Source organism: Nostoc sp. ChiVER01, assembly GCF_034531155.1.
Classification (GTDB): Bacteria; Cyanobacteriota; Cyanobacteriia; order Cyanobacteriales; family Nostocaceae; genus Nostoc.
In genome coordinates, this window is record NZ_JAVRBS010000013.1 from 57672 (window position 1) to 115342 (window position 57671).

Annotated in this window: 48 protein-coding genes, 2 pseudogenes and 1 riboswitch (1 of these 51 only partly in view); of the genes and pseudogenes, 20 read left to right on the top strand and 30 right to left on the bottom strand. The window is 41.4% G+C overall.

Annotation, left to right across the window (positions count from 1 at the left end; all coding sequences use genetic code 11):
* The first annotated feature begins 5 nt into the window (after window positions 1-5).
* The 5 genes from RMY00_RS18175 (at window position 6) to cheB (ending at window position 6928) form a co-directional block, all read left to right on the top strand.
* Entirely contained in the window at window positions 6-1412 is a 1407-nt protein-coding gene (locus RMY00_RS18175; protein ID WP_322648869.1) for a methyl-accepting chemotaxis protein, read from the top strand.
* A 21-nt stretch (window positions 1413-1433) separates the two neighbouring features.
* Complete coding sequence (locus RMY00_RS18180; RefSeq protein WP_322648870.1) at window positions 1434-3014, top strand: methyl-accepting chemotaxis protein; 1581 nt, start codon at window positions 1434-1436, stop codon at window positions 3012-3014.
* 155 nt (window positions 3015-3169) lie between these two features.
* Entirely contained in the window at window positions 3170-5503 is a 2334-nt protein-coding gene (locus tag RMY00_RS18185) for a hybrid sensor histidine kinase/response regulator (RefSeq protein WP_322648871.1), read from the top strand.
* 10 nt (window positions 5504-5513) lie between these two features.
* Entirely contained in the window at window positions 5514-5708 is a 195-nt protein-coding gene (locus tag RMY00_RS18190; protein ID WP_322648872.1) for a hypothetical protein, read from the top strand.
* A gap of 89 nt (window positions 5709-5797) precedes the next feature.
* Window positions 5798-6928, top strand: a complete 1131-nt coding sequence (cheB, locus tag RMY00_RS18195) for a chemotaxis-specific protein-glutamate methyltransferase CheB (RefSeq protein ID WP_322648873.1) — start codon at window positions 5798-5800, stop codon at window positions 6926-6928.
* A gap of 46 nt (window positions 6929-6974) precedes the next feature.
* Here the strand turns inward: cheB and RMY00_RS18200 are convergent, their stop codons facing one another.
* From RMY00_RS18200 to RMY00_RS18220, 5 genes and pseudogenes are all read right to left on the bottom strand, one after another.
* Window positions 6975-7358 carry a response regulator gene (locus tag RMY00_RS18200; RefSeq protein ID WP_322648874.1) on the bottom strand — a complete coding sequence of 128 codons (384 nt, stop codon included), beginning with the start codon at window positions 7356-7358 and terminating at the stop codon, window positions 6975-6977.
* A gap of 446 nt (window positions 7359-7804) precedes the next feature.
* On the bottom strand, window positions 7805-9178 hold the full coding sequence (thiC, locus tag RMY00_RS18205) for a phosphomethylpyrimidine synthase (RefSeq protein ID WP_322648875.1): 1374 nt from the start codon (window positions 9176-9178) through the stop codon (window positions 7805-7807).
* Window positions 9179-9185: 7 nt separating this feature from the next.
* Window positions 9186-9282: riboswitch (TPP riboswitch) on the bottom strand.
* Between the two features lie 343 nt (window positions 9283-9625).
* The gene (locus tag RMY00_RS18210; protein WP_322648876.1) at window positions 9626-11452 is read right to left on the bottom strand and encodes a tetratricopeptide repeat protein; all 1827 of its coding nucleotides are present in this window, start codon (window positions 11450-11452) and stop codon (window positions 9626-9628) included.
* A gap of 287 nt (window positions 11453-11739) precedes the next feature.
* A pseudogene (locus tag RMY00_RS18215) lies at window positions 11740-12037 on the bottom strand (IS630 family transposase); the annotation flags it as partial.
* A 110-nt stretch (window positions 12038-12147) separates the two neighbouring features.
* On the bottom strand, window positions 12148-12804 hold the full coding sequence (locus RMY00_RS18220) for a hypothetical protein (protein WP_322648877.1): 657 nt from the start codon (window positions 12802-12804) through the stop codon (window positions 12148-12150).
* Between the two features lie 184 nt (window positions 12805-12988).
* Between RMY00_RS18220 and RMY00_RS18225 the strand changes: the two are divergent.
* A pseudogene (locus RMY00_RS18225) lies at window positions 12989-13216 on the top strand (ISAzo13 family transposase); the annotation flags it as partial.
* Between the two features lie 286 nt (window positions 13217-13502).
* Here the strand turns inward: RMY00_RS18225 and RMY00_RS18230 are convergent.
* From RMY00_RS18230 to RMY00_RS18295, 14 genes are all read right to left on the bottom strand, one after another.
* Window positions 13503-14285, bottom strand: coding sequence for a hypothetical protein (locus RMY00_RS18230; RefSeq protein ID WP_322648878.1), 783 nt, complete (start codon window positions 14283-14285; stop codon window positions 13503-13505).
* Window positions 14286-14304: 19 nt separating this feature from the next.
* A complete protein-coding gene (locus RMY00_RS18235; RefSeq protein ID WP_322648879.1) occupies window positions 14305-15249 on the bottom strand; it encodes a glycosyltransferase family 2 protein in 945 nt (314 codons plus the stop codon).
* 132 nt (window positions 15250-15381) lie between these two features.
* The gene (locus tag RMY00_RS18240) at window positions 15382-15552 is read right to left on the bottom strand and encodes a hypothetical protein (protein ID WP_322648880.1); all 171 of its coding nucleotides are present in this window, start codon (window positions 15550-15552) and stop codon (window positions 15382-15384) included.
* A 237-nt stretch (window positions 15553-15789) separates the two neighbouring features.
* Window positions 15790-17058: a lipopolysaccharide biosynthesis protein gene (locus RMY00_RS18245; RefSeq protein ID WP_322648881.1), complete on the bottom strand. Its 1269-nt coding sequence runs from the start codon at window positions 17056-17058 to the stop codon at window positions 15790-15792.
* A gap of 69 nt (window positions 17059-17127) precedes the next feature.
* On the bottom strand, window positions 17128-18516 hold the full coding sequence (locus tag RMY00_RS18250; protein WP_322648882.1) for a glycosyltransferase family 4 protein: 1389 nt from the start codon (window positions 18514-18516) through the stop codon (window positions 17128-17130).
* Between the two features lie 101 nt (window positions 18517-18617).
* Window positions 18618-19574, bottom strand: a complete 957-nt coding sequence (locus RMY00_RS18255) for a glycosyltransferase family A protein (protein WP_322648883.1) — start codon at window positions 19572-19574, stop codon at window positions 18618-18620.
* A 67-nt stretch (window positions 19575-19641) separates the two neighbouring features.
* On the bottom strand, window positions 19642-20610 hold the full coding sequence (locus RMY00_RS18260) for a glycosyltransferase family A protein (RefSeq protein WP_322648884.1): 969 nt from the start codon (window positions 20608-20610) through the stop codon (window positions 19642-19644).
* Window positions 20611-20692: 82 nt separating this feature from the next.
* Window positions 20693-21652: a glycosyltransferase family A protein gene (locus RMY00_RS18265; RefSeq protein ID WP_322648885.1), complete on the bottom strand. Its 960-nt coding sequence runs from the start codon at window positions 21650-21652 to the stop codon at window positions 20693-20695.
* A 69-nt stretch (window positions 21653-21721) separates the two neighbouring features.
* Entirely contained in the window at window positions 21722-23158 is a 1437-nt protein-coding gene (locus RMY00_RS18270) for a glycosyltransferase family 4 protein (protein WP_322648886.1), read from the bottom strand.
* Between the two features lie 19 nt (window positions 23159-23177).
* Window positions 23178-24143, bottom strand: a complete 966-nt coding sequence (locus tag RMY00_RS18275; protein WP_322648887.1) for a glycosyltransferase family A protein — start codon at window positions 24141-24143, stop codon at window positions 23178-23180.
* A gap of 48 nt (window positions 24144-24191) precedes the next feature.
* The gene (locus tag RMY00_RS18280; RefSeq protein ID WP_322648888.1) at window positions 24192-25661 is read right to left on the bottom strand and encodes an O-antigen ligase family protein; all 1470 of its coding nucleotides are present in this window, start codon (window positions 25659-25661) and stop codon (window positions 24192-24194) included.
* Entirely contained in the window at window positions 25651-27849 is a 2199-nt protein-coding gene (locus RMY00_RS18285; RefSeq protein WP_322648889.1) for a polysaccharide biosynthesis tyrosine autokinase, read from the bottom strand. The genes RMY00_RS18280 and RMY00_RS18285 overlap by 11 nt, the downstream gene beginning before the upstream one ends.
* A 174-nt stretch (window positions 27850-28023) precedes the next feature.
* Entirely contained in the window at window positions 28024-29214 is a 1191-nt protein-coding gene (locus tag RMY00_RS18290; RefSeq protein WP_322648890.1) for a glycosyltransferase family 4 protein, read from the bottom strand.
* Window positions 29215-29350: 136 nt separating this feature from the next.
* Complete coding sequence (locus tag RMY00_RS18295; RefSeq protein ID WP_322648891.1) at window positions 29351-30565, bottom strand: glycosyltransferase family 4 protein; 1215 nt, start codon at window positions 30563-30565, stop codon at window positions 29351-29353.
* 1038 nt (window positions 30566-31603) lie between these two features.
* On the opposite strand from RMY00_RS18295, the gene RMY00_RS18300 reads away from it, so the two are divergent.
* From RMY00_RS18300 to RMY00_RS18310, 3 genes are all read left to right on the top strand, one after another.
* Entirely contained in the window at window positions 31604-32806 is a 1203-nt protein-coding gene (locus tag RMY00_RS18300; RefSeq protein WP_322648892.1) for a GAF domain-containing sensor histidine kinase, read from the top strand.
* Window positions 32807-33763: 957 nt separating this feature from the next.
* Window positions 33764-35215, top strand: a complete 1452-nt coding sequence (locus tag RMY00_RS18305; protein ID WP_322648893.1) for an ATP-binding protein — start codon at window positions 33764-33766, stop codon at window positions 35213-35215.
* On the top strand, window positions 35208-35885 hold the full coding sequence (locus tag RMY00_RS18310; protein WP_322648894.1) for a response regulator transcription factor: 678 nt from the start codon (window positions 35208-35210) through the stop codon (window positions 35883-35885). The genes RMY00_RS18305 and RMY00_RS18310 overlap by 8 nt, the downstream gene beginning before the upstream one ends.
* A 2-nt stretch (window positions 35886-35887) precedes the next feature.
* Here the strand turns inward: RMY00_RS18310 and RMY00_RS18315 are convergent, their stop codons facing one another.
* Window positions 35888-36184 carry a hypothetical protein gene (locus RMY00_RS18315; protein ID WP_322648895.1) on the bottom strand — a complete coding sequence of 99 codons (297 nt, stop codon included), beginning with the start codon at window positions 36182-36184 and terminating at the stop codon, window positions 35888-35890.
* A 1019-nt stretch (window positions 36185-37203) separates the two neighbouring features.
* Between RMY00_RS18315 and RMY00_RS18320 the strand changes: the two genes are divergently transcribed.
* Both RMY00_RS18320 and RMY00_RS18325 read left to right on the top strand, forming a co-directional pair.
* Window positions 37204-37542, top strand: a complete 339-nt coding sequence (locus tag RMY00_RS18320) for an STAS domain-containing protein (RefSeq protein WP_322648896.1) — start codon at window positions 37204-37206, stop codon at window positions 37540-37542.
* A 209-nt stretch (window positions 37543-37751) separates the two neighbouring features.
* Window positions 37752-38411 carry a sugar transferase gene (locus tag RMY00_RS18325; RefSeq protein WP_322648977.1) on the top strand — a complete coding sequence of 220 codons (660 nt, stop codon included), beginning with the start codon at window positions 37752-37754 and terminating at the stop codon, window positions 38409-38411.
* Between the two features lie 408 nt (window positions 38412-38819).
* Here the strand turns inward: RMY00_RS18325 and RMY00_RS18330 are convergent, their stop codons facing one another.
* The 4 genes from RMY00_RS18330 to RMY00_RS18345 are packed head-to-tail and all read right to left on the bottom strand — an operon-like array spanning window position 38820 to window position 43611.
* Window positions 38820-39587 (bottom strand): DUF928 domain-containing protein, encoded by a 768-nt coding sequence (locus RMY00_RS18330; protein WP_322648897.1) that lies wholly within the window; start codon window positions 39585-39587, stop codon window positions 38820-38822.
* Window positions 39588-39600: 13 nt separating this feature from the next.
* Complete coding sequence (locus tag RMY00_RS18335) at window positions 39601-41934, bottom strand: CHASE2 domain-containing protein (protein WP_322648898.1); 2334 nt, start codon at window positions 41932-41934, stop codon at window positions 39601-39603.
* Between the two features lie 26 nt (window positions 41935-41960).
* Window positions 41961-42923, bottom strand: a complete 963-nt coding sequence (locus RMY00_RS18340; RefSeq protein WP_322648899.1) for a DUF1822 family protein — start codon at window positions 42921-42923, stop codon at window positions 41961-41963.
* Between the two features lie 43 nt (window positions 42924-42966).
* Window positions 42967-43611 carry a sigma-70 family RNA polymerase sigma factor gene (locus RMY00_RS18345; RefSeq protein ID WP_322648900.1) on the bottom strand — a complete coding sequence of 215 codons (645 nt, stop codon included), beginning with the start codon at window positions 43609-43611 and terminating at the stop codon, window positions 42967-42969.
* 563 nt (window positions 43612-44174) lie between these two features.
* Here RMY00_RS18345 and RMY00_RS18350 point away from each other — a divergent pair.
* The 3 genes from RMY00_RS18350 (at window position 44175) to RMY00_RS18360 (ending at window position 48686) form a co-directional block, all read left to right on the top strand.
* Window positions 44175-45143 (top strand): DUF1822 family protein, encoded by a 969-nt coding sequence (locus RMY00_RS18350; RefSeq protein WP_322648901.1) that lies wholly within the window; start codon window positions 44175-44177, stop codon window positions 45141-45143.
* 168 nt (window positions 45144-45311) lie between these two features.
* Complete coding sequence (locus RMY00_RS18355; RefSeq protein WP_322648902.1) at window positions 45312-47642, top strand: CHASE2 domain-containing protein; 2331 nt, start codon at window positions 45312-45314, stop codon at window positions 47640-47642.
* Window positions 47643-47837: 195 nt separating this feature from the next.
* Window positions 47838-48686: a DUF928 domain-containing protein gene (locus tag RMY00_RS18360; protein ID WP_322648903.1), complete on the top strand. Its 849-nt coding sequence runs from the start codon at window positions 47838-47840 to the stop codon at window positions 48684-48686.
* 457 nt (window positions 48687-49143) lie between these two features.
* Here RMY00_RS18360 and RMY00_RS18365 read toward each other — a convergent pair whose 3' ends face one another.
* The 3 genes from RMY00_RS18365 to RMY00_RS18375 all read right to left on the bottom strand — a co-directional run bounded on the left by RMY00_RS18365 (window position 49144) and on the right by RMY00_RS18375 (window position 51258).
* The gene (locus RMY00_RS18365; protein ID WP_322648904.1) at window positions 49144-50295 is read right to left on the bottom strand and encodes an AI-2E family transporter; all 1152 of its coding nucleotides are present in this window, start codon (window positions 50293-50295) and stop codon (window positions 49144-49146) included.
* Window positions 50296-50385: 90 nt separating this feature from the next.
* Window positions 50386-50577, bottom strand: a complete 192-nt coding sequence (locus RMY00_RS18370; protein WP_322648905.1) for a hypothetical protein — start codon at window positions 50575-50577, stop codon at window positions 50386-50388.
* Window positions 50578-50697: 120 nt separating this feature from the next.
* The gene (locus RMY00_RS18375) at window positions 50698-51258 is read right to left on the bottom strand and encodes a Uma2 family endonuclease (protein ID WP_322648906.1); all 561 of its coding nucleotides are present in this window, start codon (window positions 51256-51258) and stop codon (window positions 50698-50700) included.
* A gap of 416 nt (window positions 51259-51674) precedes the next feature.
* On the opposite strand from RMY00_RS18375, the gene RMY00_RS18380 reads away from it, so the two are divergent.
* From RMY00_RS18380 to RMY00_RS18395, 4 genes are all read left to right on the top strand, one after another.
* Window positions 51675-52094, top strand: coding sequence for a hypothetical protein (locus tag RMY00_RS18380; protein ID WP_322648907.1), 420 nt, complete (start codon window positions 51675-51677; stop codon window positions 52092-52094).
* Window positions 52095-52539: 445 nt separating this feature from the next.
* Window positions 52540-53049 (top strand): GNAT family N-acetyltransferase, encoded by a 510-nt coding sequence (locus RMY00_RS18385; RefSeq protein WP_322648908.1) that lies wholly within the window; start codon window positions 52540-52542, stop codon window positions 53047-53049.
* Window positions 53046-53555, top strand: coding sequence for an N-acetyltransferase (locus RMY00_RS18390; RefSeq protein ID WP_322648909.1), 510 nt, complete (start codon window positions 53046-53048; stop codon window positions 53553-53555). The genes RMY00_RS18385 and RMY00_RS18390 overlap by 4 nt, the downstream gene beginning before the upstream one ends.
* 893 nt (window positions 53556-54448) lie before the next feature.
* Complete coding sequence (locus RMY00_RS18395; protein ID WP_322648910.1) at window positions 54449-55078, top strand: Uma2 family endonuclease; 630 nt, start codon at window positions 54449-54451, stop codon at window positions 55076-55078.
* On the opposite strand, the gene RMY00_RS18400 is transcribed toward RMY00_RS18395, so the two are convergent.
* The 3 genes from RMY00_RS18400 to RMY00_RS18410 form a co-directional block, all read right to left on the bottom strand.
* Window positions 55070-56473, bottom strand: coding sequence for an AtzE family amidohydrolase (locus RMY00_RS18400; protein ID WP_322648911.1), 1404 nt, complete (start codon window positions 56471-56473; stop codon window positions 55070-55072). The genes RMY00_RS18395 and RMY00_RS18400 overlap by 9 nt on opposite strands.
* A complete protein-coding gene (locus RMY00_RS18405) occupies window positions 56470-56652 on the bottom strand; it encodes a DUF4089 domain-containing protein (protein WP_322648912.1) in 183 nt (60 codons plus the stop codon). Before RMY00_RS18405 ends, RMY00_RS18400 begins: the two co-directional genes overlap by 4 nt.
* A gap of 143 nt (window positions 56653-56795) precedes the next feature.
* Complete coding sequence (locus RMY00_RS18410; protein ID WP_322648913.1) at window positions 56796-57146, bottom strand: DUF952 domain-containing protein; 351 nt, start codon at window positions 57144-57146, stop codon at window positions 56796-56798.
* A 16-nt stretch (window positions 57147-57162) separates the two neighbouring features.
* Here RMY00_RS18410 and RMY00_RS18415 point away from each other — a divergent pair, with 16 nt between their 5' ends.
* Both RMY00_RS18415 and RMY00_RS18420 read left to right on the top strand, forming a co-directional pair.
* Complete coding sequence (locus RMY00_RS18415) at window positions 57163-57471, top strand: glutaredoxin family protein (RefSeq protein WP_322648914.1); 309 nt, start codon at window positions 57163-57165, stop codon at window positions 57469-57471.
* A gap of 53 nt (window positions 57472-57524) precedes the next feature.
* Window positions 57525-57671, top strand: partial view of a UDP-N-acetylmuramoyl-L-alanyl-D-glutamate--2,6-diaminopimelate ligase gene (locus RMY00_RS18420; RefSeq protein ID WP_322648915.1) — the start only. The gene runs 1350 nt beyond the window's last position; 147 of the gene's 1497 nt are visible here — the first part of the coding sequence; its start codon is at window positions 57525-57527; its stop codon lies beyond the right edge, outside the window.

Consider the following 57671-nt stretch of genomic DNA (forward strand, 5'->3'; position numbering starts at 1 on the left):
ACAAGATGGAAAGCAAGCGAAACTGGAGACTAAGATACTGGATTATTGGCGGATATGCCGTTCCCGTGCTGGCATTGTTAATTTCTGCCGGAGCGACGATCATCAATATTAACACGGTGAACCAACGGTCAAAAAATTTACTGTCTTCTTATGAGATTAACTCAATACTTGATGATCTTGCTGTTAGTGTGCAAAGTGGTTCTAAGGCAAATCGAGGCTATTTGTTAGAAAAAACTCAGCAATCGCTTGAGAACTACCAAGAGGCTCAAAAGAACTCCAGAGACTTTCTAGCAAAACTGATCGCACTTGCCAGATCGGAACAGGAGCGACAATCTTTAACCAAACTGGAGGAACTGCTGAATAAACTGCTTTCTTTTCAAGAAATCCTGATTGCAAAGATAGATCAGGGCAAAGTCAAAGAAGCCATTGAAACCTGGAGCAAGGGAAATGCCCGCACTCTGGTTCAGGATGTCGTAGACATGATTGAAGAAATGCAGCAGCGAGAAGATCAGACTTTTGCAACCACCGCGAAACAGCAGCAAGAGGCGCTCAATGCCCTCAAGTTCACGGTGATGTTAGCTAGTGGACTCTCCCTGGTGGTATCTGTTTTGATTGGCAGCTGGGTCATTAGCCGCACTGCTCGACAGATGAATGCCTCTGCCAGCGCGATCGCCGCTTCTACAATTGAAATTGCTACAACTATCGAGCAGCAAGAACGCACCACCATGCAACAAGCCAGTTCTGTCAACCAAACCACCACCACAATGGATGAATTGGCGGCTTCCTCGCGCCAGTCTGCTGAACAAGCAGAAGCCTCAGCCGCAGGGGCGCGGCAGGTGTTGTTGCTGGTAGACGGTTGCACTCAAGAGGGTCAGTTCAGCCAATCAAGTCTACGCGAGAAAGTAGGCGATATTGCCGCCCAAATTCTCCATCTAAGCGAACAAACTAATCAAATCGGCACGATCTCCACCCTGGTTAGTGACCTGGCAAGTCAAACTAATATGCTGGCGCTTAACGCGGCAGTGGAAGCGGTGCGAGCCGGGGAAAATGGCAAAGGCTTTGCGGTTGTTGCTGCCGAAATTCGCAAACTGGCAGACCAAAGTAAGCGATCGGCTGAAAAAATTAATGTACTGGTTTCAGACATTCAAAAATCGACCAATTCCACCGTCATGGTGACTGGTGAAGGCACGAAAACTGTAGAAAAAATTGTAGATGCCATCAAAACGATCGCGCTAAATGGTCAACAAATTTCCCTGACTTCCAATCAACAGGCGATCGCAGTCCAACAGGTGGTAGAAACTATGAACTCGCTTAATATTGCCGCTAGAGAAACCGCCTCTGGCATTAGTCAAATTAAAGTCGGCACCCAACGACTGAATGATGCTGCTCAAGAACTAAAAGCCGTTGTCTAAAAATATATTTGAGTTACAAGTATGTTAAAAAATATATCTCTGCATGGACGATTGATGGGTTCATTTTTGCTGATGGGCGGTATCGTCATGGTTGTAGGGTTTTTCGGCTGGCGGGGTACTCATCAATTAAGCAGCCATATCGACACCCTCAGTAATAACAGCCTTCCCAGCATCGACGGATTATGGAGAGTTAATGAAGGGCAGACCCAGATCCACTCAGCAGAGCGAGCAATTGTCAACCCCGACCTACCCTCCGCAGCCAAACAGTCTGAGTTAAATCGAATGCAGGCAGCCTGGAAGCAGATTGACGCAGGTCTTAAGGAATATGAAACCACGCCCCGTGGCCCCGACGAGGACAAACTCTATCAGACGTTTAAGCAACAGTGGCAGGCGTGGAAGCAAGATCATGCCGCCTATCTTCAGGCTTACCAGGATTTCACCCAGTTAGGTGTTGTAAACCCCACTGCCAGACAGTTGGAATTGACCAGCCAGAAACGAGAAAATTCTCCAGAAATGAAGGTGGCGATCGCTGCTGCTGATCAACTGACAAAACTCAGACAAAACGCTGTTGTCAAAAATGATGTTTCCTTTGCGGCTGCAACTGACTCATTGTTGCAACTAATCAAAATTAATCAGGATACTGCTGAAGATGCAAATAAAGTCGCCAGTGACGATACCCGCTTGACCACAGGTTGGGTGGTTACTGGGATTATTGCTGGGCCTTTGGGGGCAATCTTACTAGGATTTTTTCTGAGCAACAAAATTGCTAAACCGTTGACAGGCAAAATTGCTCAAATTGTTCAAACAATGGCTGCTTCTACCAATGAAATCGCCGCTACGGTTGAGCAGCAAGAACGGACTGCGACTCGGCAGGCAACTTCTGTCAATCAAACCACTATCACCATCGATGAATTGGGAGCCTCATCTCAGCAGTCAGCTGAACAGGCAGAATCGGCGGTAACAGGCGCACGGCAGGCGTTGACCCTTGCAGGTAACGGTGCTAATGCTGTAAAACGCACCCTCAAGGGCATGGAAACCCTACAGCAGAAAGTCGCAGCCATTGCGGAGCATATCACACGCTTAAATGAACAAACCAAGCAGATTGGCAGTATCTCTGGTCTGGTGGGTGAGTTGGCAAGTCAGACTAATATGCTGGCGTTAAATGCGGCTGTAGAAGCAGTCCGGGCAGGGGAGCATGGGAAAGGCTTTGCCGTTGTCGCTGCTGAAATTCGCAAATTAGCAGACCAGAGCAAAAAATCAACCGAAAAGATCAGTACCTTGGTAGGCGACATTCAATCTGCCATCAGCATCACTGTCGTTGTCACCCATGAAGGCACTAAAACTGTGGAAGAAGGGACGCGAATTGCCCAAGAAACGTCAGAATCCTTTGCTGGTGTAGAAGGTGCAGTGAATAACATTGTTATCAACAGTCAACAGATTTCACTCAATATCAACCAGCAAGCGATCGCCATTCAGCAAATTGTCTCTGCCATGAATGACCTAAATATTGCTGCGCGTGAAACTGCCAGTGGCATTAGCCAGATCCGCTCTGGTACTAAACAACTAAACGAGTCAGCGCAAGCACTCAAGGCAACCATTTAATGAAGAAAAGGGGCAGGGAGCAGAGGGGCAGAGGGGAAAGACTTACTGCAACTTCTCCCCTGCTCCCCTGCTCCCCTGCTCCCCTGCTTCCCTGCTCCCCTGCTCCCCTGCCCCCTGCCCCCTGCTCCCTACCCCCTAACCTCTGAGGTAAAACCATGATGATCGATGATGAAGAACTGAGAGACGTTTTCAAAGTAGCCAGCGAAGAACACCTGCAAAACCTGGATGATGGATTACTGCATCTGGAAAACCATCCCGACGATCTGGCTGTTCTGGAAGCCTTAATGCGAGAGGCGCATTCCCTCAAAGGCGATGCCAATATGCTAGGAATCAAAGATATAGGCACTCTGGCACATCAAATTGAGCATATTTTAACTCAACTCAAGCAACAAGAAAACCCTGCGTCGGTGGGCAATGGTACAACAGACTCACCCTATGAACGCCTCGCTCATGCGATCGCCGCTATCCGCAAACTCGTTCATGAAGCCGTCACCGGAGAACCTGCCAAGGTTGATACCTTTTCTGTTCTGGCCGAATTAATGGGAGCGCAGCCAGGAAAAATGGAAGATACTCCAAGTCATGAACCAGAAGTCAACAGTATTAAAATTATAAGTACAGTAAAAAACAATACTTTTGAGCGAAATCAGGAGCCAAAGGAAAACGGAGCAATCCAAAATCGTTCGACTCAGAGACTTGTGCCGAGCAAAGCCGAGGTAAGCCGAAGTCCAAAATCCCCCACCAATAGCTACCGCATCGAAACCATCCGCGTTGGTACTCGCCACCTGGATACGTTGATGACGCAAGCAGGGGAGTTAACTGTAACCAAAATTCGGATTGCTCATCGGCTGGGAGAAATTGAGGCGATCGCCAATTTGTGGGAAGAATGGAATCGAGATTTATTCACTAATCGGTTTGCCTTCAGCCGAGAGCAACAAGGTGATTTCGCCCTGCAACGTCTAGAAACTTTTCATCATCACTCGGAAAAACGATTAGAGCAATTGGGCCATTTGGTGAAAACCTTGCAGAGTTACCTTTCGGAAGACACAACCCGACTGGAACAACTAAGTAGCGATCTAGAAGAAGGTATTCGTACCCTGCGATTGCTACCCTTTGCAACGATTTTCAACCTCTTCCCCCGGATGGTGCGCGATTTGGCACAGCAGCAGGGAAAATTGGTGGAGTTGATCACAGAAGGCAAAGACACCCTTGCCGACAAACGCTTGTTGGAAGAAATGAAAGATCCGCTAATGCACATCCTGCGGAATGCGATCGATCACGGAATTGAGTCACCACAGGAACGGGAACAGCTAGGAAAACCAACAACGGCAACAATTCAGCTTAGAGCTTACCAAACTCCCACTAACATTGTGCTGGAAATCAGTGATGATGGCCGAGGGCTTGACCTGGATAAAATCAAACAAATAGCGGTGAAACGGGGCATTTGCGGGGAGGAAGAATTAGCTGTAATGACTCCCAGCCAGATTCAGGCGTTGATCTTCGCACCGGGGTTTTCAACAGCCCCCCTAGTGACAGAAGTATCAGGACGGGGTGTGGGGCTGGATGTGGTGCAAACCAATGTCGAGAAATTGAAAGGTACGATTGAGGTAGAATCGTTTCCCGGACAGGGATGTACACTGCGCGTCAATCTCGGTATCACCTTAGCAACCGCCCATGTCTTAATTGTGCAAGTGAATCAAATGCCTTACGCCATCCCAGTGGAGTTTGTACAAACAGCGTGTTTAATCAAATCAGAAGAGATTTTTCCCTTGGAGGGACGTGACACAATAATTCGGGATAGCCAACCCATTTCAATTGTGCAGTTGGCCGATCTATTAGAACTGCCCCCGATGCCATCTGGATTAACTCAAGAAACGGCACTTTCCTGCATTATTCTTCAGGTTGGGCAAGTACAACTGGGTGTAGTGGTAGATGCCTTAGTGGATGAGCAAGATGTACTGATTAAACCCCAAAGTCATTTACTTAAACGAGTCCGCAATGTTTCTGGGGCAACAATTTTAGGTACTGGAGATGTGTGTATGGTGCTGAATCCCCAGGATTTGGTCAAGTCAGCCCGATCGCGATCGCAGTCTATTTCTTCTACCCAAACTCGTCAACTTGCGCCCACAAAACCAACCGTTTTATTAGTGGAAGATTCTATTGCCACACGCACGCAAGAAAAGCGAATTTTAGAAACCGCAGGCTATCAAGTGATTACTGCTGTAGATGGTTTGGATGGATTGAACAAACTGCGATCGCACACCGTTGATGCCGTTGTTAGCGATGTGCAAATGCCAAATCTTGATGGCTTGGGGTTAACTGCTAAAATCCGCCAATATCAAGAATATAGCGAACTTCCAATTATCCTGGTTACTTCCCTTGCCAGCGATGAGGATAAACGCCGGGGTGCGGAAGCCGGGGCCAATGCCTACATTATCAAAGGCAGCTTTAATCAAGAAGCCTTGCTGTCAGCCCTCAAACGGTTAGTGTAGAGGTTTTCAAATGAATGAAGAAGAATTCAGGAGTCAGAATCAAGACACCCTCTACGAGACGCTAAAAGCGAATGCAAAGACGCTTCTCCTGACGGAGACGCTTCACGAACGCTATCAGTTGGGGATTCAGACCCACGAATTGTTGCACTATCAAATCTACGATTTGGTGGTGCAAAAACGCCGATTATTCATCCGCCATTTGTAAAGAATTCATTCTGAATTCTGACTCCTGACTCCTGAATTCTGTTCGATGAAAAATAATTATCTCGTAAAATTTGAACTTACTGTCAATTGATGAAAAACTCTGCCCCAATTCGCGTCTTTCTGGTGGAGGATTCTCTCGTCGCCTTAACCATCCTCAAGCGGATTCTGGCGAGTTCCCCAGAAGTGGATGTGGTGGGAACTGCTCCCAATGGCGTGGAAGCATTGGAGCGAATTCCAGCCGCACAGCCCCAGGTAATCTGCACCGATTTGCACATGCCGAAAATGGATGGACTGGAACTCACCCGCCGGATTATGACAGACTATCCCCGTCCTATTCTGGTGATCAGCGCCTCCGTTAACACCCAAGAAGATTCCCGCAATGTTTTTAAACTGCTGCAAGCGGGTGCTTTGGATGTTTTTCCCAAACCCAGCATTGACTCACTTTCAGACTATGAACAAGTCAAGCGCGAATTAATCAACCGGATCAAAGTTCTGGCAGGGGTTACAGTCTTTACTCGCCACACTTCCCGTGCGACGGTAGAACCTAGAATGCATCCTGTTAGCTCCAAAAGTAAGCCAGAACCATTCAGCTCAAAACTTGTCAATAACTCGCAATTCCCGATTCGTAATTCCCCGTCCCTGCCTAAAGTTGTGGCGATCGGAGCCTCCACAGGCGGCCCCCAGGCATTGTACACGATTTTAAAACAACTGCCTGCGAACTTTCCCGTACCCATTCTGTGCGTCCAACATATCAGCGAAGGATTTCTGCAAGGACTGGTAGATTGGCTGGCAGCAGAATGTTTTCTGCGCGTGACGATCGCCCAACCGGGAGAATTTCCCAAACCGGGTACTGTCTACTTCGCTCCCGAACGACAACACCTGCAACTCGACACTCAAGGGCGATTAACCACCGTCAGCACCCCTGCCGTTTCCGGGCATCGTCCTTCCGTCACAGCTTTGTTTCAAGCAGTTGCCACCTGTTACCCGCGATCGGCGGTTGGTATTTTGCTGACTGGCATGGGACGGGATGGTGCAGATGGATTACAAGCGATCGCCCAAGCCGGAGGTACTACCATTGCCCAGGATGAACAAACCTGCGTTGTCTTCGGGATGCCCAAAGAAGCGATCGCTCTGGGAGCCGCCCAACATATTTTGGCGATCGGCGAAATTGCCCCCATGCTATTGAATCGAATCTGCTACATCAACTCTAAACATTCTTAGACATCTTTCGTCCATTTGACGTTTTATCATCTTGTAATATCTGTAATCAGGAGCCAATAAATTTTCGTACAGCTTCGCGCAATTGTTCAGCATCAAAAGGTTTGACCAGATATTCTGTTGCACCCGCCAGATGACCCTTCACCCGGTCGAAGGGGGAATCTTGAGAAGTCACCATAATCACAGGCAAATGCTGAAACTGAGGCAGGCTCCGCACCGTACGGCAAAACTCCAACCCGTTTACATCCGGCATCTGCACATCCAATAGCAAGACTGAAATCCGTTGATGATAAATGACCGACAGAGCATCAACCGCGTTAGCGGCTGTTATTACTTGATAGCCCGGTTCTAACGCTCGTTTAATCATTTGATGAATCACAGGACTATCATCAAGCGCGAGAACAATCGGTGAGCTTGTCGTACCATTTGACATACTTTACAGTGGATGAATCAATCATCGTTGGCGTTTACCCTAGCATTCCCAAAGAAAGACTTGAATAATTAATATTTTGATAATTTTTTACACCTCAGGGGGGCAGTTCTTGCTGGGAGCAGGGGGAAAGAGGTTTTTCCGATTTTTGCACAGATGCGGTAATCATAAGTGATTAACCGGACTTGATATAAAGTGCAATCATTTTGTCAATAAGGTTCACAAATGAAACTATTCTCAATAATCGTATAATTTAAATTATTTTAGAAAATACTCACCCAATCCCTAGCCTATCAAGGTGATTTTTGTATTCATTACCACCTTTTTACTTGGAAGTTCGCACACAAGAGCCGAAACCCTGGTTTTTAGGTAGGGGCAATTCATGAATTGCCCCAAAGCACGTTTAGTTTTGTGGGTGAAAAACTATTCTAACGACACAAGACAATCTGTTAGCCGTGAGTCACAGTTTCTTTCGCCAAAAACTTCTCTAATTCTGTCAGGGCATCAGCATCAACCTTAGTTTGCATTGGGCAAAACTTAGGCCCACACATGGAACAAAACTCAGCAGTTTTATAGATATCTGCTGGTAAAGTTTCATCGTGATATTCCTTAGCTCTTTCTGGATCGAGTGATAATTCAAACTGACGATTCCAATCGAAGTTGTAACGCGCCTTAGAAAGTTCATCGTCTCTATCTCTTGCACCAGGACGATGTCTAGCAATATCAGCCGCATGAGCCGCTATTTTATAGGCAATCAACCCATTTCGCACATCTTCGGCATTTGGTAAACCTAAGTGTTCTTTCGGTGTTACATAGCACAGCATCGCAGTACCGTACCATCCAGCCATTGCTGCTCCAATGGCTGAAGTGATGTGGTCATAACCGGGAGCAATGTCTGTTACCAATGGCCCCAAAACATAGAAAGGTGCTTCCGAACACTCTTCCATTTGCTTACGGACGTTGAATTCAATTTGATCCATTGGGACATGTCCAGGCCCTTCCACCATCACCTGTACATCATCTTCCCAGGCTTTGCGAGTTAGCTGTCCAAGAGTTTTCAATTCAGCTAATTGTGCTTCATCTGAGGCATCATGGGTGCAGCCAGGACGTAGGGAATCTCCTAAACTGAAGGAGACATCATACCTTTTGAAAATCTCAATAATATCTTGGAAGTGGGTATAAAGCGGGTTTTGTTTATGGTGATGCAACATCCACCGTGCCAAAATACCGCCTCCACGAGAGACAATACCAGTGATGCGGCTTCTCACCAAAGGCAAATGCTCAATTAAAATCCCTGCGTGGATAGTTTGATAGTCTACTCCTTGCTGGGCGTGTTTTTCGATGATATGGAGAAAATCATCAGCAGTCAGGTTCTCGATTGTGCCGTGGACACTTTCTAAAGCTTGGTAAACTGGCACTGTACCAATGGGAACTGGGGAAGCGTTGATGATGGCGGTACGAATTTCATCCAAATTACCGCCGCCTGTGGATAAATCCATGACGGTATCAGCACCGTACTTCACGGACAGATTCAGCTTATCAACTTCTTCCTGAAGATTAGAAGAGTTGGGCGAAGCGCCGATATTAGCATTTACCTTACATCTAGAGGCGATACCAATAGCCATCGGCTCTAAATTAGTGTGATTAATATTAGCAGGGATAATCATTCGTCCCCGCGCCACTTCCTCACGAATGAGATCGGCAGGGAGATTTTCGCGTTGGGCGACGTAGTGCATTTCTTCGGTGATAACACCTTGGCGGGCGTAGTGCATTTGAGATACATTACTCTGCCCACGTCGTTTAGCAACCCATTCTGTCCGCATATTGTCATTCCTCAATAAACAGCTTCCCTCCGCTGGTATTACCCAGACTCAGGTGTTAAGGGTGTGATCTCAGCCTGGTTATGTAGGCACCCCTAGCATGGATGTAGTGTACCACCTTCGTTATATCTGGGGGCAAGGGTGTTAACAAATTATGTTGTTTTTTCGGAGTCTAGCTTTAACTGAACTGTATTAATGTTACAGACCAATACGCTTGGGTTAAGGACAAGACTTATTCAAAATTAAGAAAAAACGAACCACATAGACGCGGAGCGGCTTCCCGTAGGGTAGGACGCAAAGAACACAAAGGAATAAGAGTTTCAGAGAGTTTTTGCGTAAGTCCTGAAAGGTTTTTGGCGCTAACCCAAGCGTATTGCGTTATAGACTTACCCTTTTAGGAAAGCAAGCTATACACTGCATCTGCCAGAGAAGGGGAATTTAACACAAAAATTACGAATTACGAAGTTGTTCAATTAACTCAATAATTTGTTGGTAATACTGGATATTTCCTTCTTGATAATACAAGTCTGCTGATTTCTGGAAATCTGTAATTGCTCGTTGATAGTCTCCCAGATTGCGGTAGACATCTGCTCTAAGAATGTAAGCTGAAGCCCAATTAGGCTGACGTAGCAAGGCTTGGTTTAAGTCTGCAAGCGCCCCTTGTAAGTCTCCCAGCAAAGAACGGCTACGACCCCGATTGTACCAGTCTTCAGCAAAGCTAGGGTCGATGGCGATCGCTCGACTATAATCTTCTATTGCCTCTTGATAATCTTCTAGGGCATAGTAAGCATTAGCGCGATCGCTGTAAAATGCAGCAGATTGGGGATTTATTTGTAATGCTTGGGTGTAATCTGCGATCGCATTTTCATATTCTTCTAAAGCATAATTGGTAGAACCTCGGTTGTAATATGCTTCAACTAAATCGGGATTAATTTCTAATGCTTGATTATAATCTGCGATCGCTCCTTGTTCATCTCCCAAAAGACGACGAGCATTTCCTCGATTGCAGTACGCTTGAGAAAATTCCGGAACTAACTCTATTGCTTGGGTGTTATCATCAATTGCTCCCTGTAAATCTTGCAGGGCTTCACGGGCAATCCCCCGACCGTAATAAGCTGCGGCTAAGTTATCATTTAATTGCAATGCCCGATCGTAATCTTTAATTGCTCCTTTATAATCTCCTAGAGAACGACGAGCCGCCGCGCGATCGCAATATCCTTCTGCTAAATTAGGATTGAGTTGTAATAAACGATTACTATCTTCAATTGCACCTTGATAATTTCCCAGTCGGCGACGAGCATTCGCCCGAAAGCCATATACTAAAGCTAAAGTCGGATTTTCTTGTAACGCTCGGTCATAATCTGCGATCGCACCCTGATAATCCCCAAGAGTACTACGAATCAGACCCCGTTCAGAATAGGCTTGCACATCATCAGGATTGAACTTTAATGCTTGGTTAAAATCTTCAATTGCTCGGTGATATTCTTTGAGATGAGCAAGAACCAGACCCCGATTGTAATATGCTCCGGAAAACTTGGGATTGATTTCTAGGGCACGGTTGTAATTAGCGATCGCACTTTGATAATCTGCTAAAGAGTAGTAGGCATTACCTCGATTATGATAAGCCTCTGCCAAATTTGGATCTAATTGTAATGCTCGGTCGTGGTCAGCGATCGCTTCGTGAAAATTTCCTAAGATATGGTGAATATTACCCCGATTACTGTAAGCTGCGGCAAAATTGGGATGCCACTGTAAAGCTTGCTGAAAATCAGCGATCGCTCCTTGATGATCGCCGCTTTCAAAACAAGCTACACCTCGATTATGATAAGCATTAGCAATGTCAATATTGATATTATCAGCTAACTGGGTACTGGTTTCAATTGTTTGGATATAGTCAGCGATCGCTTTGTCGTATTTTTCTAAGGCAAAGTAAGCATTACCCCGGCTGTGGTAAGATTGGGCGAGATTTGGATCGATTTGTAATGCTTGGTTATAGTCTGCGATCGCTTCTTTATAATCAGCTAAAAAGTAACGTGCATTACCTCGGTGATAATAGGCTGTGGCAAAATTGGGATTGATTTCTATAGCGCGATTAAAATCTGCGATCGCACCACGATAATCTTTAAGTTGACTACTTAAAATAATCCCCCGATTATGGTAAGCTTCGGCATAGTTAGGATTGAGCTTGATTGCTTTGGTGTAAGCCTCGATTGCCCTTTGATAATCTCCTTGCAAATTGTGGTTTAATCCTTGGTTTAATAATTCTTCAGCATTCATATAATTTTTTGGTATTTCGATATTCTCTAGCTTTCAGGCAACGGGATTTTTTACGATATGTTTTAAAAATCGCTCTAGCTACTATTGTGCCTCTTGCTAAGATTTTAATTCCTGATTTTCTGTTAACCCAAATCAGTGCGACGAATTTCAGGCGACTTAAACAGCAGCAAGCACTACAAATAATAACAATGGGTGTTTGACTCGCCTTTTTATACTGCTATTGCTGTAGTAGCGGATAACACCTTTGACTAAGTGTGATCGTATCTACTATCAACATGAATATAGGACTAGTATTTGATTTCTGAAAAAGCTCCGTACATTTGAAGAGTGGCAAAATCAAAGGTAGTGTGTCGGATAAACCACTGGAACATCCATTTGAGATGAGAGAACGAAGGAATCAAAGCACAGAAGCGCCGCACCCAGGTTTTAGCTTGTAACCAAATATCCTCAATTGGATGAGAGTGATGGGCAATTAGGAGCAAAGCGGACGCAGTGAATTTTCCACTGCTCTTGAGACAAACCAAGGTTTATCTCACCTAAAAAGTTTTGCACCAAATGTGAACGATGGTAAGAAGCACCATCCCAAATGGGTTTTATTACTAATGGTGTTTGCTAACTGATTTACGATGCTCATTATTTAAGTTAAATACTAGCTTAATTACTGTTGACAAAACTAATTTTATCTTAACTTATCACTACTGAATTGGTGGTGGGTTGCGACGAATTTGGTCTGCTGAGAGAGTAATCAAATTGAAAGCCTGCCATTTGGTTGTAACGTACTTGAATTTACCAATACCAAAGTCTTTATTAGTAGTCCAGTTATTCCACCGTGCAGTTAAATTCAACCAGTAATCACCCCCCCCACTAAGAATGTAGCGAGCCTTAGAGCGATCGTCAGGCTTATTAAAATTATCTACTACAAGTCTAGCTTGAACTGTGGTAAACATCCCCATAACATCAATGGGATTAATAGATGCACGACCAAGTGGCCAAAAGTGGAAGTTGTAACCATTACCTGCTTTTACAGAGATACTTCCGTCAGATTCATAACGAATATCTGCTCCTCTACTAAGATTACCGGAAAAATCTTCTCTATAGGCAGCCCCTTCCACCATCACAGAACTTTGCAGAATATGCCACTTTTTATCTGTTTTACTCAGATAGTAAGCTTTAATATTTTTTATCTGCACACGGGTGTTAGTTGCAGGGTTACCTTCGGCTGCTTCATATAATTGTCCCCATGCCGTCATTGCTGTAAAAGTACCTGGATCAGTACTACCTAAACGTGGCCCGGTAGCCCAATTCCAATACAAAGGAACCCCATGTGGTATGCCCTCGTGAGGTGGTTGCATATCGTAAATGATAGTTTCAATAGAGTTGATTGGTTTGGGTGTCTGTGAATCTACCCTGTACGGAAAACCGCTAGTAAGTATTGCAGTAAATACGCATAGGAAAATAAGCAAAAATTTAATTTCATAAAAAGTAAGCTTAAGTTTAAATGCTGGTTTGGTCAAGGTTATATACCTGAATTTAGTAATTTTAGATGAAATTGAAACAGCTTTAAAATTTGCTCAAAACATGACATGGAAAGGTAAACATCCTGTAGTTAAGTTAGTATCTCAAACTTATGAAACTGGAGTCAAGCTTACCAAGGGCGCTATGTCTGCTATTGAAAATCAAATAGAGCGTTTCACTAACTCTAAAAATGAAAAATTTCCCAATTTAGGCAAATGGTTTGTTGATATTTGTTGTGGCAGTACTTAATTTTTATTAGCTAGCAGTTTTTAAATCTTTGAAATCTAAAAATATTAATATTAATTATGATATTGCACTGACATTATTTACAGAGTGCAGACTTTTCTTTCTGTTTTTGAAGGGGTGATATCGTGTTCGGTGAAAGACTTATCATTAAGACCGCAGGGGAACAGGCGGAAAGAAGTTTTCCTGGTTTTTGCATAAATGCGGGAATTATAACTAATTAGGCGGACATTGTTTGTTCCATTCGTAGCGTGTGGTGCACCAACGAACAATTTAGCTTATAAACTTGCTTCTACTCAATTGGCGGTGGGTTACGACGAATTTGGTTTGGTGGCAGAGTCATCATATTAAAAGCCCGCCACTTCCTTGTAACGTATTTAAATTTACCCATACCGAAATCTTCGTTTGTCTTCCAATTGTCCCACCTTGCAGTTAAGTTTAACCAGTAATCTCCACCCATATTTAGTAAGTAGCGAGCCTGAGAGCGATCATCACGTTTTTTAGGATTGTCAACTACAAGCCGTGCTTGAACTGTGGTAAACATACCACGCACATCATAGGGATTAATTGCAGCTCTGCCAGAAGGCCAAAAATGGTAGTTGTAACCATTACCAGCTTTAACCGAAACACTACCATCAGATTCATAACGAATGTTTGCGGCTGTACTAGCATTACCGGAAAAATCTTCTCTATAGGCAGCCCCTTCAACTTTTGTCGAATTTTGAATGAGGTGCCATTTATTATCTAACTTACTGAGGTAATAAGCCTTGATATTTTTGATTTGAACGCGGGTATTAGTTGCAGGATTACCTTGAGCTGCTTCATATAGTTGCCCCCAGGCGGTCATCGCTTTGAATTGTTTTGGGTTGTTACTACCTATACGAGGTTTAGTTGCCCAACTGTAATATGAAGGAACACCGTGTGGCATCCCCTCATGGGGTGGTTGCATATCATAAATGATAGTTGCGATCGAATTAATTGGTTTTGGAGTCCGTGCATCTACTTTGTAGGCAAAACAGCAGCCAAGTACTACGGCAAAAAGGCAGAGCAAGAAGGCTATTTTTTTGACACGCATATCACTACTCCTTGCTACTCTACAGTAGCATTTTACTTTTTGCAAGTCGTACCTCTTGTAGCAGTGTTATTATCCACTTCTTGATCAACCACCTAATAAGACTTTGAGCGTAATCTTGTAATAAAATTTGCGGATGCAGACAAATTGCCATCCATAGCTTTTGACCAGCTTGATTAATCGTATCAATACTATTATCCTGCTTTAAATATTGTTGTGTAACATATTGATAGATCCAGGCTAAACTTTGCTTTTTTAGATGTTTAAGCTCTGCTGGAACTGTTTGAAATGTTTTTTTAATGACCAGAAGACCATCGTTCTCCATGTGTTTGACTTTGGTAAATGACATTGAATTTGAAGATTGACGATAAAAAATTTGATGTTTAGGGACTACAACAAAATTCCAAGAAACTGATAACCGCAGCCAATAATCCCAGTCGGCACAACCTGCACAGACAGGATCAAAGCCTCCTACAGCTTCTATTGCTTGTCGCCGAATTAATGGGTTGGAACCGCTAGCCAGAAAGTTATTAACTAATAAATTAGGCTGGACATCACCCTCAAAGAATATGGAAACACCAGGAATTGAAGATTTTCCTTGCTCATCCATAAAATAAGTCCAGCTATAAGCAACTCCTGCCTCTGGATGCTGTTTCAGGGCTGCTAGCTGTAGCTCTAATTTATCTGGTGTCCACAAATCATCAGCATCAAGAAATGCAATAAATTCCCCAATAGCATGAGAGAAACCACGATTACGAGCCAGTGAAAGGCCACCATTTTCATAAGATAAAACTTTGAGACGCTGATCCTGAAGACTCTGAACTAGCGCGAGAGTATTGTCTGTCGAGCCATCATTTATGACAATTATTTCAAAATCCGCAAATGTTTGTTCTCGAACGGATTTGATAGTTTCTAAAATTGTATGTTCAGCATTATATGCAGGAATAATAACAGATATGGTTGGCATAAATTGGTTTTTCAATAAATTGCACACAAAGTGTAAAATTAGTTATCACTAACTACATGATGAGAAATTAAGAACTACTGTACCCATCCAGAATATTCCCGGTTCATTGGAAATAAGGTAATTATGAAACTCCTAAGATCCAGACCATAAATCACCAAAGTTTCCTCCACCATGTAAAATAATTGGCAAATTCCTGTCTTGTTTCTTCAGTTCTTCCTCAGAAAAGCTCTTAATACTTGCACCATAAGAAATACTGGCTTTGAGTACATGGCTCAGGTAGAATAGCTCGGCACACCAAATCATACTGTCCCCAACATTAGTATATCGAGATTGTCTAACAGAATGCACTGTAAGAATGGCTCTAGCTTTCCCAAAGCATTATGTAGAAGTTTTTTAAGATACAAAGTTGAATGCACTAGGTTACTATCGCTAGTCCCATTTGTATCAAAAAATACATTTAAATTGCTTTCAGAATATGTCACTTCTACTATCATTTATAATGAATAAATTTACAACTTAATGTATGTAATTACACTGCCATTAATTAATTGAATTCAAGAAATGCTCTTTGCGTAGTGCAAATCGATGTGTCCAGAACGTGGACACGAATGACACAACCAGAGTGTTGAAAAATACAGCAAATGCAACCCAAACTATACCACCTTGGACAGCAGCAAAGATAGAAATGATAAAAATAGTCGTCGCTGCAATATTGATGTATAAAGAAAGCCGCGTTTTGTTGATTGCATTCAACAATAAAGAAGATGCCCAAGCATATATTCTTGGAACAACGGAAAGGCAGATCAAAATTAGGACTGGAATTGCTGGAGTCCACTTTTTTCCAAAAATAATTGGTACATAGATAGGAGACAAAGAAGCCTGTACTAAAATAAGCGGAACGAGAATTATGGAAATTTTTTTAAGGCTGCTAAAATAGCGTTGCCTAAACTGTGAATAGTTACTTTTAGCAGCGCAAATATAGGGATATAGAGGGGACATAAAAGTGTTTAGAAGGTTGAGCGTGATCCCTGAACCTGCATTGAAGGCAAAGTAATACATCCCCAGAGCTTCAATCCCAAGATATTTACCAACAATCAGATAATCTACGTTAGCCCGGACTCTATTCAAAAGATCGTTGAGCAATAGATTGCTGCCAAAGCCAAGCACTTCCTGCCGCTTTTCCAGAGTAAAACGGTGGGGAGGTCTCCAAGGGTGATACTTCCAAGTAAGGATAATCCAAACAGGTGTTGCTAGAAATATTGAGCAAGCGATCGCCCAAATACCCATCCCCCGCAAGGCAAATATTGCCGTGAGAACGTTCGAGACTAAGGAGATAACGATGTTACAGACTGCTATGGCTTTGAATTGATTGTCCCTTTCAAGTAGCGTCAGATGAATGACAAAAAGTGGGTATCCTAAGTAGGTGAGAGCAACGACACATAACGGTAGAGTGATGTGTTGGTCGTGAGAAAAGTAAGGAATGAGCCATGCGATAAAACACTGAATGATACAGATCGATCCGCAGGCGATCCAATTGAGCCAGTAGGCTGTATTGGTAACTTCCTTTACGTCCTGTTCATCTGCCTGAATAATTTTGGCTCCAATTCCACCTCTTAGCATAAATACATTGGCAAAGTCAGACATCGTGTAGATGATTGCCATCAGCCCATAGTCTTGTGGGCTAAACATTCGTGCCAGTATTACAGTCCCTGACAGTCGGATAATGCGATTGGCTAGCTCTGCACCAGCCATCCAGCCGACATTGCGAAGATATACACCTGATAAGACTTTTTTGAACCTGGTAATCATTATATAAATGTTCTTTACCTCTGGACTATTTTGGATTAGATATAGAAAGTAAGGTAAGCAAGGGTGGCATTACTGTTCATGGTTGAGTAGAAAGCTGCGTAGTTGCTGCCCGATCGCTTTGAGTGAAAAATGGGCTTCGACACGATGATATCCCCGTTTGCCCAATTCCTCACCTAGATTTTGGTTATCCAAAATTTGACCTAGCGCTGCTGCTAATGCCTGCGGATTTTCTCTAGGAACTACTAATCCGCCATCCGCTTCTCCATTCTCGAAAATATCAGCGACTCCCTGAGCATCAGCTGCAACAACAGGCAGTCCACAAGCCATTGCTTCAATAGGCGCAACAGGAAACCCTTCCCATCGGGATGACAATACATAAACATCGGCGGCTGCAAGGTATTGCCGTAATAAAGTGCGATCCTGAATATATTCATTGCGCCAAAGAATGTTTGATAGCGGCATAGACGCGATCCGTTGCTGAAATTCTTCAGCATCGCTACCTGTTCCAACTAGTAAAAGCTGCAAATCTCGATTTGGTCGCTTGCGACAGATCAGTTCCCATGCAGCCAGTAAAACATCCAGTCCTTTTTTGTCAATCTCAACTCGCCCATGCCAAATCACGACTTTTGTCTTTACGGAAATACCCAGTTGAGTGCGGATTTTGTTGCGATCGGGATCGCCCCAGGATGAGATATCTACGGGGCTGAAAACACGGGCAATCTTGCTGCTAGGCATAGCATAATCTGCTTGTACTCGCTTTATTTCTGCCTGACTACTAATGATGAGTCCCTTACAAGCTTTTAAAGCAAGGGGACGAACTAGATAGTCACTAATGCCACGGTGTACCCAGGTACGTCCCTGAAACGTAGCGAACACAGGAATATTGAGCAATTTTCCCAAGAGTACACAAGTGTCAAAGCGCCCGTACTCATACTCTTGACATAGGATTGCCTGACATCCTTCGCGTCGGATTTCCTGCGCCAGCAATCCTAATGGTGTTGATAAATAGGTTCCAAGTGTACTAATTGAGTTTTTCAGCAAGGTGAAGCGACGGCGTGGAGATTGCGGCGCACTTGAGGCAGAAAATTCTCCTTCTAAGTTTAAAGCGCGACGGCGGACAGTACGAATTTTGCGATAGGTTTGGTAAACCTTTGGAGCTGGTAGAAAACAAATGGTTGCTCCTGTAGGACGATGATTAACACGCACAACTTCGCTAACACGGGCTGAGATACAGAATAAAACACTGCGTACGTGGGCAGTTTTCAGTGCTTCAAAATACCCAAATAGCCAACCACCTGTCATCTGGCTGCAAAAAGTTTCTAGAGACACATTGATACTGTCCAAAAAGTCCTCAATTAAGTCACCAGCGAGTAGGAAAGCAACTGCTGGTTCCTTCATCGGTTGGTGAGCTAATGGGGACTCATTAGCATCAATTAACTGAGCGACTTGGTTATTCATACAGCTTGACTATTTTTAGCAAATATGGTATATGCAAATAGTAAATGGGTAGATTTAGAGCCAGGGAAATAAAGTGTTATGGGAAGGGCTGTACTGCTGTGTTATGTGCCTCTGTTCAAGACTATTCGATAGATAGAACGAGTCCAATTCCTAACACCGTCATAGCCATGCGAACCAAACAATTGAATCAGGAAAATTGCAAGACTCAAACGAATGTATTTTTCAGAGTATTGAATCTGTGGATAGTGCAAATGCGCTTGCTGCTGCCAAAATCTGCCCGTTTCCCAATCTCCTTCATCTACAGACCACCATGCCTGGTTTAGCGTGATACTGGCATACGCTCGATTTCTAAAATACAACATCTCCAAAGGAGCCGTTTGAAATGTTTTCTCAATAACCGTTCTCAGGTTTTGAAACATTCGCTGACGGTTCTTAGACATACTGCTGGAATATTGACGATAAAGCGTTAGGGGTTCTTTTATGACTGCAAACCAGTAGTGGGTAGCAATACGCAGCCACATATCTAAATCTTCTGCCGAAGTAAGGGTGCGATCAAATATGCCAACCCTCTCAAAACACTCTCGTCGAACAAGGGCAGAACTACCATTGGAAATCACATCCGTTTCTAAAAGTTCTTTCCATACGTTGCCTTGTGCTTGTGACGCAAAGATTCTGCCTGTCGGTTTGCTATCTTCATTGATTAAGAGTGTCCATGTATAGACTACGCCAACATCTGGATTTTCTTGAAAGCATTGAACTTGCTTTTCTAACTTAGTGGGTTCCCACAGATCATCCGCATCCAGCAAAGCAATGTATTCCCCTTGTGCATACCTAATGCCTGTATTTCTCGCTCCTGGTAATCCCTGGTTTTCCTGAGAAATCAGATGAACTCGCTGATCAATAATTTCTGATGCCCAAGTCACTATGGAATCTGTACTGCCATCATTGATAATTAACACTTCAAAATTAGTAAAGGTTTGCTTTAGCACACTACTGACCGTTTCCGGCAAATAGTTCATTGCATTGTAAGCAGGTATAATGACAGTTACTTGTGGCATAGCTAAACTGGGTTAAATCAATGTCGAAAAGGCTGAGTCCGCAAATCTAAAATCTAATTGTTAAGGTTTAAGAGGAGAGCGAAAATTCCGATTTATTACTATCACCTCGCAGTTTGCGTCTCAGATTTTGTAGCTTTAAATAGGCATTAGAACCGAACCAGTGTGTTAGCAGAATTGCCAATTGTAGCTGGACAACAATTTTGGTGTAGCGTATGCGAGGATAGTGGAGGATTGCTTGTTTACAATAAGCGTTTGCCTCCTCATACTGCCCGTCATACACACTTTTCCAGGCTAGCGTGCGGTACATACCAGCATAGGCAACGTTCCTGAGATAAAGCAATTCCAAGGGAACTGATTGAAACCGCTTTTCAAATGTGATCCGCAAATCTTGCATCATCTTAAGATGATTTCTGGACATACTAGTAGAGGACTGGCGATAGTAAAGCAAATACTCTTTGATTACAGCAAAGGGATATTGCGCTGCAATCCGAGTCCACATATCGAAGTCTGCTGCTGAAGATAAATCAGGATCAAACACTCCCGCCACTTCAAAACAACTTCGACGAACCATTGCCGAACTACCGCTACATACAATGTCCCCAACTAAAATTTGCTGCCAAACATCTCCCTCAAGATAAGAATTATATTTAACACCTATGGGTTTTTCATTTTCATCAACGAGCAGTGTCCAAGTATAAACTAACCCTACTTCTGGTTTACTATCAAGGCAACAAATTTGCTTTTCTAATTTGGTTGGTTCCCACAAATCATCTGCATCTAAAAATGCAATGTATTCACCTTGAGCATTTTCAATTCCGGTATTACGAGCTACAGAAACTCCTTGATTTAGCTGAGAAATGAGCTTGATACGGGAATCAGTGATTTCGGAAGCCCATTGTATAATGCTATCTGTACTGCCATCGTTAATAATGAGTACTTCAAAATCAGAGAATGTTTGTTTAAGGACACTGGCTAAGGTTTGAGGCAAGTATGCCATAGCGTTGTAGGCAGGAATAACCACAGTCACTTTTGGCATTATTGGGTTCCTTTTGCTGTATAGTCTGGTTGAGCGATCGCACGATTTAAAGAGCGGCTAGTAAATGTTAGCAATATAGTAATTATTGGTGATATTGAAAAACTCCTCCACGCAGTTTGTGTGTCAAATTTTTCAACTGTGTATAACTATCCGAGCCAAACAAGCGGACTAATATCAGCACAAACTGTAAACGTAAGAACTTGGCAGAGTACTTCATTTGAGGATAGTACAAAATCGCTTGTTGGGAAAAATAACTCGCTTTCTCAGGATCTCCTCCATCGAACATAATTTTCCATGCCAACCATAAGAATGCATGACCATAAGCTCGCGGTCGTAAATATAGCAATTCAAAGGGAACATTTTGAAATTTTTTCTCAATCTTTAATCTCGAATTTTGCATCATTTTGTTGTAATCTTTAGACATATTTGTAAAATGTTGTCGGTAGTAAACCAATACTTCTTTAATCACTGCAAAGGGATAGATAGCTGCAATGCGAACCCACATATCACAATCTTCAATACTGGATAATTCTGTATCAAAAAGACCAACAGTTTCAAAGCAGCTCCGACGTATCATCGCTGAACTGCCGCTGCCTATAATATCTCCAAGTAATAGCTTCTCCCATATATTTCCTTCTGTATGGGAAGCAGTGACTGTACCTGTAGATATACCTTGTTGATCTACTAGAAGTGTCCAGGTATATACCAAACCTACTTCAGGTTTTGAGTCTAAACAATGAACCTGTTTTTCTAGCTTGGTTGGTTCCCACAAATCGTCAGCATCTAGAAATGCAACGTATTCACCTTGAGCGTGAACAATGCCAGTATTACGTGCTGCGGATAAGCCTTGATTTTCTTGAGAAATCAGCTTGACTCGGTAATCCGTAATTTTTGATACCCACGTAACAATGCTATCGGTACTGCCATCATTAATAATTAAAACTTCAAAATCGGTAAACCTTTGCTTCAATACACTGTCCAAGGTTTCTGGCAAGTATGTCATGGCATTGTAAGCAGGAATAATTACTGTCACTTTTGGCATATTGCACCTCCTCGGAAAATGTTTAGATTTGAGTTGTTGTAGAATTTTAATACAGAATTGTCAAAGCTATTAGAGAGATTTAGTTTCAAAGGTCTGGGATGTTTGCTGTTCAATTGGCGCGACTTTTAGAAGTAGAAAATCACGGAGTTTTTGACCGACAGCTTCGCAAGCAAACTTTTGTTCTACTCTTAACCGCGCCCGTCTACTGAGTTCTTGTGCCCACTCTGGATGGTCAAGAACTCTGCCGATCGCATTTGCTAAAGCAGTAACATCATTGCGCGGCACAACTAATCCACCTGAAATTTCGCCTTGCTCAAGGATGTCAGGAATACCTGGTGCATCAGTCGCGACTACAGGTAAACCGCACGCCATTGCTTCAATGGGGGCAACAGGAAAACCCTCCTGACGCGATGACATCACATACACATCAGCAGCAGACAAATATTGCTGAATGCGAGTGCGATCGTTGACAAATTCGTCTTGCCACATCACCCCCCGCAGTTGCATGGCTGTAATGCGATCGCGTAGTTTATCTGCGTCGGGGCCAGTTCCTACCAGTAACAACCGTAAATCTTGTTCAAGACGTTGACGACAAATCTGATCCCAAGCATCTAACAGGATGTCTAAGCCTTTGCGATGCATTTCTATGCGTCCGTGGCAAACTACAACTTTAGCTGTAAGCGGCATACCAACAGCAGTTCGTGCTGCACTGCGATCTATAGCGCGCCAGCTAGCTACGTCTACTGGGTTAAAAATCCGGGCTAATTTGCTGGTTAGTATCTTATAGCGATCGCGTACTCGTTGTAATTCTGTTTGGGGAGCAATGATTAACCCGGTACAGCCTCTCAGCGCCAGCAGACGCAACGGATATTCAATCCAGCTTTGCGTTTCATTGCCCCCTTGAAAACTAGCGAATACTGGCAGATGCATTAACTTCCCTAAAAGCACGCAAGCGTCAAACCGGGCATATTCATACTCTTGACACAAAAGAGCGTCACAGCCTTCACGCCGCATTTCTTGAGCAAGCAATCCCAACGGCGTAGACAAGTAATTTCCTATACTTTTGACTAGATCCTTAATTTTTGTAACTATGGAACGACGTTTATTCTTGGAGTTCTCAATGTCTGTAAATGATTGCCCTTCATTTCCACCGTACAGGCTAAGTGCTTTACGTCGAACAGCACGGTAAGCAAGATAGCTTTTAGAAGCTGGCAATATACAGATCATCGCACCAGTAGGCCTATGAGTAAAGCGTGATGGCTTGGTAACACGAGCTGAAATACAAAATAAAATCGTCCGTACACCCACTCGTTGTAGAGCATTTATATAACCGAACATCCAGCTACCAATGAAGCGATCGCAAAAAGTCTCGAAGGAGATATTGATGCTGTCTAAAAAATCTTCAATTAGGTCATAACAATGGAGTAAAGCTATAGTAGGCTGTTTTTGCGGAGTATCTAGTTGTGGCTTGGTAATTTGATAGTCCAGCATGGTTTGAACTTCCATAGTAAATAATGTAGAATCTTTATCTTGCAAAACGTTGGATGCGTCGTCTTAAACCATAGAGTAGCTTTAGTACTCGGCTGTAACCATCAGATCCAAACCATTCAAATGCTGCGATCGCCAAGCTCAAACGTATATTCTCTTTTGAGAAACCTAATTGAGGACAGTACTCTAGAGCTTGCCTTTGAAAATCCATTGCTTTTTTATAATCTTTATTGCGACTTTGCAGAGGTTTCCAAGCTAAACAGAGATGAGCACAACCATAGCTCCGTCCTTTCAGGTAATGCAACTTAGGTGGAGCAGAAGCAAAGGCTTTTTCGATAACTATACGAAAACTTTGTTCCATCGCCTCCCAATTTCTAGAGGCGCTAGTTGAGTGTTGTCGATAGTAAACTAGAGGTTCTTTTAGGACTTTAAAAGGATAACGAGATGCTATCCTCAGCCACATATCCCAATCTTCTACAAATGAGCGTAAATTTCGATCAAATACGCCACAAGTTTCAAAGCATTGGCGACGAACCATCGCTACACTTCCACTTTCAACTATATTGTGTTCAATGAGCTGATGCCAAACATCATTTTCGGCATAGTTTTTGAACACTCTTCCTGTGGAATTACCGTTTTCATCGATTAATGCCACCCAAGTATATACCAAACCGATTTCAGAATTTTCTTCTAGACAAAGCACTTGTTTTTCAAGCTTTGTTGGCTCCCAAAGGTCATCAGCATCTAGGAAGGCAATATACTTTCCACTCGCATGAGCAATACCTGTATTTCTGGCTCCAGATAATCCTTGATTTTCTTGAGTAATCAGTTTGACTCGCGGATCTGCTATTTGAGAAACCCAATTCTCAGTATTATCGGAGCTACCATCGTTGACAAGTATAACTTCAAAATCATTAAAGGTTTGCCTAAGCACACTTTCCATCGTTGCAGGAAGATACTTCAGGGAATTATAGGCAGGAATAACAACAGAAACTTTTGGCATAGTTAAAATTTTTAATTTTAAGCATTTTATTTTAAAAGCTCATGAAAATTAAGAAAGATAGGCAGAAGAGTTACTGACAAAGGTAGAGTTTTTAGGATGTTTTTCCTCAGACCAGTTCCAACCTGCGATCGCAAATAAAGTCCACCAATAGAAAAACAGAGTTGTGTGACTCCAAATATTCTCAGTAATCATTCCTACAGAAGTGGCTAGCAAAATGGCAAGCATAACCAATATCAGTTCGTTTTGAGCGCTTCCACGGTGGGTACTTCGGAATAATTGGACAAGACGTATAGCCTGACTGCCCAGAAAGATGAGGAATAGGGAAAGGCCTACAACCCCTTGTTCTGTTAAAGCTCGCACATAATCGTTATGAGCCATGTTATGCAAGACAGTTAAGAAGGAACATGTCGCTATACCCGTACCAAAGATGGGATAATTCTCCCAAGCCTGTAGTAGAAAAGTCCATTGAGCAATTCGCCAGTTAAAACTATTGTTGTCTCCTTGTGATAAGAGAATTGCTCGCCATCTATCCATATTTGGATTAAGTAGCGGTGTTTGAGAAATCGAGCCAAGGCGTTCTTGTCCGAAATCTGAACTGGTGAACAGCCCAAAGACAATCGTAAACAATAGCAACCCACCTAACAGGTTAATAATGTTTAATTTAGGTGCAATCAAAACCAGAAGAAAAACGGCAAGCATCACCAAGGTAAACAGGGACTTGGTTCCGACAAAGAGAAAGGCAAGTAATCCTAGTAAAAGCAGCCAAGGCCAGCGCCGCTGTGACTGATTTAGCTTCCACCAAGTTAGACCAATAAACAGCAATAGAAAAGTTCCGAAGGTATTGGCAAGACCAAGAGTTCCTCTAATGCGAGATTCGCCTTCTGATGGCAGTGATCCCATCTCCTCGCCACCACCCGACAGGAAAGAAGGGATGAGTGAAGGCACAAACATCTGCATCAACGCTACCGTAATGGGCAAGACCAGAGCAAGGAACAGCATGGAAATAATGGTTTTGGGAGGAAGCTTGTCCTTAAGCTGCATCACCAGTAAATAAACCATTACCCATGAAAACAGTCGCACCCACTCACGAATGCCGTATGGCAAATATGATCCATCTAAAGCCAGCGCTCCCAAAGGCATGAGTATTATCCACAAGGTTTGTAGCGCTACCCAACCTGCAAAGAACCACCAAAACTTGTCAGTCTGTACAGTCCGTCCCGTTAATAACAGCACAACTACATATAGTATAGTCAGAGCGTCTAGTCCAAGGGCAAACGCAGCTGGTATTTGCTGAACCGAGAAAGGATCGAGAGAACTACGCAAGATCAACAAACCCAATACAGTTTGCTCAAAGCTCGTAAAAAATGAGATAACCGTCGCCACTCCAACCAAAGCGACTGCTAGCAAAAGGGGCTGAATGCCTGCGAGTAACCCTACAATAATACCAATTCCAACACCTAACACTCCTACCGAAAGTGCTAGATAAGAGAAGCGGTTTTTGTGGTGATTACTGACCATTTTTGAACCCCTTTGATAACATAGATATCTGATTTCTTACAGAATGATTCAGAGGAGTTTCCAGATAAGGTAAATGCTTCTTGGGACTGGATTTAGCTTGGGAATCTTTTCGAGGATAGGGGCTGGACTTTCTAGTCTGATTTTTTATGCCATTGACAACTACTCCTAGAATAGATATGCGATTTTCTGTTAATTCTGCTACAGACTGTTGTAATACCCCCTTAATGGTAAAACTTGGACGTGTAACTATAAGGACTCCATCACTTTCCTGGCTCAATGTAGCGGCATCAGCGAAAGTGCTGGTCGGGGGAGTATCTATAATAACTAAATCATATTTTGTTGCAGCTTCTGCTATCAGAGACTTGATTGCAGCTGACTCTAGCAATTGTGATGGACGCGTATGCAGTTCCCCACAAGTCAATACCGACAGGTTTTTAATATCTGTTCGCTGTACGGCTTCTAATAAAGTTTTATTGCCGTTAATTACCTCAGTAATCCCAGAATTGGCAGCTAAATCAAACAGCCTGTGCTGCACAGGTTTATGCAAATCTGCATCAATAATTAATGTTCGCCGAGATAACATGGCTGAGACGGCAGCTAAGTGGGAAACTACCACTGATTTTCCCTCTCCGGAGACGCTGCTGCTAACAACAATGACCCTTGGCTTATGAGTACTACGAAACTCTAACGTTTTCAAAAGCATACGATAAGGCTCAACCAAGGCAACATCATCCAAGAATTGTTCAGATGGTTCAAGATTAAGCATCGTCACAGGCAAAGGCGGCAATACTCCAAGCATTGGTAGCTTGAGCAATTCTTCTACTTCTGAGCCATCATGTAGCCTGTTATCCATCAGTTCCAGCAGCAGCACAACCCCAATGGCTAAAATAGCCCCAAAGAAAGTGGCAATCACCAGCACAGCTGCTTTTTTCGGTGAAGTAGGCGATGTTGGCGGTTGCGCTTTATCTATAATTCGGATATTGCTGACCTTCTGGGCTTCAGCAATACGTGCTTCTTCTAATTTGCTTTGGAGCATATTTAGGGAGGTCGCAGCCTGTTGGCGTTGACTAATAAGCGCGCTCAGTGGTAGCTCTTTAATTGGTAGTTGTGCAAGGCGAGTCTGGAGATTAGCTTGGAGAGATTGGACAGATTTGAGCTTTTTTTCAATTGCCAAGCGCTCAATCTCATTAACTATCAGCTTGGAGCTGAGTTCTTGACTAAGTGAATCGGATGCGATCTTACTAGGGGAGATAGTTTCATTCCGGGGTGACACACGAGCCAATTCTTGAGTGTACAAAGTGCGAATAGAATCTCGTTGCTCAATCAGCTTGATGACAGTAGGATGGTTTTCTGTAAAGCGCAAACGAGTTTGGATGATTTGTGTCTCTAAATCTGCTAACTTGGCGCGTAAATTTTTGACCTGTTCATCTTGACCACTGCGTACAGATGCATAAGCATTATTTATGGTTTTAGCATCAGTAATTTGCCGCAGGGATATGTCACGAGACTTTGCCTCTTGCAGTTGGGCAACTAAAGTGCGCTCCTGATCTTCTAAATTCGCTAAACTGAGTACCAAACTTTTCGTTTGGTCATCAATAGAAATAATGCCACTTTTTTGCCTATATCTGTTTTCAGCAATTTCTGCTCTTTGTAGTTTTTGGCGAGCTAATGGTACTTCTTTTTGTAAAAATTCGCGTACTTTGGTAGCCTCTGAACTGATAGCTTTAGCATTTTCCTCAACCATTGTCTGGGAGATAGCATTCAGTAGTTCAGCTGCGAAATTTGAGTCTCTACCTTCATAGGTTAGTTCTAGAATATTAGTAGCAGGAAGAATTTTTACCTTTAACCCTCTGCTGATTTCTGAAACTGTGAGTTGGTTTTGAGGTAAATCATTTTTGACTTGTACTATTGCTTTTTCTAAAACAGGTTGTGACTTAACAAACTCTGCTTGGTCAGCTAGTGGGCTAGGTCCACCAGCTGTACCTGAAGGTACTTGTGTCAGGTCGCGACCTAATTCGGAAATGCTCACCCGTTTCTCATCAAGCATCAGTCGTGCTGAAGTTTCATACGAATGTGGGGTAACCGCAAGGTAGACAACTGAAGTGCCGATCGCGGCAATAAAAGTAGCTAAGGCAGGTAAACTTCGCCGCTTTGAGATTGCTAGTAAGGATGAGATGCCTTTTTCCATCACAAATGCCTTTGTCGACTTAGTATGCACATAACTAAAGGATACTTAGAGAAAGCTTTACACTCCGCCATAATAACTGATATGTATGACGTTTTGTATAAATATATCAATTGTAGTTTTTAATTATTGATGAACTAGTTGCTCCTTTCTTTTCTGAAATTAAACAAACAGTGCCTAGTTTTTGCTGGTAGACTCAATAACTCTACTGTTGCTCAAGCTCATAATTCTTGATGGCTCCGGTAATTTCAAAAGTGTAGAATACAGTTTTAGATGTTCAGTAGTAATATATCCCCAGTTATAATTCATCTGTACATACATTTGTGAATTTCGAGCCATTACTGCTAATTGTTGGGGGTGATGAATTGCCCAGTCTAAAGAATTAATGCACGATGCTAAATTTCCCGCTTCAAAAAGAACTCCCCGTTCCCGATTAATCAATTGCTGGTGAGGTGGGATGTCGCTCGCTAGTATTGGTATACCTTCTTGCATAGCTTCTAACATGGACAGAGGTAGTCCTTCCAAATCTGAAGGCAAAACAAATAACCCTGCGCCTCGGACAATCTCCCAAAGGCGAGATCCTCGGAGTTCATTGGCAAAGATAATATCTCGATTATTAGCAACTTTTCCTAATAGGTTTGAGGCAAAAGATTTAGTATCACTAACGCCTCCAACTAAAACAAGTTTCCATCCAGATGATTTGAGAGATGAAAAGGCATCAATGAGCAAATCAGGACGCTTTTCTGGTACTAATCTGCCCAAAAATAAAATATAGCGTCCCTGCTGTAAACCTAATTGCTTACCGTAGGAAAAATGGGGGTCTGATTCACCGTAGCTGGCAGGAGCATTGGGAATGTAGACTGTTTCTCTATCATATGTTTTCCAAAAGTAAGTTTGCAATGCTTCTGATACAGCAATTATTCTATCAGCGTCACGGACTGCGCTCTTCTCTCCCATTTGAATTAAACGGGTAGAAAAATTGCCCCACTTTGCACGTTGCCAGTCTAACCCATGACAGGTAACGATAATCTTTGCAGAGTTAATAATTCTAGGTAAAAAAGTAAACAAAGATGGGCCTAAAGCATGGAAGTGAACAATATTATAGTCTTTTGCAATAGACGCGATCGCTCCCAGTGCTGAAGTGGCAAAAGCATCTACCCCTCTAAAATCCACACTGGGTAAAGATATAACTCGAACGCCCTCATAGTTATAATTTTCAAGCCAAGAACCTTGAGTATAGGAGGAACGGGCGAATAAATCTACAGAGTGGCCTTGTGCAACTATTCTGGGATAAAGTTCCGCACAATAATGCTCAATTCCACCCTGCTTTGGAGGTAGACCTTTTGCACCGATTACAGCAATTTTCATAGTCAAGATTTACGCTCAAAAAAGGTGTACAATTTGATACTGAATACATCTTTAATGTTGTTTTATGGGCTTAGTTCAATATCATTAATTTTCTTCAATCAGTCTTTGTATTTGGCTTAAGTGCTAATTCCTACAACTAACTAATAGCTAGAAAATTTCGCTTCTCCCAGCGAGTAAACATGTTGCTGTAAACATCCCTCACAACAGTACGCGCAGCATAAGGCTGTGCTGTACGCACACAGGATACACTTGGGTAGTTTTCTGGATGTAGTATTACTTGGTGCAAAGCATTTGCTAAACACTCTGGCGATCGCACCTCACAAACAACTCCATTGTCAGCCGTTAGTAATTTTGGAGTTTCACCACACCTAGTTGTAACTACTGGTGTTCCACTGGCAAGTGCTTCTAGAACTACTAAAGGTAGACCTTCGTAGGCACTGCTAAGGATAAAAGCATTACTAATCCTATGTAACTTCGCTAGTTCCTCTATTGGAATTGCTCCTAGCATAGTCACCCGACTAGATAATTCCAACTGAGCGATTTCTGTACGTACTGCTGTTGCTAATTCTCCATCACCCGCGATTAATAAGTGAATATGTGGTTCCTTTAAAGCTGCGATCGCACGTACTAACAAAATTGGATCTTTTTGGGGATGTAGCCGACCAGCGAAGAGGATAAAACGTGTTTCCTCGCTCAAACCGAGTCTTTTCGCTAGTTCATGTCTTTGTGCTTCCCGTTCCGCTTGACTTAAGGGGTAGAAAATCTCGTTATCAAATGAATTGTTGATATATTTAACACGATCTCCCATGCTGGGATAACGCTGTCTATACAATTGTGCCGAATCTGTATTACATGAGAAAACCTGGCTAAACTGTCGAACTAGCAAGCTTTCTAAAGCAAAATATGCTGCGGGAAATCGGCGCCATAAAATCGCATTTTTATCACCTGCTGCCTTAGTCTGCGAGTGAATATCGTTATGAATAAACAGGGTTTTCTCTCCCTGCCAATTCAGAGCAGCTAGGCTTGGTTCCAGCCGATGAAAGTGCATAAAGTCCGAGGTGAAATTACGCCCTAGCAGTGCCGCAGTATACTTGATTGTGGTTGGTACTAAACTTCTAAAATTATCATTTTCCAAGGTAAATAGTGGTAAAAAGCTAATTTCTCTACCTGCCAATTCTGCTTCTTGCCACTTACCAACTGGTTGGTTGTGATCGCTTCCTGTCCCTACTAGTCGCACTTCAAATTCATTGGGAGCGTATTTAATAAATGTATTAATAAGTGTTTGTATTCCTCCAATAGTAGAGTGCCAAGGATTAAACTGGTAAAAAATAGTTAAAACAGGTTTATGCATGACTTATGTAATCTCAGCATAACTCGCCAAGATTCTTGTAACTGTTTACTATGTAAAAATCTTTGCTAATTAAGCTTTTATTTTTACGTTCAAGATACTAAGCGTTTTACTAAATAGTTAAGTATCTTTACTCCTATAGCATCCTCTGAAAGCTCAAATAGTAATACTATCTATAGATACCGTCCTAGGCAAATATATAGTTATCCACCAAGTTATCCGCTTGGATACTATACTTATATGTATCAATAATACTTTAATTATAAGGCTAAATACTTAAGATTCATCTTAATCGTTGGAGCTAATACAAATTGTGGCAGTTAAGCTAAATGGGGTTTTGCGATCGCCCAAGTAAATACACTTCCAGTTTGATACCTAGTAAATCGGCACGAGAAAACCAAACTATGTAAAGATAAATAAATACGGAGAATGCATCTACTGAGGTAACTGAGATACGGGTATTGGTTTAAGGGTATTTTTGATTTGTGAACAAGATAAAACCTTATTAAACCTGAAAACTGCGGATTTACCACAAAAATTGGTCAAGATTGCATCAATGCAGATAGCATCCTGGAGGGTGAAATAAAAGTATCCACTCAGCTATCCACCTAGTTACATCTGGTTTCTAAATATTTACTTTCTACGGAGTATATATTTGCCAATATAGCGGTATACAATTGTATGAAATATGAACAGATGTACTGTAGTCGTTGACATATCGAAGTGAAAAGTTACCTACAAGACTCTAAGCTGATTCTAAATATTCAGCGAGGCAGTAGCAACAATGAGTAAACTAGTTATAAATATCTAGCAATACCTCTGCCAATTTACGAGGTTACAGCCTCGGTAGAGGTGGGGAGTATGCTTTCATTGCTTAGATATTTAGGTCATGTTCAGTTTATACTACATCTAAGTTCATCTCACTCAACTGAAAACCGCTATATGCTAAAAATAGCAGATTTATACCGATATAAAGATGACAAAAGTAAATCTTAGAATTTCTCTTTCTCTTATACGTAGATCATACTTTAGACTCTTCAAATGAATGAAATTATATTAACTAAAAGTGAAACCCTGAGGCTCCAAGCCTTGTACCAATATAACATTTTAGACACTATTTATGAAGCTGCCTTCGATGATCTCACCCGTTTAGCGGCACAAATCTGTGGTACTCCCATAGCTTTAATCAGTTTAGTTGATGAATCCCGTCAATGGTTCAAATCAAAAGTCGGATTAGACAGTGAATCAAGCTCCCGCGATCTGGCATTCTGTGCCCACGCGATTTTACAGCCCCATGAAACTTTGATTATTTCAGATACACTACTTGATCCGCGTTTCGCTACCAACCCATTAGTAACTTCCGACCCTTGTATTCGGTTTTATGCTGGTGCGCCCCTGATAACACCGGAAGGATATGCTTTAGGAACACTTTGTGTGATAGACCATGTACCACGACAGATGAACTCAGAACAACTGGAAGCATTGCAAGCGTTAAGCCGTCAAGTCATGGCTCAAATGGAATTAAAGCGTAATATATACAACTTAGAACGTATAACTAATAATAAACATAAACAGATTGAATACCTAATTTCTGCCCTTTCCCACGATTTACGTACTCCTTTGCTAGGTACTCGTGGCACTCTGTACGCAATGCTAGGTGGAGCTTTTGGTTCTGTGAGCGACACTTGGAGAGATGTGCTAGAAGATTGCCGCCAAGCTAACGAAGACCTCTTGAAGTTTGTCGAAGCTTTGTTAAATGTATCTCGCTACAAAATCGAAGTTTCTAAAACCTTGAAGTGCGAAATTATTAACTGGAAAACCATTTTTGTCGAAACTATTCTCCGCAGCAATTGTACTTGCAAACAAAAGTCTGCAATTAGATATAAAATTGCTTCTTCTCTGCCAATTGTATATGGTAATGCTCTTGAGATTCAACGAGTGATACAGATAATACTTGATAATGCTGTAAAAGTCAATAATCCAGACCAGGAAATTACTCTTGAGGTAGCATTGTTTGGAGTTGAGAAAGTAAAAATATCAGTGCGATCCAATGCCTGGGAAATTGCTCCTTTAGACAACGAAAGCCTTTTTAGTAGCTTTATTCAAGGACGTGGCCGGAATAATATAGATAAGCTAGGTCTCTACTTATGCTTTCAAATTGTGGAGGCTCACAAAGGCACTATCAACATAGAAAGTACTGTCGAGGATACTACATTTTGGTTTACCTTACCTGTCACTTATTAAAACGACCCTACTTTTACTTGTCGGTTAAGTATTTATTCAATTATTTCAAACCATACTAAAACTACGCTTAAAGCATTCAGCGTTAAAAACATGCAGTAAATATCGTCGCCAACTATTTTGTTGTATTGGTAAAGGTAGGGTGCTGCAAGTCTTTCCAGCCTTATACCATTTCACTAAAAATCTGATACAGATGCAAAGCTTGAAAGCATTGCTGTATCTAAATTTTTTAATTGCGTTAGCGTCTCCAAGAGTTGCCCATTGTGAATTGGTATTACTTGCTTTTGATTCTGTAACAATCACACTAACAATTTCAATGTGATTAACTGTGATTGATTTAGGTATTTTTCAAGGTAACTTTGATAAAATGAGGGCACAATTATACTAATAGTTTTGTGAAATGGGCGAAACCATTCTTTTTTACCATCAAACTGTACTTCATAAATAGATGTTTAATAACTGCATAGTTATTGTTAATAAGCTTCATTTTTTTTGAGAAGGTCTTTTACTTTAAATCCCTTTACCTGTAACACTTTTACAATTCTTGCCGCCCTTTCAAGAAATCTTATATAAGATGTATTAATTTTATATATCATGTTATTATTTAAAAGCAAAGAATGTCAGTATAAATCTAACTACAAAGCAAAGCATGTCACCACAATATAACTGCATCATTTAATACAATGGATAAGTTGTTAATACCGAAGATTAGAAAATATAAAGGATATTGATATCTAATGTATAAACAGTTAAGGCTTTTGGATAACAACATTGAAAATTTAATATCAGTAAAGCTGTTGCAGTTCTATAGTCTAGAAATTTAATTAGTATGCTAGGTGACTGTAATTAAGGTGGTGGAGATATTAAATAGTGATAGCTATTAGCTTGATAAATTTTCTAATTCATTCATCTAGGAAAGGTAATTTTTTAACTCCTCTCCATACTAGTATTTTAATACTAGTGTTGTTTTTATTTGGACAGCAAGCCTTTAACCTCTTGATAGCACACTTAAATAAAGAAGCATGTGCCCGGGTAACCCATACTTTATTGGTAGAGCAAGAAGGAGAACGTCTACTCAATGCTGTGATAGATAATCAAGAAGAAGGTTTTCTAGAAAATTCTGGTCAGGGACAAAGCAATCCTATAGATTATGGTAAGGAAAAGCCCCGTTTCGACAACAGCTTCAACCATCTGTATAATCTTGTACAAGACAACCCTGCTCAAATAAAGCAACTCGATAAAATTAGATATATCTATAACCAGTGGCAAATGGAATTGAAGCAAAAAGCGTTTTCTGGTTCTGTCAGCAACTCTGCTCTAGCAAAAAGCACTTTATTTGATTCCTTGCACAACGAGATTGAGAAACTGATTCAGCGCGAAGAGATGCTTTTGAGGGTTCGGAAAAATCGTGTACAGCACTTGAATGATATTAACACTGCGATAAACATTTTCAACACATTAGTCATTTTGTTTGGAGCGGTTTTAAATCTCCAGTTGTTGCATCGGCGTGTCAAGCTTCCATTAGACAAATTGACACAAGTTAGTAAACTTTGGCAAGCGGGACAAATGGAAGTGCAACTGTGCTACTCTTCTAGAGATGAAATCGGGGAACTAGCTGGAGTTCTGAACGCGATCGCTGATGAGACTCGTCACCGTCAAGAAACCATTGAGGTGCGTAACCAACAGCTTGAAGACATGATATCTGCACTTTCCCACGACCTCCGTGTTCCTTTACTTGCCACTCGTAATACTCTAGACTGTATGAGCAGAGGAGCTTTTGGCCCAGTAAATGAAACTTGGAAAGAAGTGTTTGAAGAGTGCCATGAAGCTAATGAGGATCTGCTTAAGCTTGTAGAACTCCTCTTAGATATCTCCCGTTATGAAGCACGCAGCGCTTGTTTAATGTGCGATCGCCTGAATTGGGAAAAGATTTTAATTAAAGTAATTAATCAGGTAAAAGCAATATCTACAAATGAGCTAGCCTTCATTTGTAAAATTTCTCAATTGCTGCCAACTGTCTACGGTGATGAATTAGAAATTCAACGGGTTTTACAAAACTTACTTGATAACGCTGTGCGGGTAAGTAAGCCTAAAGGGGAAATTGTTCTTGAAATAGCGCCTTATGGAGAGGACGAAGTAAAGATTTCGGTGCGTGATTACGGTTCAGGAATTACGCCGCAAGCTCAGGAAAAGCTGTTCCACCGCTTTATTCAAGGACGAAAGCATCGTGGAAAAAGTGGGCTTGGTCTATATTTATGTCGTCAAATTATTGAGGCTCACGGAGGAAACATTGGTGTCGAAAGCTCTCTTGGAGAGGGAAGTACTTTCTGGTTTACTCTCCCAAGTGCCATAAATAACGTTAATTGCAGATATGAACATAATATAACCAGATGTAACAGGAATAATGCCTAAGATTGACGAAGACAAAACTGTGCGTGTTCTATTAGTTGATGATCACGCTTTAATCCGCCGAGGAATGAAAGGACAATTTAGCCTTGAACCTGGTTTTAGTATAGTTGGAGAAGCATTAGATGGTGGACAGGCTGTTGAATTAGCTAGCCAACTGCAACCAGATTTAGTCTTAATGGATATTGATCTGCCAGTTATGGATGGGATTACAGCTACTCAGCAGATAAAAAGTAGCTGTTTGAACACTTGTGTTCTAGCCTTAAGTGCCTTTGACGAAGATACCCAGGTCATGGGAATGCTTGCAGCTGGTGCTGATGGTTACTGCCTTAAAACCATTGAGTGGGAACAGCTCATCGCCGTCATTCAATTGATACTTCAAGGTGGTGCTTATTTAGATCCTCTAATAGCTCAAAAAGTTGCTCGGATGCTTAGGTCAACGGCTGTCACTCCCGATGTTCCTGTATCTAAAGTAATAGCGGAACCGATTCTCAGTAATCGTGAACGCGAGATTCTTAAACTTATTGCACAAGGCCACTCAAACCAGCAGATTGCAAACCAACTCTACCTCTCACTTGGAACCGTCAAGTCTTATGTACGTATGGTTCTCAACAAACTGAGCGTTGATGATCGTGTCCAAGCAGCAGCTTTAGCTGTACGCCAAGGGTTGATTTAAGCTTAGAGAAATTTATGTAAACAGGCAGATAATTCTGTAAAAGTGGTAGCCGCCATTGGTGAGATGTCATTCATAAGTTGTTCTGACCACAAAATGTAAGGCTGAAGTAGTTGATGCTGGAATTTCTCAGGTATGGGCAAGCATAGCACTAATACATGAGGTGCAAACAAAGCTATCTCTTCAAGTGTGGGAATAGAGTAATATGGCAAAACTTCTGCATTTTGTTTTAGGCAATGACTGCTGACACGCTGCACGGTAGTAACATTGCTACCAATAACCATAATTCTTGGTCTTTCCATATAATTTATGAACCTATCCGACTAATAATATTTGGGTTACAAAGCTTAAGTTTATTGAAAAGTTAAAACTAAAAATTCAGGTTTTCAAGAGCATTTTGCAAAAAGAAATAGGGATTTTTAGAATATTGAAATAATTTTATCTACTTACGACTTATCTGCAAGTGCTAAATGCCTACCCTACAATGGTTTTTCTATTTACAAAGGAAGTAAAATTATAAGCAATTAATTGACATGAAAATAAGATATTGAGCGAATAAGTGGGACTAAATCATCCGTTAAAGTGTAAAAATAGAAAACAATCTATTTTTTCATAAAAACTCAAGTATTAAAACATAAAAAGCATGAGCGATTAAGTCACCATCTAACAAGTCCATAGACTACTATTATTAGTTGACTATATTGATGATAAGATAAAAAAATTTTCTCACTCACCAATTGAAATATTTTGAATTACCATGTCATGCGTTTAACACTAATTCTGTTAATAGCTTATAAATTTGCCCATTTTATAGCTTTTACAAAATTAAACATACATGGGTTTTCTCATGCCTACTTAATTATGAAATTTAAACTATCTGTATGCTACAGCCAAGCGGATAGTTAACTGGATAATTTTATTCCTCATTAGGATACTGTATAAAAAATAAATTAAGTAGCCATAAGATAGTATTTTATGATGGTATTTGCGTATGAAAGTATATGTAGGCTTCGCTAAGTCTTTACTTAACAACGATTTAAACTTTGAAGTCACCACCAAGACTGATTAAAAGCCAGAGCGAACGCAGGGATTTCTGAAACCCATGTTGGATAAGGATATTATCCTAAAAATAGGCTAAATTAAAAAACTCCGAAACCCTTGCTATTAAAGAATCTTTATACTTTAGACGCGTTTCCCCTGGATTAAAAACTGCTTGTGACAATACTTAAGCGATATTTGGGTTAATTATGTTGAAACGCTATATATAGTGCATTACGCACCTCTGATGTTTTTTAGCTAATTAATTAAATTTATAAAACTTATGACTCTAACACAAGAAAGTCAACTGATCGTGATTCAACCTCAGCAACGCTTAGATTCAAAACATAGTAATACCTTAACAGAACAGCTATCTAGCTTAGTAGCTCACCCCAAACATCTTTGGGTAATTGATCTAGTCAAAGTAGATTTTATGGATAGTTCGGGTTTAGCCGCTTTACTTAAGGGGATTTCAGCTATACGTTCAAGTGGTTGTCGTTTGGTAATTTGCAATCTGCAAGCACCTGTTCGGATGATCTTTGAACTGACTCAGATGGATTCAGTGTTTGAAATTTATGAAAATTATGATGCCGTCGTAACGATGTTTAATGCTCAACTATGAAGTATTTATTGCTACGCTACTGCAAATATTTTAAATAATAGATTAGAGATTAGCTGGTTACATATTTATTTGCTGAACCTGTTAAACAATCCCATTTTTACTTTTAAAAACTATTGAAATAAGGAAATGTGTAGACGATTGAGTTCGTAAATTTATTTACCGAAACTGTAATTACTATGTCTAATACCTCTACTTCCAACCGTTTTCAGATGCCAGTTATAGATGATCTCCATAATGCTGCTCAAGCTGAACTTCCAGTTCATCCCTCTGTAATCAGTAAAGCCAAGCGGATGATTGACATCTTGGGTGCTATTGTAGGGCTATCAATTACAGTAGTGCTAGCAATTCCTATTGCGATCGCTATTAAGTTAGATAGCCCGGGTTCTATCTTTTACAGTCAAATTCGCTGTGGTTTGAATGGGCGTTACTTCCGAATTTGGAAATTCCGCACGATGTCAGTTGGAGCTGATCAAATTAAGCATCTAGTTAAGAATGAAGCTCAAAGCGATCAGATATTCAAAAATGAGAATGATCCCCGTATTACCTGTATAGGAAGGTTTCTCCGCCGCACTAGCTTAGACGAACTTCCTCAGTTTTGGAACGTACTAGTGGGGGAAATGAGTCTAGTTGGTACTCGCCCTCCCACTCCCAATGAAGTGATACACTACTCAAAACATCACTGGAAAAGATTGAATGTCAAACCAGGTATAACTGGTGAATGGCAGGCTCATGGTCGCTCCAGTATTAAAAACTTTGAAGATATTGTTCACATGGACTTAGACTATCAACGTAAGTGGTCTATCATTTATGATATTAGTCTCATCTTAAAAACTTTAAAAGTTGTGTCAAATAAGACTGGTGCTTGCTAACATACCAAAATTTTCAGGAGAATCAAATAATTTATTTGGTAATTGATCGGACTAAATTGCAGCGAAAAATTTGATGATTATTAGTTTAATTTATGATAAAATGACTATCCAAATATATTGAAAATTTTTACCTAGATTGGAAAATAGTAATTTTGAGGAGCAATCAAAAGTATTCTCTCAAGCATTAGGATTATTCAAAAAATATCAGACTGTTGTACAGGACTGTATCATCATGATGGACTGCAACGAGAAGTGAGCATCGCTTTCTGGTGGAATCCCACAAACCAACGCTCACGGCAGGAATTGGAATTGAACTTAATTTTGAAGTGGCACAGTCCATACTGTCAATTCTGGCGTTGCATTGTTGCGGGATTTATTGCGAATTGCGAATTGGATTTATGCAACGCCCTAATTCTCAAGATTGCAGCACTCCACCTTTGGTTCAGTTGCAAAATTATTCAAACCCACAGCTTTCAACAGCGCCGTCCAAGAAGTATCTTGCGAATTGGTGCGACGCAATTCACTAGCAGCACTCAGCGCTTCGTACCAAATACCATTAGCCGCATAAAGATTTACTTGCTGGCTTGGTGTTGCTTTTTCCAATTGAGTTTTCAAAGTAGGCTTTAGTTGCTCCCGTTTTACATAGCCTTCAACATTAGCAATAATTTGGTTATCCTTCTGGCAGTAGATGTTAAAATACCATCGATATTGTTTGCCAATCTCTAAAGGTGCTGCAATTGAAGGCAAGCGAAGGTTTACTATTCCTGGTGTCCCCGTTAAAGCAGTTTTGTAAGTAGTCTGATGTTCTGCTTCATCTTCTAGGACAAACTCTCCAGATGCAAAGTCTGATGCATAAGGAACATAGAATACGAAACTAGGATGGTCTCTGATCGTTGTGCCAAACACCAATTCCGAGTTTGAATAAACAGGTACTAAAGCTGTGAGCCGCTTTTGAGAAGAAGTCAGGAGCTTATTTATATCCTGACCACAGCCACGACTACCTGCTTCTGTTCGCTTACCTGGTTCCCCGATGCCTTTTGGTGGAGGCGGGGCTGCGAAAATCAATGATTGATTTAATTGTCTGTTAGATGCAGGCTGTGCCTGCACATCTATAGAGCTAAAGAATGTTAAACTAACAGCGAGAAAAATTTGAATCTTTTGCACATATAACTTCATTTTTATTTATGCCTCAAGTTCTGCTTTGTTGTGAAAATAGATAAATTGCCACAGTACCGCCAGTAGCCACTAAAACCAAAGCTGACGGAACTAGGGGAACCCAAATCCCTTGGTAAAAGAGAATTAAGCAAAAAACGTATAAGACTCCAAGTACACCTCCTCCTGCCAATATTAAATATAGTCTTGATTGATCGCTTGGTGCGATCGCTACTGATCCAGCTACGGCAAACGTACCTCCAACCACTGACCAACTCCAAACCCATAAAACTTCGCCCCAAACAGGCAAAACTGATATCAAAGGTCGCCCATCCATCACCGCACTCACTAGCTGACTCACCATTTGTGCTTGCAGAACCACCCCTGGTATTTCTTCGGAAAAACCCTGCCCAGTCATGTAGGGGGTAGGATTATAATCACGAAAGCTTTGGGCAGTAGTACCAATGAGAACAATTCGGTCTTTGACTTGTTCAGCGTTGACTTTACCGCTAAGAACATCTGTGAGTGTGACTTTAGGAGCAATTTCTCCAGGAGAACCTTGGAAAGATCGGTAATTGAGCAATATTTGGTAGCCCCCCGTATCCGCCTGTTGATAGCCACCCTTATGAGGCTGCAACCGCTTAAAAACAACTTTACCTAACTGCAAATCCCCAGAATCATTGTATTTGGCAGAGATACCTTTTGCCTCCAAGTAGTGGAATGCCAGTTGAGCATTAAGGGCATAGGGTGCCGTACAAGGGGAAGTTACGTCTGCTGGTTGCATTGCCAATAAATGACGACGCAGAACGTGGTCTGAGTCTGGGATAATATCACTAAATCCTTGACGTTCTAGCGGAACCCCCAAAGGAGCTGAAATTCCTGGACGTTCTTTTGTAAGTTCTTGAACTTTGCAAATTGCAAAAAGCTTGTCATCTGTTTTCAACCTACTTGCTAAAGAAGCTTGGTTGCGTTGTAATGGTTGATCGTGATAAATATCTAAACCAATGGCTTTGGGTTGGAAGTGTGCAAGTTTTTCCAAAAGTCTGGCTAGTGCTAGCTCCGAAAGCGACCCTCTTCTTTCCTTTTGTTCTGGTAACTGAAAATCTTCTTCGGTGATAGTGACTATCAACAAGCGCGGATCTTGCTTTTCTTGAGGACGCGATCGCATTAATTGATCGTAAGCTTGTAACTCCCATGTTTGCAATCCTCCCATTTGCCGGACTCCCAGCACGCTGATGGTGAGCATCACACTCATTAGCAATCCCCTTGTGAGTAGGCCAATATTAGATTTAATTCGGGGCTTTGGCCAAGTCATCGGTATGGCAGCAGGATTTTCACAAATTATCGGTAACCAAGTTGCCCCAGGAAATTTGTCCTCTAATCCTTGCAGTTTTTCTCTGGCAGTGCGAACTGCAATATATAAAGATGCGCCTGAAGAAAAAGCTGCCAGAAAATGTTTTAAAAATGCTTGTGCCACAAGATCAGGCACAGGTTCCCGCATCACAATAATTTGGGGAATATGTAAATCTTGTAGTTCTTGCGCTAATCCCAATCCATCACAGGAGTTGAAAATTGCCAACTGTAACCCATTGGTGACGGCATTTCTCAGGGCATATTTCAGGTCTGCAATTGTTAAACTATCTTGATCATTAATATAAATGCGACCAGTCTCACCTTCGCTTTTACTATGACCAGCGAAAAATAAAATGTTCCAAGGTTGGTTCCACAGTTGATCGTTAATCTGATTGCGTTGGGGCTGTGTCAAAAAGGTTGTGGTAGCATTGGGTAATTTTTTTAGTAACTCGCAGTCTTTGTCCACATCAATACCAGTTTTATCGCCCAGAACTGCCAATATGTTGATTTTATGTCTGTAGGTAGATGTCTGCAATACAGTTCCTTGTTCTAACTCTGGAATGCTCAAAGCTACTTCGGCTTTGGTGTAGTCCCGATCGAGCAAATCCCATAGATGCCAAGGAAGTTTCTCTAGCTGCATAGAAGCAGTGCGAATCAGCACTCGCACTTCTTCATTGGGCATTAAGTGTTTCAGCCATTTTTCCCGAATCCGCCAAAATGACTCTGACTCTAGCCAGTGATTTAAGTGCGATCGCAACTCACAACCTTTGTTTTGACACTCATCACGCCGTTGGGTAATAGAACCGTCGTAAATAATTTTTTTGGCTTTGAGGCGACCACTTCCCAGACTACAATAAGTTGACCGCCACTCATCAATTGCTTTAGCTATTTCTAGATTGGGAGGTAAATGACCAGAGGTTTCTATGGTGGGACGCTTCCCATCTTCTCCAATCTCCAACGTTACCCGCACCCCTAACTCCAAATCGCCATCAAGCTTCAGAACAACTAACTTTCCCATTTGCAGCACCCCAATTGTTTTTCGCTTCAGATGAGAAAACTTTCTATCACGCTAATATTTCCCAAGACCAATTTAATACTAAAACGTTCTCCTACATCGCCACTAAACTGCAATTGAATATTCTTGTTACTGCTTCTAGTTTGCGCTTCCATAATAGATTCTCCCTCTACTCCTTCAAAGTCAATTACCATCAGTTGGAGATTTGGTGGTAGATAAATTTCTCCCCATGTAGGATGCACTTCTACGATAATATCTATTTCCTGCTCCTTCTCTTGAATGAAACCAACGACTAGAATTACAGATTGAATTATTCCTGTCTTTCCTAAATCAATCAGCTTACCCCTGCTAACAAAAGAACCATTAGCACTTCTTAGATTCCAATTTGGATTAGCACTTTGATAATTAAAGATAGTTTCAATTTCTTGCCAACCAGACTCAAAAATATTTTCTAACCATTGTTTGAGTTTAACTAAAGTCTTACTGTCAGTGGGCAATTGAGAAGCTAACTCAGCTTGCCTCACTTGAGTAAGCTCTTCTAAATACTCCAGTAGATTGTCCAAAGGTTGCAACTGGTTGATTGGTAACAAATCAGTTTGTACCTGCCTGACAAATCCCAGCAGTGTCGCTTCTCGAAATGATTTCTTTATCTGCACAGCCACATAGCCAATTCGATTTGACTGGACTTCAGGCGGTACGTAAATAAATTGTGCATCTTCAAACACTGGGCGACATTCTAACGATCCCAAATTTTTGAGCGACAAATCGGCTACATCCATAAGTGTTTGCTGTACAGGGTTCCAACTATCGCTTTTGCCTAAGTCTGTCTCAAATCCCATGTATTGTAGATAAGAGTTTACGAAAGACACAGACAAAGTATTGAGATGAACTTGTTCAGCTTTTTTTGGCGTGGCTTGTCGCCTACATAACTCTTCTGCTCGATGTCTTCCATCTGGCGGTATAGGCCCTGTAAATTTTAAAGGATCTGCCATTTTCTCCATATTTTTTGATTAGATGACTAAAGTTTCTTAAATATTAAATACATATATATTCTTGGAGTTTATCAGTAAACTTTTTTAGGCATCGTTGATAGAAACTATGTAGAGATGTGATTCCAATACCCCATTCTGCCGAAATCTCTTTCCAGGAAATTCCAGAGTATCTTCTTTTAGCTATAGCTTGAAAATTTGCTTCTGGATGACCTTTGATGTGTTCTTGGCAAAAAATAAACTCTGGATCAGATTCTATATATTCTATTATTTGTTCAGATAAAGACATTGGTTGAGATTGAGATGATGGGATATTTTCCAGATGAGAGTCTTCGAGATTTATTTCATTTCCTTTGCCGATAACCTTGGGAATAGCTTCTGGAAAAAAGCGTTTACTCAATAGCATATTTACCCAAGTTAGAACTTCGCCGCGTTCTGGATCATACTTTTTAATATTGTTATCTTGGCAAAGATAGAAAAATAAATTTTGTACTGCCTCATCATAAATATCTTCATAAACTAGTTGAAATTGGCCCTTATAAGGATGAATCAGTCTACCCGACTGCCAAATCGCATTCATCAGCCGTGTTAAAGCTACACGCTGTTCTTTGGTTGCGTATGGGTGTTGTTGGGCTTTGAGCGTTAATTCTTTAAGTTGTACATCTAGTTCTTTTCTCCAGCCGTTAGTCATAAAAGACCTCGAATTCAAACGCACCAACTTGCCAATCTGTATATATCTCTCATGTATGGATTGCGATTTTTACACAGACTAGCCACAATCGTTACAAAACTTTTCGCTCAGACATGAAAGAGATGTAAATAAGTATTAATACTGTTTAGTTAAGGAATACCTTGGTTAGGGAACTCCAAGAAATAAATTATCTAATCTTGTAAGGTGAGCATCTTGCCCGAACCGGATTAAATTAGTGAACAGTTAAGCTTATGAGCATTTATGTTGCATAAAAGCATGCTTGGAACTGCTTACTATAAACAAATCAACCTGGAAAAATGAATGGCGATTAGCTTAATCATTGGAAGCAGTCGCAGATTTGACCCTGAATGAAACACGCCACTTGTATTCGTCGGGGACTTTGACTCCCAACAGACAAATTAATTGATAACCGATAACTGTTGAGGTCTAGCCCTCAATCCCTAATTATTTTTTTTCCAATAATTATTCTCTATTTTGTGGCATAAATTTAGTTAATGCGGGTGATATGTATACAGCAGCATTGATCAACTAAGAAGTTCCTTATGACTAACTCCACCCACCAGCTAGACAATTCCGCTTTAACATTGCCGATTTCCCAATTAGCTCGGATAACTGCCGAGCAATTTGCTAACCAGCAGCCAAATTTTGAAAAAGCAGAGCAAGTTCGGCTGAATACCTTGGCTGTGTGGGTGGTAAATGACTACTTAGAAATGATGGATATTCCTACTAACCTCCAAGCTAGTGACAGCTGGAACCCAATTATGCGCCTCTGTGGGGATGTAGCTGATTTAGAAGTGCCCTCTATTGGTCGTCTGGAGTGTCGCCCTGTCCATTTGCATCAACAGATATGTTCCATTCCTCCAGAAACTTGGGAAGAACGGGTGGGTTATTTAGTAGTTCAATTTGATGAATCGCTCCAAGAAGCGAGGTTGCTTGGTTTTATTCCCAGTGTCAAAAATGAAACGTTGCCTTTAGCGCAATTGCAACCATTGGAAGCGTTTATAGACCACCTGGGCCAACTGCGCCAATCCCCAGCTAGTCCAATGGTGAATCTAAGTCAATGGTTTGCTGGTATATTTGAGACAGGTTGGCAGACTGTTGAATCTCTGTGGAACGTGCCAGAACTCAGACCAACTTATGCCTTTCGCAGTGTTGATACTATCGAATTAAATGCCCTTAACCGACCAGAATCAATTACTAAACGTGCAAAACTGATTGATTTGGGTATCCAAATTCTCAACCAACCTGTCATGTTGATTGTAGAAATCAGCCCAGAAAAGGATCAGCAAACCAGTATTCATCTCCAATTGCACGCCACTGGTAATCACATTTACTTGCCACCAGGAGTTCATCTCACCGTTTTAGATAGTTCGGGAACAGTATTTCTAGATGCTCAATCTAGAAAATTAGATAACTACATTCAGTTGCAGTTTCGCGGTGAACCTAGAGAACAATTTAGCGTTAAAATAGCCATAAATGATACTAGCATTACCGAATATTTTAGAATTTAAAACATCTAGCTATCTTCCCTTTTTGTCAATAATTTATTAAGTGGTAATTGGTTAATTAAAAATTCAAGCCAGCTTTTAAGGATTTTGAAAAAAATCTATAAATGCTTGTAGAGCTTGTGATGAAACATGAGAACAGGGCATGGTTTCCTACAGGGGGATAGCAACGGCATGAGTAAGTTAGTGGTTCTGAAATTTGGAGAGGGTAGTTTTGAGCAAGGGTTTGCTGTAACCCTCGAAATTGGTGAAGAACACGAGCGTGCTACAACAGAAATTACGGGAAAATTACCTTCATTTCCCGAAATGCCGCTCTATTATAGTCATTGGCAGTCTAGTTATCGGCAGATAGGCAATCGTTATCGTCTCCATGCTGACAAAATGCAGGTGACGAATGTATCGATGATTCAAGATTGCGAAAACGCTTCTCATATTTTGCGGGCCCGCTTTAATACGTGGCTGCGAGCAGAGGAGTTTCGCCCTTTGAGGGAAAAATGGTTAGAAAGATTGTCGTCCACGGAAGAAGTACGGGTAATTTTGCAAACAGAAAATAGCCAATTGCAGTTATTACCCTGGCATCTGTGGGATTTGTTAGAACGCTACCCCAAGGCTGAAATCGCCCTTTCTTCACCATCTTACGATCGCATTCACAAACCACGCACAAAAAATCCCTTAGTCAATATTTTAGCGATTGTGGGCAATAGTCAAGGAATTGACACCCAGGCCGATCAAGCTTTACTGCAACAGTGTAGTAATGCAGAGGTCAGCTTTCTGGTAGAACCACAACGGAAGGAATTGACTGAGCATCTTTGGGGAAAAAACTGGGATATTCTCTTTTTTGCTGGGCACAGTTCTAGTAACAAAAATGGCGAAAGCGGACGAATTTACCTGAATAAAACTGATAGTCTCAGCATTAGCGAGTTAAAGTATGCTCTAAAGAAAGCCATTGAAAACGGCTTGCAACTAGCTATATTCAACTCCTGTGATGGATTGGGATTGGCGCGAGAACTAGCTGATTTGCAAATCCCTCAGATGATCGTCATGCGTGAACCTGTCCCAGATCAAGTTGCCAAGGAGTTCTTAAAGTATTTTCTCGAAGGTTTTGCCAGTGGCGAACCTTTATATCAGTCGGTACGCCAAGCGCGGGAACGGTTGCAAGGACTTGAGGATAAATTTCCCTGTGCGACTTGGCTACCAATGATTTGCCAAAATCCAGCGCAGATCCCACCTACTTGGAATGAATTAAGGTCTACAAAAACTGAAGCAGCAAATTTAGTTTTGTCTACTAGACAGAGATTTATAATAACTTTATTATCCAGTTTGGTGATTACAGGCTTTGTTTGTGGGCCGAGATTGCTGGGATTGGTAGAAACTTTAGAGATCGCAGCCTATGACTTGATGATGCGATCGCGCCCTGCCGAAGGACTTGATTCCCGACTACTGGTAATTACAATTGACGATGACGATCTGGCAATTCAAAGAAAAAATAACGAGGATTTAATTGGAGCTTCCATTTCCGAAAAATCTCTTAACAAACTCCTGGCAAAACTGAATCAATACCAACCCCGTGCGATCGGCTTGGACATCTACCGTGATTTTAAAGCCAAACAACCAGATTTAATTACTCGTCTTCAAAAAACTGAGAATTTGATTGGCGTATGTAAAGGAAGTGATGTCACAGTAAATATTCCAGGAAATCAGCCGCCGCCAGAAATCCCTAAGACAAATTTGGGATTCAGTGACTTTATTCACGATCGTGATGGAGTTATCCGTCGGCATCTCCTGTTCATGAACCAAGAGGCGACATCGTTGTGTCCTGCTCCCTTTGCATTCAGTCTAGAACTCGCCTCCCGGTATCTGCACCCTTTAGGGATTGAACCAAAGTTCACTCCTGAAGGGAATTTGCAGTTAGGTAAAACTATTTTTGAGAACCTGAAATCTCGGACTGGCGGCTATCAAAATATTGATGCCAATGGTGGACAAATCTTACTCAATTACCGTTCCCCAAAACAAATAGCCGAACAGGTGAAGCTAACCCAATTTTTATCTAGTCCAATTAACCCTAGTGCGATCAAAGATAAAATTGTTTTGATTGGTGTGGTGGCAAAGGGGGATTCTCCAGACACCTGGCCTACACCATTCGGCGTTCCTTTAGATCAGCAAATGCCAGGAGTGTTAGTACAAGCGCAGATGATCAGCCAAATCCTCAGTGCAGTGCAGGATGGGCGACCCTTACTGCGGGTTTGGTCACTGTGGGCTGAGGTCGCCTGGATTTGGGGCTGGTCTTTAATAGGGGGAGTCTTGGTTTGGCGAAAGCTTTCCTTCCCTTGGTTAGCATTGGTACTTATTATTACCTCTAGTGTTCTATATTTACTTTGCTTTGGTCTGTTAATTGCGGGTGCTTGGGTGCCCTTTGTACCTTCGGCTTTGTCGTTGATTGTCACGGTTAGCTTGATGTCAATATTTAATTCACCAAAAAAAGTTCGGGCGGCTACCGGGGAATAGAGCAATACACTTAGTTAAGAAAATTGATCTGTTAAGGCAGGTAGGGGAAAAAAATCTGATAATTGTATTGGATAGACAAATTTGGATAATTTAATTCTTAGAGTTCACTAGGGAGTGGAAAAAGATTTCTGTATGAAATTTTTGGATAACTAGTAGATAATTCTATTAGGTTTGCATACTTAAGGGAAGGTTTTTATGAAGTCAAATTCACAACCAATAAAACCATTGTTAGTAGTAGCTTTTAGCTGCACTAGTTTACTAGTTAGCCTGACTCCAGTACTGGCAAAACCAACTCTTAGTTCTTCAGCTAGCGATGCTTACGGCGGGCTACGCCTACACCCTGGTGTTAAAACGAACCTTGCTCAAGCCACTGCTTTTAATCAACCCTCACTTCCATCTGGCCCCCCTCCCGCAGGTCGCGTTCGTGGTGGAGCGAAGCGCGACGGCGGGGATGATGCATGTCCACTTCCTATTACTAAAACTGATCTGACTGCTTTAGTGCCTTTCACTGAGGAAGCTAACTCGGTGACTAATGTCTGGGGACAGACAACGGAAGAACACCCAAGTTTGTTTTTCTATGTGCCTTATACTAAAGATTTGCCCTATGCAGTCGAATTTGTACTGCAAGATCAGGATTTGAAGGACATTTACAAAGAAGCGATCGCTCTACCAGATAAACCAGGAGTTATCCGCGTTTCTCTGCCTACCAGCGCTCCTGCTTTGGCACTAAACAAACAATATCGCTGGTTTTTAACCGTTAACTGTGATAAACAAGAAAATTCTCCCCCGACTTTTGTTGAAGGAGTAATACAACGAATCGAACTCAAACCAGCCGCTCTCAAAGAGCTACAAACTACAGAACCTCTAAAGCGCTATGCCATCTATGCCCAAAATGGGATATGGTACGAAGCACTGACGACACTGGCCCAACTGCGCGATCAAAATCCTAAAGATGCAGCACTACAAGCAGAGTGGCAAAACTTGTTAAGCAGCATCCGTTTAGATGATGTTGCAGCAGAACCGATAGTTTCGGATAAACCTTAGACTAAGAAACACATTATCCAGAGCAACTAATACTAACTCACTAAAATAATGAAACAGATATAAACCCTGAAAGCTTTGCTAAGTAAGTTTTTTAATAGTGTTAGCGTTCGCGTAGCGTCTCGTAGAGAGGAACAAGCGTCATTGCGAATTGGTATAAGGAGGTAGCCATAATTAAATATAAAAATAAAATCCTAATTGGTAGTGAGCGGTAACTCGACCACTACCAACTAGGATTTTCAGAACTAAAATCTAAAATTGATTAACTTAGTATTAGTAGTCTGTCCCATTAATTTTGCGGGGTTATAGAGACGCGAAATTTCGGGTCTCTACAGGGTTTTGGTAACAAACTAATCAATCAGAACAAATCTAAATCACCGTCCCAAAAAAAACATAATTGCCTTAGTGTCGCGGGGCGTTTGCTTTTAGCGTCTCCAAGAGTTGCCCATTGCGAATTGTTTTAATCTTCTTTTTGCAAAATATCATCATCAATGCGTCGCTCCCGATTAATATCGGGATTTTCTGCTGTCCAATTATCATCTGCTGCAAGAGATTCAGGAACTATCACAAGCTCAGTCTCTTTTTTATGGTTATTTCCCCATTCATCCAAAACATCTTTGATCAGTACTTCTTGTAACCAAATCTTAGCAACAACAGTCAGGGGTAGCGCCAGAAATAATCCTAAAAAACCAAAGAAGGTGACGAAAAATAATTGGGCAATTAAGGTAACGGCTGGCAGCAATGAAACTTGATGCGCCATAACAACTGGCGTGATGAAATTACTCTCAGCCTGTTGAATAAAAAAGTAGAGAATTAAAACAGCGATCGCTTTCCAAGGTTCATCCAAAAAGGCGATCGCCATTGCTGGTATTACACTCATCGTGGGGCCCAGATTGGGAATTAAGTTAAAAAATCCCGCTAAAACCGCTAAAGCAAGTGCTGCCTTGACATGCAAAATTGATAAGCCAATCAGACTCATCAGCCCGACTACAAAGATGGCAATGAAAGCGCCTGTAATCCATCCCTCCAAAGAGACTTCACATTTATCTAAAATCCCATCTACCCGTCGCCGATAAAATGAGGGGAAAAGCCGCACAAATACTTTGCGGTAAGCCACGGGGTCGGCTAAAATCATTCCCGTTAAAACCAACACTAGCAAAATCTTGAGGACAACTTCCAAAGAGCCAGATACAAAGGCAAAGGAGTTTCCCAATAGGCGATTGGCGAAGGGCTGTGCTTGTTGGATGAGACTATTAATATCTGGGACGTAGGGAATTAACTGGTTAGGAATATGAGTTCTCAGGGCATCAAGCCAATCATTAAAGCGCCCAAACCCTTTAGGAACCTGATAGGTTAGTTCTTGAAACTGCTGTGCAAATGGCGGCACAATTAGCCAGAAAAAACCTACAATAACTGCAAAAAAGATAGCTACTGCGAGGAGGACAGCAAATCCACGCTTCATGCCAAAGCGTTGGAAGCGTTTCGCTAGCCGATTTAAGGTGGTAGCTAACACAACTGCGGCAAACATCAGTAAAAGCACTTCCCGAATTTGCCACAGGATGTATAAAGAAAGAAGTATGGCGATTAAGCCGATCCATTGACCGAGGTTCACAGGCTGACTCCCGACGGTTGGCGAGATGCAATTTTTTGGTAATTCAGCTAGATTAACTGATTTTAGTCACTTGTGCGTCTATGGTTTGAGTTAATTTTGTTTCTGTGCTTGGAATCGCCACAGTAGCGCGATCGCCATAATCGCGATCGGCAACAATACTATAATTAGCGCGTTAGTTGCTGTTACTGGAATTGATAGGCTTGGCCCTGCATACTTAATTAATACTGATAACAAAGCCGAGAGTAAAAGCAGTTTCAGAACAAATCCTAGTTGATTTTGCATAAAAGTACGGCATACAAATTTTTGTGGTACACACGAATTTGCGCTGTACCGCCCAGTTTCTACAATAAACCTACAGATACAATCCTTTCCAACTTTCTTTAGGAAATACCTTTGCTTTATTCACGTCAAACTCAACCAGCCAAAAACTTGTTCTACAGTCAGTTCCAATTCGATACCGTCAAAGATGGGTAATTTATCAGCACCTTCGTATAATTCCAATCGCTGTCTAGGAAAAATCCCTAGCACACTTTCGTCTTCTGGGTTGATTAACCAGCCGAGTTCAGTACTATTGCGCGAACAATGCAATAATTTACTCAACACTTTTTTTAACCTTTGGTTTGGAGAAAGAATCTCAATTGCCCAGTCGGGATGAATTTCAAAGCGGTTAGCAATTCTGCCAGATGCTGTTTTAGGAATTTTGTCCCAGCGAAACACAGAGACATCAGGGACGATAGAAGCACCACCGAAGGTACAGCGTAGTTCTGGGAAAGCGTAAGCAATTTTTTGATTTCTAGCAATGCTGTTAATTGTTTCGCAAAGAGTAGCTTGGAGCAAGCTATGTTCACCTTGGGGCATTGGTTTTTGAATGATTTCTCCGTTAATAAAGTCTGATGCTGGTTCAGTTTCTGGTAGTGTGAGGAACTCGTCTAAAGTTAGTTGGGGTTGAGTTGCGATCGCCATAAGTAAATAGTATGAAGGGGATAGTTTTATTATGGGCGTGCGATCGCCTACTCTTAAAGCTTGCTATCCTCGCATCCTTCGTTTCTGATAGGTGCTATAAATTATCTTTTTGCCAAACCTATGAGGCGATGAACTTTTTTTTTAGTGCTGAGACATTTTAGATCAAACTAAGCTATTAACATAGCAATATCTGCTAGAAAGCTCCCTGCTCCCCTTGCCTCTTCTGGTCAGTTTAATTATTGTCCACTCAGTAAATACAACAAACTTGGGCTAAAATTACGTTTTAGTGTGTGTAATTATCCAAATATCCTTCTTTTAGATAATATTGCTATTGTCTAAAATTAGAAATATGAGGATTAGCGATCGCACTGAAATTTGGTTGTTCACCAATCATAAGATTTTTAGAGGGTACTACCATGCAAAATATGCTAAAACGCGCATTCTTACCTAGCTTGATGGCTGCTACTTTATCTAGTACTAGCTTAATATCGGTTCAACCTGCTTCTGCTGATGACCGAGTTATTAATAATGCAGCCATTGGAGCCGGTGCAGGTGTCTTAAGTGGAGTTGTAACAAAGTGTGGTTCGGTATTAGACAATGCTTTTAAAGGTGCTGCTGCTGGTGCTGCTGTTAATGCTGCCAATGGTGCAAGACGCGCCAGAGCCAGAAGAAGAAACGGACGTTTACCTGTTCAAGATATCGGTGTAGGTGCTGGTGCTGGTGTATTGGCAGGTGCAATTTCTGGTGGTTGTAGAACTACCTGGAAAAATGGTGTCAATGGTGCTGCTGCTGGTGCTGCTGTTAATTTATTAGATAACAGACGCAGAAGAAGATAATCTGTTATTAATAACTCGTAATTTAGTTACCCAGCAAGGATTATCAATAAAAACTTTCAGGCGCGTAGAACGGTATAGTCGGCGATCGCCAACGGTGGGGCGTAGCCCATCATGCAATTATGCCAACGCCTTACCTGCCTCAAAAAATGCTCTTTCCACACGGCGTTCTAGATGCAGGCGGTAAACGTAGCCATCCCGTCAGGCTGATCGCGCTGTTTTGCCTAGCTTAATTCTTCGACCTCAACGGCAGTAACTGTAATTGTTGCTGAACCTGAATATACTTGCTGGGAAATATCCTCGTTTGCAGAGTTAGCAGGTGCTTTTGAATTGCTAAATGCAGTAGAGGTGGCTTTTTTACGTCTAGAAGGTGGTTTGTGTATTTGCGATTTACGCGAACGGTGAGTTATACCGATTTTTATTTAATTACTTAGCGGAGGCATAAACTTTGCTGAAAATTATACAGGTAGAAACTGACGAATATAAATCTCACATACACCAACTCTTTTGGGAATATTTTAACGAGACTAAGTTGATATTCAGTCATCAGTTTGGCATCAATCTAGATGTGAATAAATTCTTTGAGCAATATATGACTCAACTGCACGAATTTATACCTCCTTTAGGACGCTTGCTTTTGGGACAATACGAAGCAAAAATAGCAGGCTGCGCTTGCTTGCGAAAAATTGGTGAAGATATTGGCGAAGTTAAAAGGATGTATGTAAGGCCGGAATTTCGCAAAAAAGGAATCGGTAGAGCATTATTAGAAACTATCATCAATGAAGCTTCTAATATTGGTTACTCAAAGATTCGTTTAGACAGCACCCCTTTTGCAAAGGAAGCACATACACTTTATCGCCTATATGGCTTTCAGGATATCGAGCCGTATTTAGAAAAAACAGAGATTCCTTTAGAATATCGAGCTAACTGGGTTTTTATGGAATTAGTTTTAAAATGATCAATATCCGTTGTGAAACTTTGTCAGACTACACAGTAATAGCTGAGGTGAATACATTAGCCTTTGGGCAAGAAAATGAGGCTAAACTTGTAGAGAAAATTCGCCGTTCTGACCGCTATATTCCAGAACTTTCTCTGGTTGCACAGATTGAAAATATTGTAGTCGGTCATATTTTATTCAGCTACATTGATCTGGTGAGTAAAGAAACACTACAGGTTCTCGGTTTAGCACCTTTGGCAGTTCGTCCAAAGTTTCAACAAAAAGGTATTGGTAGCGCACTAATAAAAGCAGGGTTAGAAATAGCAGAGGCAAAGAAAGAAGCTATAGTGATTGTCCTTGGTCATCCCCACTTCTATACTCGCTTTGGCTTTCAGCCTTCTGTTGTTTATGAAATCGAGTCTCCTTTTCCAGTACCAGAGGATGTCTTCATGGTTAAACCACTGCAAAGCTATCATCAAAAGTATAAAGGAAAAGTTTTTTATCCATCTGCTTTTGATGGGGTATAGTATTATCTCGCACTAATCAAAAATTCAGTAGACCTCTTGCAAAATTATTTTGTGGTATGCATTAAGAATTTTGTTAAAAATGCACATCCAAATCGATGCAGAAAACTTTACTACTTCATTGGTATGTCTAAGGGACTTCCAACTAAAAAAATATACAATCGCTTTGGTGAGCAGGGGAAGCAGGGGAAGCAGGGGAAGCAGGGGAGGAAGAATCTAACAATCATCTTCGCTCAGAAAATTGAATAATTTAATTTCTGGAAGTCCCTAATTCAAATTGAACGCAAATTTTAAAGCTTATTATTGTACCATGAATTATTTTTGCAAGAGGTCTATAGCGGTCAATGAATTAGCTTTAGCGAACCGGGCGGAATGCACGTTGCAATCACAGCAAATTTGATTCTGTTTATCTATGAATCTTTCCGTTTTTAGGAATGTGGCACGACCGACAACGCACACATTCATATCCAGTTTAATCTCAATTCATACCGCCATTATGCAACGCCTTACACTCCTTAGTGCTTAACATAAATTCTCAGGCGTACCCTTCCTGGTACTCCAGACTGTGCTCTAATTGATAGCTGAACTGCGTTATCGGCAGGTCTAACATCAATCGTATTGAATGCTTTAATATTTGGAATGTTATCGTAGGGCGTGTACCATGCTTCGGTAACAGCAGAAGAAAAAGGAATAGTATAGGTAAAAATTTGTGGATACACTGGAGCAAAGTATTCGTCTGGGCCTTAGCCCTAAAAGTTTGACGCAGCAATTTACAAAAATTTTCAATTATTATTTAAGAGATTTCTAAAGAATAAATTGTCCCAAAAAATTAATTTTTAAGCATTCAAAAAAAGAATTATAATAACCTTGAGCTTTCAATTTCTAAAGTTTGAGCTATGTTTGCATTAGTCTCGCTTGAGAAAATTCAGCTACCTGTGGGAGCAGTTGTGCGGTTGCCTGCAACCTGGCAAGATTATCAGAGTTTGTGTCAGCAACGAGGTGGCAATTCAATTCCTCGCATAAAATTCCAAGATGGAGAAGTCTTGCTCATGTCTCCTCTTCCTAAACATGGACGTGATGCCCATTTAATCGCAAATATCATTACAGTTCTGCTGGATTATGTTGGACGTGAGTACGATGCTTTTACTCCTGTGACAATGGAATTACTAGAGGAGAGTGGAATCGAACCAGACTATTGTTTTTATATTGACCATTGGGAAGCCGTATCTGGTAAGGAGCGAATTGACTGGAGTGTTGATCCTCCTCCTGATTTGGTGCTGGAGATTGATGTAACGAGTTATTCTGATGTGAATGATTACCTCCCTTACCAAGTTCCAGAAGTCTGGCTATACCGCAAAAAACAACTGTGTATTTATCAGTTACAAGGTACAGAATATCTTGCTCAAACTCAAAGCAAATATTTTTCAGATATAAATCTCCAGGATATAGTTGCTAGGTGCTTTGAAGTTGCCTACGATCGCAATACCAGTGTCGCCATTCGTGAACTCAAACAGCGCTTAGGTTGAAGAAGAGGGAGGGAAGCTGGGAGATATCACTGGTGCTGAAACTACATCCTTTACCTCTAACGCAGCCGCAACCTGTAAAATTAACGCTTCATTATATGGTGCTGCTATCAATTGCACACCTAAAGGTAAAGCATTTTGGCGCTGAATTGGTACTGATAAAACGGGTAAACCAATAAAAGATAATGGTTGAGTAAATAATCCTAAATGAGGACGGACAAGAATTTCTTCCCCATCCAAAATCATAGTTTGTTGACCAATTAGCGGTGCGGAAATTGGTGTAGTTGGGGCAAGAATTATATCTACATTTTGAAAGACTTCCCGAACCCGATCGCGATACCATTTTCTAAAGCGTTGGGCTTGCAGATACCAGCTACTAGGAATTAACGCCCCTGCTAAAAAGCGATCGCGTGTTGCTGCATCAAAATCTTGAGGACGACATCGTAACTTATCCAAATGCAGATTTGCGCCCTCACTAGCTGTAATCACAAAAGCTGCTGCACGGGCGCGGTGTGCTTCTGGTATGGTTACGTATTCAGTGACATTTAAAGCATCAGCTACCTTTTGCACTGCTGCTAAAGCTTCTGGTTCTGCGCCTTTGGTGAAATAATCATCAGCAATAGCAATTCTGATATTAGAAATATCTTGTTTAAGTTGTGGTAAAACCAATTCAGGCGGACGCTTTGTACAAATTGGATCGCGATCGTCTTCTCCTTGAAGCATATCAAACACCGTAGCAATATCCTGCACCGAACGCGCAAAAGGGCCAATGTGGTCAAAACTGCTAGAAAATAAAGCTACCCCAGCACGAGATAACCTTCCGTAAGTCGGCTTAAAACCAAAAACGCCACACAACGCCGCCGGAACCCGAATTGAACCATTTGTATCAGAACCCAATGTTAACGGTACTAACCCAGCAGCAACAGCAGCAGCCGAACCACCCGATGAACCACCAGCAACTCGCTGTAAATCATGGGGGTTGTGAGTAGCACCGTAATGGGAATTTTCCGTTACAAATCCATAAGCGTACTCATCCATATTTAAAGCGCCAACCAGCACAGCACCGGCTTGTTTCAGCTTCGCTACTGCGGTTGCATCAAGGCTTGCTGCTAGGTTTTCTGCATTGATTTTTGAACCCGCCAGAGTCGTTAAACCAGTGATATCGAAGAGGTTTTTCACTGCAAAAGGTACACCAGCAAGTATTCCAGGATGATTACCTTGGGCAATTTCCCTGTCAATGTGGGCTGCATCTGTTAAAGCTGTTTCAGCAGTCACAGCCGTAAAACAGTTAAGTTGATGATCCCGCACTGCTATTTGTGCGATCGCAGCCTTGGTAACTTCCACCGCGCTAACTTTACCTTCACGTACAGCAGTAGCTATCGATACAGCATCATTCATGGTTCAAAAACTGGTGCAACTTCAATATCCTCTGCTAGAGGAAAAGAATTTACCAGATTAGCGATCGCACTAATTCTCTCAAAATTTGCCACCACACCATCACGATACTCATCCCTTAGCTGCAAATCCAACAACAACGCCATAAGATCAACATATTCACCCACATTAAACCCTTCCATCTCTTCTTTGCGTCCTTGGCGTCTTGGCGGTTCGTTATACTAATTCAATTAATGATTGCAACACATCCTTGGGTAAAGTAGAGACGCGATGAATCGCGTCTCTACAAATGGTCTATTTGTCGCATTCTTTTTTCAAATTGGTATTATTCTAAACTTATAACCTCTTTCGGCAACACAAAAAATCCATCCTCTCCCGCCTCAAAATTAACAACCTGAAACACAGCATCAATATTTAACTCACCATAAATATGAGGAAATAAATTATTTACCTCCGCAGCTTCATAGCGAATATCTGCTTTAACTTGTTCAGAATCAATGCAAAGAATTACCAAACCCTTTTGATTAACAAAAAAACGATTCGCCACCCAGATAACTTGTGCTGCTGTCGAACAGTGGATAAATCCTTCCGAGTCTAAAGTATCACCGCGATAAGTTCCGAGGATTTTTGCTTGTTCCCATTGTTCGCTTTTGGTGATATGTAAAATAGTGTTCATGGTAATTAATTAACAAATGCGATTAATTTTATACAGTAAGCCCGGCTGTCATTTATGTGAAGGCTTGCAAGAAAAGCTAGAAAAAATCCAAAATCTCAGTTTCGAGTTGGAAATTAGGGATATTACGACTCGTGAAGATTGGTTCGCGGCGTATGAGTATGAAGTGCCAGTACTGTATTTATCGAACCGCCTTCGCGAAGCGTCTCGCAGAGAAGACGCCAAGGGCGCGGAGGGAGAAATTATAGAAGCACCATTGCCTCGTCCTTCTCCTCGTGCTAGTGTGCAGCAGTTGGAGCAAATGTTGCGTAAGTATTTAGCCAATTAGAAAAAAATAATGCAGAATAAGCGCAAGATTAAGAAGGTGACGAGGTTCACAAAATGAAATTGCGGGAATTACTAACGGCGGTAGACAGTGTTGAACAATTGCCTAGCCATCCGATGGAAGATTTAGAAGTTAGGGGTTTGAAGACGAATTCCCATGCTTGTAGTGCGGGAGATTTATTTATTGGGATGCCAGGAACGCGG

Coding starts and splice junctions, on each gene's coding strand:
- RMY00_RS18175 (WP_322648869.1), top strand. CDS start 6: ATGGAAAGCAAGCGAAACTGGAGACTAAGATACTGGATTATTGGCGGA.
- RMY00_RS18180 (WP_322648870.1), top strand. CDS start 1,434: ATGTTAAAAAATATATCTCTGCATGGACGATTGATGGGTTCATTTTTG.
- RMY00_RS18185 (WP_322648871.1), top strand. CDS start 3,170: ATGATGATCGATGATGAAGAACTGAGAGACGTTTTCAAAGTAGCCAGC.
- RMY00_RS18190 (WP_322648872.1), top strand. CDS start 5,514: ATGAATGAAGAAGAATTCAGGAGTCAGAATCAAGACACCCTCTACGAG.
- cheB (WP_322648873.1), top strand. CDS start 5,798: ATGAAAAACTCTGCCCCAATTCGCGTCTTTCTGGTGGAGGATTCTCTC.
- RMY00_RS18200 (WP_322648874.1), bottom strand. CDS start 7,358: ATGTCAAATGGTACGACAAGCTCACCGATTGTTCTCGCGCTTGATGAT.
- thiC (WP_322648875.1), bottom strand. CDS start 9,178: ATGCGGACAGAATGGGTTGCTAAACGACGTGGGCAGAGTAATGTATCT.
- RMY00_RS18210 (WP_322648876.1), bottom strand. CDS start 11,452: ATGAATGCTGAAGAATTATTAAACCAAGGATTAAACCACAATTTGCAA.
- RMY00_RS18220 (WP_322648877.1), bottom strand. CDS start 12,804: ATGCAACCACCTCACGAGGGCATACCACATGGGGTTCCTTTGTATTGG.
- RMY00_RS18230 (WP_322648878.1), bottom strand. CDS start 14,285: ATGCGTGTCAAAAAAATAGCCTTCTTGCTCTGCCTTTTTGCCGTAGTA.
- RMY00_RS18235 (WP_322648879.1), bottom strand. CDS start 15,249: ATGCCAACCATATCTGTTATTATTCCTGCATATAATGCTGAACATACA.
- RMY00_RS18240 (WP_322648880.1), bottom strand. CDS start 15,552: ATGATTTGGTGTGCCGAGCTATTCTACCTGAGCCATGTACTCAAAGCC.
- RMY00_RS18245 (WP_322648881.1), bottom strand. CDS start 17,058: ATGATTACCAGGTTCAAAAAAGTCTTATCAGGTGTATATCTTCGCAAT.
- RMY00_RS18250 (WP_322648882.1), bottom strand. CDS start 18,516: ATGAATAACCAAGTCGCTCAGTTAATTGATGCTAATGAGTCCCCATTA.
- RMY00_RS18255 (WP_322648883.1), bottom strand. CDS start 19,574: ATGCCACAAGTAACTGTCATTATACCTGCTTACAATGCAATGAACTAT.
- RMY00_RS18260 (WP_322648884.1), bottom strand. CDS start 20,610: ATGCCAAAAGTGACTGTGGTTATTCCTGCCTACAACGCTATGGCATAC.
- RMY00_RS18265 (WP_322648885.1), bottom strand. CDS start 21,652: ATGCCAAAAGTGACAGTAATTATTCCTGCTTACAATGCCATGACATAC.
- RMY00_RS18270 (WP_322648886.1), bottom strand. CDS start 23,158: ATGGAAGTTCAAACCATGCTGGACTATCAAATTACCAAGCCACAACTA.
- RMY00_RS18275 (WP_322648887.1), bottom strand. CDS start 24,143: ATGCCAAAAGTTTCTGTTGTTATTCCTGCCTATAATTCCCTGAAGTAT.
- RMY00_RS18280 (WP_322648888.1), bottom strand. CDS start 25,661: ATGGTCAGTAATCACCACAAAAACCGCTTCTCTTATCTAGCACTTTCG.
- RMY00_RS18285 (WP_322648889.1), bottom strand. CDS start 27,849: ATGGAAAAAGGCATCTCATCCTTACTAGCAATCTCAAAGCGGCGAAGT.
- RMY00_RS18290 (WP_322648890.1), bottom strand. CDS start 29,214: ATGAAAATTGCTGTAATCGGTGCAAAAGGTCTACCTCCAAAGCAGGGT.
- RMY00_RS18295 (WP_322648891.1), bottom strand. CDS start 30,565: ATGCATAAACCTGTTTTAACTATTTTTTACCAGTTTAATCCTTGGCAC.
- RMY00_RS18300 (WP_322648892.1), top strand. CDS start 31,604: ATGAATGAAATTATATTAACTAAAAGTGAAACCCTGAGGCTCCAAGCC.
- RMY00_RS18310 (WP_322648894.1), top strand. CDS start 35,208: ATGCCTAAGATTGACGAAGACAAAACTGTGCGTGTTCTATTAGTTGAT.
- RMY00_RS18315 (WP_322648895.1), bottom strand. CDS start 36,184: ATGGAAAGACCAAGAATTATGGTTATTGGTAGCAATGTTACTACCGTG.
- RMY00_RS18320 (WP_322648896.1), top strand. CDS start 37,204: ATGACTCTAACACAAGAAAGTCAACTGATCGTGATTCAACCTCAGCAA.
- RMY00_RS18325 (WP_322648977.1), top strand. CDS start 37,752: ATGCCAGTTATAGATGATCTCCATAATGCTGCTCAAGCTGAACTTCCA.
- RMY00_RS18330 (WP_322648897.1), bottom strand. CDS start 39,587: ATGAAGTTATATGTGCAAAAGATTCAAATTTTTCTCGCTGTTAGTTTA.
- RMY00_RS18335 (WP_322648898.1), bottom strand. CDS start 41,934: ATGGGAAAGTTAGTTGTTCTGAAGCTTGATGGCGATTTGGAGTTAGGG.
- RMY00_RS18340 (WP_322648899.1), bottom strand. CDS start 42,923: ATGGCAGATCCTTTAAAATTTACAGGGCCTATACCGCCAGATGGAAGA.
- RMY00_RS18345 (WP_322648900.1), bottom strand. CDS start 43,611: ATGACTAACGGCTGGAGAAAAGAACTAGATGTACAACTTAAAGAATTA.
- RMY00_RS18350 (WP_322648901.1), top strand. CDS start 44,175: ATGACTAACTCCACCCACCAGCTAGACAATTCCGCTTTAACATTGCCG.
- RMY00_RS18355 (WP_322648902.1), top strand. CDS start 45,312: ATGAGTAAGTTAGTGGTTCTGAAATTTGGAGAGGGTAGTTTTGAGCAA.
- RMY00_RS18360 (WP_322648903.1), top strand. CDS start 47,838: ATGAAGTCAAATTCACAACCAATAAAACCATTGTTAGTAGTAGCTTTT.
- RMY00_RS18370 (WP_322648905.1), bottom strand. CDS start 50,577: ATGCAAAATCAACTAGGATTTGTTCTGAAACTGCTTTTACTCTCGGCT.
- RMY00_RS18375 (WP_322648906.1), bottom strand. CDS start 51,258: ATGGCGATCGCAACTCAACCCCAACTAACTTTAGACGAGTTCCTCACA.
- RMY00_RS18380 (WP_322648907.1), top strand. CDS start 51,675: ATGCAAAATATGCTAAAACGCGCATTCTTACCTAGCTTGATGGCTGCT.
- RMY00_RS18390 (WP_322648909.1), top strand. CDS start 53,046: ATGATCAATATCCGTTGTGAAACTTTGTCAGACTACACAGTAATAGCT.
- RMY00_RS18395 (WP_322648910.1), top strand. CDS start 54,449: ATGTTTGCATTAGTCTCGCTTGAGAAAATTCAGCTACCTGTGGGAGCA.
- RMY00_RS18400 (WP_322648911.1), bottom strand. CDS start 56,473: ATGAATGATGCTGTATCGATAGCTACTGCTGTACGTGAAGGTAAAGTT.
- RMY00_RS18405 (WP_322648912.1), bottom strand. CDS start 56,652: ATGGAAGGGTTTAATGTGGGTGAATATGTTGATCTTATGGCGTTGTTG.
- RMY00_RS18410 (WP_322648913.1), bottom strand. CDS start 57,146: ATGAACACTATTTTACATATCACCAAAAGCGAACAATGGGAACAAGCA.
- RMY00_RS18415 (WP_322648914.1), top strand. CDS start 57,163: ATGCGATTAATTTTATACAGTAAGCCCGGCTGTCATTTATGTGAAGGC.